40 protein-coding genes and 2 pseudogenes (1 of these 42 running past the window's edge) are annotated in these 57,671 nt (G+C 50.5%); 22 read left to right on the plus strand and 20 right to left on the minus strand.

All coding sequences use genetic code 11. The features are described 5' to 3' along the window. The 9 genes and pseudogenes from QQ91_RS03960 to QQ91_RS21790 all read left to right on the plus strand — a co-directional run. Nucleotides 1-285, plus strand: a pseudogene (locus QQ91_RS03960) (hypothetical protein); the annotation flags it as partial. 85 nt (nucleotides 286-370) lie between these two features. Further along, the gene (locus QQ91_RS03965) at nucleotides 371-778 is read left to right on the plus strand and encodes a DNA phosphorothioation-associated protein 4 (RefSeq protein ID WP_166280312.1); all 408 of its coding nucleotides are present in this window, start codon (nucleotides 371-373) and stop codon (nucleotides 776-778) included. A gap of 84 nt (nucleotides 779-862) precedes the next feature. Beyond that, entirely contained in the window at nucleotides 863-2,551 is a 1,689-nt protein-coding gene (locus tag QQ91_RS03970) for a DUF262 domain-containing protein (protein WP_166280314.1), read from the plus strand. A 35-nt stretch (nucleotides 2,552-2,586) separates the two neighbouring features. After that, entirely contained in the window at nucleotides 2,587-4,146 is a 1,560-nt protein-coding gene (gene dndC, locus QQ91_RS03975; RefSeq protein ID WP_166280316.1) for a DNA phosphorothioation system sulfurtransferase DndC, read from the plus strand. A gap of 30 nt (nucleotides 4,147-4,176) precedes the next feature. Next, nucleotides 4,177-4,404 carry a hypothetical protein gene (locus QQ91_RS03980; RefSeq protein WP_166280318.1) on the plus strand — a complete coding sequence of 76 codons (228 nt, stop codon included), beginning with the start codon at nucleotides 4,177-4,179 and terminating at the stop codon, nucleotides 4,402-4,404. Next, nucleotides 4,388-4,843 (plus strand): type II toxin-antitoxin system VapC family toxin, encoded by a 456-nt coding sequence (locus QQ91_RS03985; RefSeq protein WP_201277313.1) that lies wholly within the window; start codon nucleotides 4,388-4,390, stop codon nucleotides 4,841-4,843. Before QQ91_RS03980 ends, QQ91_RS03985 begins: the two co-directional genes overlap by 17 nt. After that, complete coding sequence (gene dndD / locus QQ91_RS03990) at nucleotides 4,840-6,819, plus strand: DNA sulfur modification protein DndD (protein WP_166280320.1); 1,980 nt, start codon at nucleotides 4,840-4,842, stop codon at nucleotides 6,817-6,819. The genes QQ91_RS03985 and dndD overlap by 4 nt, the downstream gene beginning before the upstream one ends. Nucleotides 6,820-6,851: 32 nt before the next feature. Further along, a complete protein-coding gene (gene dndE, locus QQ91_RS03995; protein WP_166280322.1) occupies nucleotides 6,852-7,235 on the plus strand; it encodes a DNA sulfur modification protein DndE in 384 nt (127 codons plus the stop codon). A 66-nt stretch (nucleotides 7,236-7,301) separates the two neighbouring features. Then, nucleotides 7,302-7,659 (plus strand): annotated as a pseudogene (locus tag QQ91_RS21790) (Uma2 family endonuclease); the annotation flags it as partial. Nucleotides 7,660-7,666: 7 nt separating this feature from the next. On the opposite strand, the gene QQ91_RS04005 reads toward QQ91_RS21790, so the two are convergent. Both QQ91_RS04005 and QQ91_RS04010 read right to left on the minus strand, forming a co-directional pair. Then, a complete protein-coding gene (locus QQ91_RS04005) occupies nucleotides 7,667-7,909 on the minus strand; it encodes an HTH domain-containing protein (RefSeq protein ID WP_166280324.1) in 243 nt (80 codons plus the stop codon). Nucleotides 7,910-7,914: 5 nt separating this feature from the next. Then, nucleotides 7,915-9,111 (minus strand): phosphoadenosine phosphosulfate reductase domain-containing protein, encoded by a 1,197-nt coding sequence (locus QQ91_RS04010; RefSeq protein WP_166280326.1) that lies wholly within the window; start codon nucleotides 9,109-9,111, stop codon nucleotides 7,915-7,917. 326 nt (nucleotides 9,112-9,437) lie between these two features. Between QQ91_RS04010 and QQ91_RS04015 the strand changes: the two genes are divergently transcribed. After that, nucleotides 9,438-9,617, plus strand: a complete 180-nt coding sequence (locus QQ91_RS04015; RefSeq protein WP_166280328.1) for a hypothetical protein — start codon at nucleotides 9,438-9,440, stop codon at nucleotides 9,615-9,617. A gap of 87 nt (nucleotides 9,618-9,704) precedes the next feature. Here QQ91_RS04015 and QQ91_RS04020 read toward each other — a convergent pair whose 3' ends face one another. The 9 genes from QQ91_RS04020 to QQ91_RS04060 all read right to left on the minus strand — a co-directional run bounded on the left by QQ91_RS04020 (nucleotide 9,705) and on the right by QQ91_RS04060 (nucleotide 26,754). After that, on the minus strand, nucleotides 9,705-10,877 hold the full coding sequence (locus QQ91_RS04020; protein WP_166280330.1) for a cysteine desulfurase family protein: 1,173 nt from the start codon (nucleotides 10,875-10,877) through the stop codon (nucleotides 9,705-9,707). A gap of 33 nt (nucleotides 10,878-10,910) precedes the next feature. Then, nucleotides 10,911-16,208, minus strand: a complete 5,298-nt coding sequence (locus QQ91_RS04025) for an FtsK/SpoIIIE domain-containing protein (RefSeq protein ID WP_166280332.1) — start codon at nucleotides 16,206-16,208, stop codon at nucleotides 10,911-10,913. Beyond that, nucleotides 16,208-17,779: a hypothetical protein gene (locus QQ91_RS04030; RefSeq protein ID WP_166280334.1), complete on the minus strand. Its 1,572-nt coding sequence runs from the start codon at nucleotides 17,777-17,779 to the stop codon at nucleotides 16,208-16,210. The genes QQ91_RS04025 and QQ91_RS04030 overlap by 1 nt, the downstream gene beginning before the upstream one ends. Beyond that, nucleotides 17,779-19,617, minus strand: coding sequence for a hypothetical protein (locus QQ91_RS04035; RefSeq protein ID WP_166280336.1), 1,839 nt, complete (start codon nucleotides 19,615-19,617; stop codon nucleotides 17,779-17,781). The genes QQ91_RS04030 and QQ91_RS04035 overlap by 1 nt, the downstream gene beginning before the upstream one ends. Before the next feature lie 91 nt (nucleotides 19,618-19,708). Further along, on the minus strand, nucleotides 19,709-20,971 hold the full coding sequence (locus tag QQ91_RS04040) for a DGQHR domain-containing protein (protein WP_201277315.1): 1,263 nt from the start codon (nucleotides 20,969-20,971) through the stop codon (nucleotides 19,709-19,711). A 1-nt stretch (nucleotide 20,972) separates the two neighbouring features. Then, on the minus strand, nucleotides 20,973-21,446 hold the full coding sequence (locus QQ91_RS04045) for a GIY-YIG nuclease family protein (protein ID WP_166280340.1): 474 nt from the start codon (nucleotides 21,444-21,446) through the stop codon (nucleotides 20,973-20,975). Nucleotides 21,447-21,524: 78 nt separating this feature from the next. Next, complete coding sequence (locus QQ91_RS04050; protein WP_166280342.1) at nucleotides 21,525-22,331, minus strand: phosphoadenosine phosphosulfate reductase domain-containing protein; 807 nt, start codon at nucleotides 22,329-22,331, stop codon at nucleotides 21,525-21,527. After that, on the minus strand, nucleotides 22,328-25,828 hold the full coding sequence (locus QQ91_RS04055) for a hypothetical protein (protein WP_166280344.1): 3,501 nt from the start codon (nucleotides 25,826-25,828) through the stop codon (nucleotides 22,328-22,330). The genes QQ91_RS04050 and QQ91_RS04055 overlap by 4 nt, the downstream gene beginning before the upstream one ends. After that, nucleotides 25,825-26,754 (minus strand): DUF4007 family protein, encoded by a 930-nt coding sequence (locus tag QQ91_RS04060; protein WP_166280346.1) that lies wholly within the window; start codon nucleotides 26,752-26,754, stop codon nucleotides 25,825-25,827. Before QQ91_RS04060 ends, QQ91_RS04055 begins: the two co-directional genes overlap by 4 nt. Nucleotides 26,755-27,571: 817 nt before the next feature. Here QQ91_RS04060 and QQ91_RS04065 point away from each other — a divergent pair. Both QQ91_RS04065 and QQ91_RS04070 read left to right on the plus strand, forming a co-directional pair. Then, complete coding sequence (locus tag QQ91_RS04065) at nucleotides 27,572-29,170, plus strand: DNA phosphorothioation-associated putative methyltransferase (protein WP_250833249.1); 1,599 nt, start codon at nucleotides 27,572-27,574, stop codon at nucleotides 29,168-29,170. Between the two features lie 20 nt (nucleotides 29,171-29,190). After that, nucleotides 29,191-31,068: a GTPase family protein gene (locus QQ91_RS04070; protein WP_166280350.1), complete on the plus strand. Its 1,878-nt coding sequence runs from the start codon at nucleotides 29,191-29,193 to the stop codon at nucleotides 31,066-31,068. Between the two features lie 117 nt (nucleotides 31,069-31,185). Here the strand turns inward: QQ91_RS04070 and QQ91_RS04075 are convergent, their stop codons facing one another. Further along, the gene (locus QQ91_RS04075; RefSeq protein WP_166280352.1) at nucleotides 31,186-31,641 is read right to left on the minus strand and encodes a DUF2141 domain-containing protein; all 456 of its coding nucleotides are present in this window, start codon (nucleotides 31,639-31,641) and stop codon (nucleotides 31,186-31,188) included. Between the two features lie 434 nt (nucleotides 31,642-32,075). Between QQ91_RS04075 and QQ91_RS04080 the strand changes: the two genes are divergently transcribed. Then, nucleotides 32,076-33,209, plus strand: coding sequence for a tetratricopeptide repeat protein (locus QQ91_RS04080; RefSeq protein WP_166280354.1), 1,134 nt, complete (start codon nucleotides 32,076-32,078; stop codon nucleotides 33,207-33,209). A gap of 58 nt (nucleotides 33,210-33,267) precedes the next feature. Here QQ91_RS04080 and QQ91_RS04085 read toward each other — a convergent pair whose 3' ends face one another. Beyond that, nucleotides 33,268-34,821 carry a DUF8648 domain-containing protein gene (locus tag QQ91_RS04085; RefSeq protein ID WP_250833250.1) on the minus strand — a complete coding sequence of 518 codons (1,554 nt, stop codon included), beginning with the start codon at nucleotides 34,819-34,821 and terminating at the stop codon, nucleotides 33,268-33,270. Nucleotides 34,822-35,213: 392 nt separating this feature from the next. On the opposite strand from QQ91_RS04085, the gene QQ91_RS04090 reads away from it, so the two are divergent. The 3 genes from QQ91_RS04090 to QQ91_RS04100 are packed head-to-tail and all read left to right on the plus strand — an operon-like array spanning nucleotide 35,214 to nucleotide 36,681. Further along, entirely contained in the window at nucleotides 35,214-35,774 is a 561-nt protein-coding gene (locus QQ91_RS04090; RefSeq protein WP_166280356.1) for a sigma-70 family RNA polymerase sigma factor, read from the plus strand. Next, nucleotides 35,771-36,226: a hypothetical protein gene (locus QQ91_RS04095; RefSeq protein WP_166280359.1), complete on the plus strand. Its 456-nt coding sequence runs from the start codon at nucleotides 35,771-35,773 to the stop codon at nucleotides 36,224-36,226. The genes QQ91_RS04090 and QQ91_RS04095 overlap by 4 nt, the downstream gene beginning before the upstream one ends. After that, complete coding sequence (locus tag QQ91_RS04100; RefSeq protein WP_166280361.1) at nucleotides 36,223-36,681, plus strand: Spy/CpxP family protein refolding chaperone; 459 nt, start codon at nucleotides 36,223-36,225, stop codon at nucleotides 36,679-36,681. Before QQ91_RS04095 ends, QQ91_RS04100 begins: the two co-directional genes overlap by 4 nt. Here QQ91_RS04100 and QQ91_RS04105 read toward each other — a convergent pair. From QQ91_RS04105 to QQ91_RS04125, 5 genes are all read right to left on the minus strand, one after another. Continuing rightward, complete coding sequence (locus tag QQ91_RS04105) at nucleotides 36,678-38,261, minus strand: sensor histidine kinase (RefSeq protein WP_250833251.1); 1,584 nt, start codon at nucleotides 38,259-38,261, stop codon at nucleotides 36,678-36,680. The genes QQ91_RS04100 and QQ91_RS04105 overlap by 4 nt on opposite strands. A gap of 120 nt (nucleotides 38,262-38,381) precedes the next feature. Next, nucleotides 38,382-41,354, minus strand: coding sequence for an L-glutamate gamma-semialdehyde dehydrogenase (gene pruA, locus QQ91_RS04110; protein WP_166280365.1), 2,973 nt, complete (start codon nucleotides 41,352-41,354; stop codon nucleotides 38,382-38,384). Between the two features lie 201 nt (nucleotides 41,355-41,555). Next, a complete protein-coding gene (locus QQ91_RS04115) occupies nucleotides 41,556-45,248 on the minus strand; it encodes a WD40 domain-containing protein (RefSeq protein WP_166280367.1) in 3,693 nt (1,230 codons plus the stop codon). A gap of 428 nt (nucleotides 45,249-45,676) precedes the next feature. Continuing rightward, a complete protein-coding gene (locus QQ91_RS04120) occupies nucleotides 45,677-46,288 on the minus strand; it encodes a peroxiredoxin (protein WP_166280369.1) in 612 nt (203 codons plus the stop codon). Nucleotides 46,289-46,347: 59 nt separating this feature from the next. Continuing rightward, the gene (locus QQ91_RS04125) at nucleotides 46,348-47,541 is read right to left on the minus strand and encodes an NAD(P)/FAD-dependent oxidoreductase (protein ID WP_166280371.1); all 1,194 of its coding nucleotides are present in this window, start codon (nucleotides 47,539-47,541) and stop codon (nucleotides 46,348-46,350) included. 342 nt (nucleotides 47,542-47,883) lie between these two features. Between QQ91_RS04125 and QQ91_RS04130 the strand changes: the two genes are divergently transcribed. After that, nucleotides 47,884-49,467, plus strand: coding sequence for a M10 family metallopeptidase (locus tag QQ91_RS04130; protein WP_166280373.1), 1,584 nt, complete (start codon nucleotides 47,884-47,886; stop codon nucleotides 49,465-49,467). Nucleotides 49,468-49,547: 80 nt separating this feature from the next. Here the strand turns inward: QQ91_RS04130 and QQ91_RS04135 are convergent, their stop codons facing one another. Continuing rightward, the gene (locus QQ91_RS04135; protein WP_166280375.1) at nucleotides 49,548-49,784 is read right to left on the minus strand and encodes a Nif11-like leader peptide family natural product precursor; all 237 of its coding nucleotides are present in this window, start codon (nucleotides 49,782-49,784) and stop codon (nucleotides 49,548-49,550) included. Nucleotides 49,785-50,378: 594 nt separating this feature from the next. On the opposite strand from QQ91_RS04135, the gene QQ91_RS04140 reads away from it, so the two are divergent. Both QQ91_RS04140 and QQ91_RS04145 read left to right on the plus strand, forming a co-directional pair. Further along, nucleotides 50,379-51,416: a retropepsin-like aspartic protease gene (locus QQ91_RS04140; protein ID WP_166280377.1), complete on the plus strand. Its 1,038-nt coding sequence runs from the start codon at nucleotides 50,379-50,381 to the stop codon at nucleotides 51,414-51,416. A gap of 45 nt (nucleotides 51,417-51,461) precedes the next feature. Further along, a complete protein-coding gene (locus QQ91_RS04145; protein WP_250833252.1) occupies nucleotides 51,462-52,505 on the plus strand; it encodes a class I SAM-dependent methyltransferase in 1,044 nt (347 codons plus the stop codon). A 1-nt stretch (nucleotide 52,506) separates the two neighbouring features. On the opposite strand, the gene QQ91_RS04150 is transcribed toward QQ91_RS04145, so the two are convergent. After that, nucleotides 52,507-52,971, minus strand: a complete 465-nt coding sequence (locus tag QQ91_RS04150; RefSeq protein ID WP_166280381.1) for a DUF4079 domain-containing protein — start codon at nucleotides 52,969-52,971, stop codon at nucleotides 52,507-52,509. Nucleotides 52,972-53,109: 138 nt separating this feature from the next. Between QQ91_RS04150 and QQ91_RS04155 the strand changes: the two genes are divergently transcribed. The 3 genes from QQ91_RS04155 to QQ91_RS04165 all read left to right on the plus strand — a co-directional run. Then, nucleotides 53,110-53,799: an HAD family hydrolase gene (locus tag QQ91_RS04155; protein WP_166280383.1), complete on the plus strand. Its 690-nt coding sequence runs from the start codon at nucleotides 53,110-53,112 to the stop codon at nucleotides 53,797-53,799. Between the two features lie 738 nt (nucleotides 53,800-54,537). Beyond that, the gene (locus tag QQ91_RS04160; RefSeq protein WP_166280385.1) at nucleotides 54,538-56,625 is read left to right on the plus strand and encodes a DUF8727 domain-containing protein; all 2,088 of its coding nucleotides are present in this window, start codon (nucleotides 54,538-54,540) and stop codon (nucleotides 56,623-56,625) included. A 31-nt stretch (nucleotides 56,626-56,656) separates the two neighbouring features. Then, nucleotides 56,657-57,671, plus strand: the 5' portion of a protein-coding gene (locus QQ91_RS04165) for a DUF2357 domain-containing protein (RefSeq protein ID WP_166280387.1). Its footprint extends 503 nt past the window's final position; 1,015 of the gene's 1,518 nt are visible here — the first part of the coding sequence; its start codon is at nucleotides 56,657-56,659; the stop codon falls past the right edge of the window.

Genomic DNA, 57,671 nt, shown 5'->3' on the forward strand with positions numbered 1-57,671 from the left:
GAGGAAATTGAGAATATGCTGGGCCTAAATTTGTTGAAGGAGACGAAGGTTTATCAGGAGGCGTTAGAGGAAGGACGCGAGGAGGGGCGCGAGGAAGGGCGCGAGGAGGGACGTCAGGAAGCACAGCGCAGCATGATTGAGGCGGTGCTTATCAATCGATTTGGGAAGTTGGATGTTGAGTTAGTTCAAGTGGTTGAGCATTTGGCACAGGAGTCTTCCACTGAGTTTATGGCGGCTTTGTTGACTGAATCGCGTGAGAGTTTGATCAAGAGATTTGCCCGATAAAGCTTTAATTTTGTTGAAATTTGAGATTTCGGAGAGTTTAGCTAATTTTTCGGACTAAAATGGTAGAAATTTTAGAATGTGTGTGATGGCTGACACAAGAGTGCGGATTCCAAAGGATAAAGCGGATTTGGTAAGAGCATTGAAGGAAGGGAGTGATTCCAATGGCCCTTTTCAGACTTATGCTGACGTCATAGCCTATGCGGCAGCCTTAGGAGCCCAACAAGGAAAAAGATCTCCTTTAGACGAAATATCGAGTAATCCAGATCCAATTCCGAAAGAGCATTTCATTTCAAGGAAATATGAAGCGTTGATTCACTTACTCTCAGTTGCCTCAACTCAAGACCCAAAAAGTTTAGCTGGAAATGAAGATATAGAAGTTCAGCAAATCAGAGTTTTTGAAGAGTATGCTAATGCAGGTCTTGATATCTTAAATTCGAAGCTTAATGGCGTTGTTGATTATTCTGAAAGTCTACTGTTGCTAGCATCCAAATAACAGAATTAATAGGCTCTCTTACGTTAGAAAGTTTCAAATACTCAAATCAGATTTATCAGCTACTAATAAGACAATAATGATGTTATGCCGGCTAATATTGACTGCTCTTCTCAGAACCTAGGTAAATTGCTCACTAGTGATGATTTTTGCTATTCAGTCCCAACTTTTCAACGCGATTATTCGTGGACAAAGGTCGAGGTCGATCAGTTATGGCAAGATATCACCGATACGATCAAGGAAAAGCGTAGTGAACATTTTATGGGAGCAATTGTAGTAAAAAATTCTCATAAGCCAGAAATGCTCATTGACGGTCAGCAAAGATTGGTGACAATATCACTGTTAATGTGTGCAATCAGGGATATTGCTAAGAATGAAAAAAAGGAAGAAACATTGGCAACTTTGGTATCTGAAAGATATCTAGGAACCATGAACATGGAAACATACGATTTAGAGCCAAAACTTATATTAAATGAAACCAATAATGATATTTATAGTGAAATAGTCCTCAAGAACAGAGAAGTAGAGGTTCTTCTAAAGAAGGCTCGATCAAAAAACTTGAATCAGTCAAATAGGTTATTGATACAAGCCTATCTGAACTTGAGGACATTAGTCTTGACTTTTATTGAAAATCAGTCAAATCAAATTATTGCATTAAAACAAATTGTTGAGTGCATAAGAAGTAATTTTATTGTGATAGTTATTTCTGTCCCAGATGAGGCAAATGCTTATTTAATATTTGAAACGCTGAACGATAGAGGATTAGATCTTTCTGTATCTGATCTTCTAAAAAATTATCTTTTTTCCAAGGCTGGCAATAAGCTTAAGGAAGTAAAGAAAAAATGGGAAGACATGAATTTTTTGGTAGAAAGATTTCAGTTAACTAAATTTATTAGGCATTATTGGCTATCAAAATATGCTGTTATTCGAGAAAAGGACCTGTATCATACGCTTCGAAACCACGTTAGAAAACAGACAGATGTAATTAAGTTTGTTAATGAGCTTACTGACTCAGCAGAAGTATATAGTTCTTTCTTTGATTCTCAAAGTTCACTATGGCATTCAAGCTCTAACCTTCGTGCTGATATTGAAGCATTACAGGTATTCAAAGTTAATTTGTGCTACTCAGTTTTGTTGGCAGCATGGGAAAGTGTTGAGGAGGAAGTATTTAGAAAAATACTAAAGATGATGGTTGTGATTTCTTTCCGATATAACGTCATCTGTGGTTCTAGGCCAACTCCATTAGAAGATGCTTATAGTAAAGCTGCAATATACATTCGAGATAAAAAACCAAAGACAGCTCAATCGGTATTTGAAATACTTTCAGATTTTTATCCTGATGATAAAATATTCACCGACTCTTTTTCTCATAAAGTCATTAGCAATAATCCGCCTTTGTGCAGATATATTCTGTGTTCATTAAATGACTACTTGATGAATAGCAAAGAATTGGTGACAAATTCTAATGGCTCAGATCTAAATCTAGAACATATATTACCAAGAAATCCGGGCAGAAAATGGCTTTTGGATATAAACAATAAAGATTATAAACTCTATATAAATCGTCTTGGAAATATGACTCTTTTAGACTCAGTTCCGAATAGGAAGCTAGGAAATTCTTTGTTTGAAAGCAAAATGAAAGAAGCATATAAAAAGTCAAGCTTGAGAATTACTAAAGATCTTGAAAAATACAGTGTTTGGGGCATATCAGAAATTGAAGATAGGCAAAAGGAACTAGCAAAAGTGGCCTGTCAGGTCTGGCGTTTGGATTACTGATTTTTGTCTTAGGATTTGAATGAGTGTGAAGAAAAATGAATTCCTCTGTGAATGGACGCACAATATACAAGTTTCTGGATTCACTTTTCCATATAACAGACGAAATTCAGAAATTGTACTGTAATGATTCAATACCTTGGATAATTGGTTATTCTGGGGGGAAGGACAGCACTTGCGTGCTGCAACTTATTTGGAATGCGATTTCAACACTCCCCGAAGGTCAAAGAACTAAGCCAATTTTTATAGTGACAACAGATACTCTAGTTGAAAATCCTGTTGTGGCTTCTTGGGTTCGCCAGTCTCTTAAACAACTTGATTGTTCTGCCCAGAATCAAAACTTACCATTTGATACAAATTTATTAACCCCGGCATTGAAAGATACCTATTGGGTTAATCTTATTGGCAAGGGTTATCCTGCCCCACGCCATATGTTTCGTTGGTGTACAGAACGATTGAAAATTAATCCAGCAGAACAATTTATAAAGGAGACTGTGCGTCATAGTGGTGAAGTGATTATTGTTTTGGGCACACGTACAGCAGAAAGCTCCAGACGTGCAGGAGTAATGTCTGATCGAGAAATTGCCCGAGTTAGCGATAGACTAGATAGCAATGAAACCTCCCTAAAAGACTCACTTCTCTATCGAGGCCATCATCCAAACTCACTAATCTACAGCCCAATTGCAGATTGGCGTGATGATGAAGTCTGGTTATATCTTATGCAATGGGAAAATCCTTGGGGACATAGTAATCATGACCTTTTTACACTTTATAAAGGTGCAACACCAGATAACGAGTGTCCCTTTGTAATTGATACATCAACGCCAAGCTGCGGCAGTTCTCGGTTTGGATGTTGGGTTTGTACATTAGTGAACCGTGATAGCTCGATGGAGGCAATGATCCAAAATGATGAAGATAAAGAGTGGATGCAGCCCTTATTGGACTTACGCAATGAACTTGATGTCTACAATGACCATGATCGCCGAGACTTTCGTCGAATGTCTGGTAAAGTGCAGCTCTTTGAACGCAGTCGAGGTAATGGGGAGACAGAAGTCATTCCTATTCCTGGCCCCTATACTAAACAGTGGCGGGAAGAGTGGTTGAGGCGATTACTCACAGTCCAAAAACTCGCCAGATTGAATGCCCCCCCAGAGATGAAGGATATCCAGCTTATTTCTCTGGATGAACTCAGCGAAATTCGTCGTATCTGGCGAGAAGAAAAACACGAATTTGATGACTCTCTACCTCGCATCTACCGCGAAATCACAGGCGAAATCTTCAAAGATCCCCGTCCTGGTGCCGATGATAGTCAACTGGGTAGTGATGAATGGAATGTCCTTGAGGAAATCTGTGATCATCCCATGCAGCTAGAACTGATGGCAAAACTCCTCGATACTGAACGCCAATATGCCACGATGGGACGTCGCGTCGGTATTTATGATGACCTAGAGCAATGCTTCATGTCTAGTTCTCGGACTCAATCGGAAGCCATTGACCAAGCTCATCAAAAGCGCGATCTGAAAAATGCCGTAGAAGCTGGCGATGTAGATATGATTGAGGAAATAACCTGGGCAGACCTGAAATTTAGGCAACAATAGAATTAACTTTCTTCATCAGGAATGAGTCCTATGAAAACGATTGAAACCATTGCAACAGTTAATCCGGCTCACCAAATCACGATTGACGTTCCTCCAGATGTAGAGGCTGGTGATTATGAGATCACGTTAGTGATTAAAAAAGCTAAACCCAAAGAAATGCCAAATCAATCGCTAGACTTTCCTGTCGATGACTATGGTCCATGGCCTGCCAATTTATCCTTGAGACGTGAGGACATGTACGGTGACTTTGGACGATAGCCCGATTTTTTTGGACACCAATATCCTGGTGTATGCCAATGTCACTTCCGCTCCCCTGCATCCGCAAGCCTTAGAGACGCTCCAGCAGTTACAGACCAGTCATGCTGAGATTTGGATCAGTCGACAAATTCTCAGAGAATTTATTGCGACACTAACTCGGCCCCAGTTGTTTCTGATTAGTCAGCCGATGCACTTGATCGCTGAGAGAATTCATTACTTTGAACACACTTTTAGCATCGCTGAAGACAATTCTCAGGTCACCCAGACGCTCCTGCAAATTTTACAGGATACGCCATCAGGGGGAAAACAAATTCATGACGCAAATATTGTCGCCACGATGCTAACCGTTGGTGTCAGCCGCTTGTTAAGCCATAATGTCAAAGACTTTGCTCGTTTTTCCCACCTCATTACAGTTGTTCCCTTAGCAGACCAGCCATGATCTTTCGGGAACTCATTCTCCAAAACTTTGGCCCCTACCAAGGACGGCAAATCTTAGATCTGAGTCTCCCTTTCTCAGAAAACGCTCCAGCAATCGTTTTGCTTGGCGGCATGAACGGGGGCGGAAAAACCACGCTCCTCGACGCCATTCGCCTTGCCCTCTATGGACAGCGATCGCAATGCTCCACCCGCCGCAACCTCAGCTATGGGGATTTTCTGACCCAGTGCGTCAATCACCACACGGCCTCTGACGCCCAAGCCTTGATTGAACTCGCGTTTGATCACATTCTCGACCACCGCATTAAAACCATCCGGGTGCAGCGAACCTGGAATCGATCGCCCAGGGGTGGTCGCGATGTTCTGCAAGTGCTGGTGGACGGCTGGCACGATGAAGCCCTGACAAAAACCTGGGACGAGTGGATTGAAGCTTTGATGCCCCTGGGCCTTTCTAACCTGTTTCTATTTGATGGAGAGCAGATCAAAGAATTGGCGGAACAAACGGCCCCCACGCCCAGCGTGGTTGACGCCATGCGTTCCATCCTTGGATTGGAACTGGCGGACCGTCTTTCCATTGATCTAGAGGTGCTGGTGAGCCGTAAACGAAAAGCGATCGCTAACTCCACCGAGCTTAAACAGCTCCGCGCCATTGACCAGAAACTCACCGCTACGCAATCGGAACTCAAAGCTGAGCAATCTAAATTGCAAGATCTCATTGATGATCTAGCCGTTGCCGAGGACGACCTCAAGGTTGCCCAGCACAGCTTTGTGACTCAAGGGGGACAAATCGCTAGCGATCGCCCCCATCTTGAAGCACAGCTCAAAGCGCTGGAAACTCAACATCTGGACAACCGTCAAACTCTTCAGGACTTAGCCAGTCAAGTCATACCGCTGGCGCTGATCCAGCCTTTACTTGAGCAAGCTCATCAGCAGGCCAAAAAAGAAGTGAGACGCAAGCAAGTCGAAATGGCCCGAGATTTGCTCACTGAACGCGAACAGCGCCTACTTGACCTATTGGCAGAAATCAGGGTGGCCAAAAAGCATCAAACAGCCATCCAAAACTTCATGGATCAGGAAAACCAAACTCTCAACGCCGAAGCAGAAACCGCAGACCTGTGGCTCGATGTCGATAGCGATCAACTCCATTCACTAGAGACCCTGCTCAACCACCAACTTCCCCTGGTCATTCATCAAGCTCAGCAGATCCTGACGGCCAAAAAAACGCTAGTAGAATCTATTGAGGCAATGGAACAGCAACTAGCCACCGCTGCCTCTCCAGAAACCTATGAAAAGCTGAAGCAGGCTCTCCAAAAAGCTCAAGATCAGCGAGATCAGCGTCAATTTGAACGCGATCAATCTCAACAGCAATGTTCCCGGTTAGAACGGGGAATCGCCAGTATCAAAAAAGAGCTATCTACCTTCAGTGAACAAACCCTGGAACAGCGCAATAGCGAACATCTCATTCAAGCAGCTGACAAGGTCCAAAAAATCCTCGACTTATTTCGAGAAAAGTTAACCCAGCGCAAGCTAGGTCAGCTCGAAACCCGAATCACAGAATGTTTCCGCTATCTCCTGCACAAAGAGAACCTGATCCATCGGGTGGTGATTGATCCGGAAACCTTTGGGCTAGCGCTGTACGACCATGAGGGTCAGCGGGTTCCTAAACACCGACTGTCTGCCGGAGAAAAGCAAATTCTTGCTGTTTCCCTCCTCTGGGGACTGGCAAGAGCCGCAGGGCGGCAAATTCCGATTATCATTGACACCCCCCTGGGACGCCTGGATTCCGCCCATCGCCACAACCTGATCGAACGCTATTTTCCCGATGCCAGCCATCAGGTGATCCTCCTCTCAACCGATACGGAAATTGGTCAGTCAGAGGTAGCGCTCCTGCGTCAGAATAATGCGATCGCCAGGGATTACCGCCTGGACTATGATGCAAAGCAACGCTGTACCACCATTAGACCAGGCTACTTCTGGTAGACTGACTGCACAACATTATCGTTGCCATACTCATGGACGCTCCCCTTGAACGCATTAAACTCTCCCAGACGGCGAGAGATCAATTGGTTAAGCTTAAACGGGTCACGAAAATTGATCAGTGGAATATTCTCTGTCGCTGGGCGCTATGTCGTTCGTTAGCGGAACCCTCACCCCCCTCTCCTGTGCCGATTCCCGCCGATAGCAATCTGGAAATGAGTTGGCAAGTCTTTGGAGGGGCGATCGCCGATCCACTTCTCATGGCCCTTAAACAACGTTGCCACAATGATGGACTTGAGACAGATCCTGAGACCCTTGCGGCTCAGTTTCGCCTACACCTGCATCGAGGCATCGGCTATCTAGCGGGAGATCCGAACCTCAAATCCATTGAAGCCCTGATCCAGCTGAGCCTGGATTGAAGCAGGGCGATCGCCGGTCTACCCTTTAAACTAGAGATACTATTTTGATGGGTAAGTACGACCCGTGATTTTCGGGGGCCAGATTTCTTCGTGGTGTTGGGTGCAAAGAATCATCCCCGACGCAGCTGGATGACCTGGGTTGAGGGAGGGAAATACCCCAATCTCATTATTGAACTGCTTTCCAACAGCACCGCCAGAGTCGATCGTGAGGACAACAAAGAGCTATCCAACCGCTGACGGCCAGATATGGAGTGAGCAGTTGAAGCTATTTCTAGGAATTCATAACCATCAGCTTCAATTTTTTAGTTCCGATCAGGCGCTTGTCCCTACTCCAACGGAGCGAGCCGACCAAGCTCAAAAACAGGCTGATGCACTTAGGACAAAACTAGAGGAGCTAGGAATTAATCCTGATACTGTAAGCTGACGATTGGTTACAACTCTTGAATAAGTGCGTAGATTCCAGGCGATTCTTTGCGAAAATATTTTTCTTTGGCAGAGTTTTTTCGGGTCACGCCTTCACAATGACGCTCAATCGCGCTGCGCACAATATCCTTGGGTGATTTCGCCTTAAATTCATAAAGCCTTTGCGCCAAAATAGCTGCGGTAATCTCAGCAGCCGTCATAGAGGTCTGGCTGGATTGCATCACCGTCCTTGCCGCTTGCACAATCGTCATTTTGCTCATACTTCGCTAAATAAAAGAGGCTGAACACTTCCATCCGATAAGATATCAGGAAGCAGGACATCTCCCCGTTCCTCCGTTCCATCCCATTTCTGTGGCCAGGTATTCATTTCAATCAACTCCTTAATTCTTGCGAGTTCTTGATCATTGATTAAGCTAATCTGCGGACGGTTCAGCCTTAGCGCTGCGGCATTGACCTCAGCTTGAATCTCTAGAATCTGCTCTAACATCCACCGTCTTGCGTCCAGATGCAGCGGTCCCAAGCGTCCCTGCTTCGCCGCCAAGGATCCATCTTTTTTACGCTCGTCGTATTTCCGCAGGCGATATTGCGGTTTTTTGACCTGCCAATACAGCGGGCGCAGTTTTTGTAAGGGAGCCAAATAGGCCCAGTTCTCCTGGGCGATGACTCGATCCAGCGCGGCATCTCGCTCAACCAGCGGACAACCAATACAGCCGGTTCGGGCATTGATCGGTTCCTCTCCTTCTGCGGTGTCTTGACCGTACACCGTGGCCACTGCATCCGTCGAAAACCCCAACAGCGGCGCTTCAAACATCAACCAGTCCCACACATGACAGACCCGCCAGTGCAGGAGCGGGGCGAGGGTGTCTGCGATGGCATCGGCAGAACTGTGCTGAAACCACCCCTGCCCACATTCCCCTCCATCCTTAGTACAACTCATGGCTATGCGCTGATCCCGCGCGGCACTTTCCCCAATCCGCACGCCTGTAATCATCAAAAGCTTTTCGCCACAGTCTTGACGAACCTGCTCCAACGCTTTTTCCATACTCATGACCTTGAGTTTGGGCGTACACCATCTAAAGGTGTTGCTTGGTGGGGGGATCCCACGCCCTAACATGTAAACAAAAAAGCGGTGGTCCATTTGGGGCAACACCACCTGAGTCTTGATGCCTCTCGCCTCTAGCTCACTCAGGATATCCATCGCCGCAAAATAGAGCGGGGGTAACTCCTGCCGTGTATCCGCAAACAGCACCGTCAAGCTTTGCGGCTGCGGAATTTTGCCTGATTCCAGCAGATGGGCAATGAGCGTAACCGTGGCAGAGGAGTCTTTCCCGCCTGAAAATGCGATCGCCCAATGCTGGTACTGAGAACCATAATGAGTGAGCGATTCCACCGAAAGTTGGATGCTCTTGGCAAGCGTCAGGCGCTCCTCTTCAAATAGGCTCAGGGTTCTCAAACGGAATCACCTCTTGAGGGACAACATCAATTGTTACACGCAGCTTTCAAAATTTTCGAGTCCCAAACAATCCAATGGAGTCCAACAGACTAAAGAAGCACCATGCTCCAGGCAGGCGTCAATACGATGACGTTGTCAGTATTGTTGGCGTGGAACCCAGAAACTGGACGATTCAAACTGAGTCATTGTTAAAATGCAACCGATGAAGGTCCACAAACAGGTTGTTGTTTTTTAAACTGCAAGCGCAATGCCAAATTGGGTCAGGAAAGGTTGCCATTTTCTATTCCAATAACGGCAATGATTCACCACTGGGAGAAGTTGCCAGGATGAGATCACAATCGGCGGTTAGCACCTCTGCAACGCAAACGCTAAATTTTGAGGATTGGGCAGCGGCCTGTCTTGAGAGTAAGGTGGGGAAACGCTTGCCGCAGGCTCTCTATATTCACCAATTGAGCCTGCAGGCACTGCCGACACTGCTTCAGGAAGTGGTTGCGATCGCCCTGTAAATCCGCCAAGAACCTTAATTTAACGACTATTTAGTAATTTTCAGACTCAAATCACGAATTCTTTAATCCAGACTAAGTTACATAAATTTACAAAACCTCTCTAATTTTGTGGATCTCAGTTGACAGAATGTGGGCGCATTGATCAATTTCTTCATCGGTTGTAAATTTCCCAATGCTGATACGAAGTGCTCCCTCAATCAGGGCGTCATCAAGATTCATAGCCTGCAAGACATGGGAGGGGGCTTCAACCCCTGATGAGCAAGCTGAACCAGTCGAAATTGCAAGTTGATGACGGACACGCGCGATCACAGCACTGTTCGGAACACCAGGTACAGAAATGTGAAGACTGCCAGATAAGCGTGACGCTTGATCACCGTTAACAGCCAAGCCAGAAATATTTTCCATCAAAAGTTCTTGAAGACGATCGCGCTTCTGAGCGATCGCTGACTCATCAACACTCATTTCAAGCTGACGAAGGCGGCAGGCTTCGCCGAAACCAACAATTCCAGGAACGTTCAATGTACCAGGACGTAAACCATGCTGCTGACCACCACCGTACAGCAAAGGTTCGAGGGAATAGCCTTTGCGAACGACCAGAGCACCGGTCCCTTTGGGACCATAGAGTTTATGGGCAGAGAGTGCCAACATGGTGATTCCCCAGTCCTGAAAGCAAATTGGAATTTTTCCAACCGCTTGGGTAGCATCACAGAGAAAAGGAATGTTATAGTGTTGGGCAATCTGCCCAGCTTTCTGAAGAGGGTAGGTATTCCCAATCTCGTTGTTAGCAGCCATAATAGAGAGCAAAGATAGCCCCCCAGCGCAAACTTGTTCTAAATGTTCTAGGTCCAGCCTACCTTTAGAATCTACTTGGAGATAAATCAATTCAGCCCAGCGTCGTTTCTCCAAAGTACGACAAGTATCGAGGACAGCTTTATGTTCGATAGCCATCAAGCCAATTCGATGAGGCTTCGTTGGGTTAGGATCTAAGCCCCCCTGAATTGCGAGATTGGTGCTCTCGGTCGCACCGGATGTCCAAACGATTTCTCTTGGTGAAGCTCCAATGAGGTCTGCAACTTGGATAGCAGCTTGCATAATAGAAGTTTCAGCGCGGTCACCCCACTCATGATCAGTACTGCTAGCGTTACCAAATTCTTCTGTCAGGTAATGCAGCATTAAACTAACAACTCGGGGATCTGTAGGCGTAGTTGCTTGATAATCCAAATAAATGGGTGTGGAAAGGGCGTTCGCTTGCTCGTTCATGCTGAATCGTATATTAAATCTTCGTAGGGTTCCTCACTGCTGTTTGATAGCTTCGGCAATCACAGCCATTTCCTCATCCGCTAGAAATGGCACCTGAGCGTAAATAAGTTCAGACTGGTTGGTCAGACGAGCAGCTAGATGTCCTTTCCCTAAAAGGTTTTCTGCCCCTTTTTGACCCAGTGAAATTTCTGAAGTGCCAACACTCTCGACTCTCAGGATTAGACGATTTCCTAAGTTGTCTCGAAGCTGCACCGGAAGGACGTTCGCATCAGGACGTTGAGCCGCAAAAATAAGATGGATCCCTGCCGCTCTTGCTTTTACCCCTAAGCGTTGTACTGCTGTCGATACAGCTGTTTTGTATTCATCGACCAGCATCCATTCAGCAAACTCATCGTGAACTAGCCATATTACCGGAAGCCTATCCTGCTCAGACACTTTACTGTTATAATCCTGCAAGGATTTTGCCTTCTGAGAAAGAAATTTTCGGTATCGGTTGTCCATTTCTTCAACCAAAAAATCTAAAACCCCAATTGCACGATCTTGATCAATAATAATGCCTTCTTTTAGATGAGGCAGATCGCTTATGTTAACATAATCAACCCCCATTTTTGGGTCGATCAAATAAATACTTGCCAGTTTAGGGGAGTTCGATACACAAATATCGAGAAGGAGATTTTGTAACAGAACGGACTTACCACTTCCTGTGGCTCCTGCAATCAGAGTATGTGGAGCGTGCTGTTCTAAATTCTCGAAGCTATTGCCTAGATTGAGATAAAGCAGTTCACCGTCAAGCTCCTTAACACCAATTACAAAGCTAAGGTTCACACCAGAGGATAATCGATCAACCCTTCGTTTAGCCCATACTTCTCGTAGGGAGATCGTCTGGCGTTGGGGACGGGCAACAGTGACAACGATTTCACCAGGCTGACCATAAACGTTAATAACGTTTAGCGCGTGAGTGGTCAAGAGTTGCGATCGCTTTTTCTCAATGTCATCTAGCTTCAGATTGTCTGAACCTTTAAATCGGACAATTGCTGCATTTGGAGTCAGCCGTTTCCCTTCAATTTTGGCCTGCAAATTATATCCCAATAAAGCCGTCCGCAGTTTTCTAGCCGCCTCCTCAAGCCATTTCTCTGCTGCTGCATCGCCTTGATTAGTCTGTGCCTGTCCCTGCTGCCACCAAGAAATCAGTGCTGGACTCGCCCAGCTATCTATGCTTTCAATAGGGGAGGTGCCCGCAGAGATAGTAGTTTCAGGGTCAATTGGCTGATCAGGCAGGGTTAGCTGAAGAGGACTGTCAGAATTTTCAGGAGGATTAACTTTTGCAGGTGTTATCGGAGGAGTCGTTGTTGCCATTTCTTTCCCAATTTCTAAAACCCATGTGACTCGATCAGCAGGCTGCAATGCCTCTGCTACTGTCCAAGGCTTGTCGTCGCCAAGCTGTTCCCTTATGGGGAAGAGCGGTTGTCCTGATTCATAAGCTAGAACCAGTTTACGGACAGAATCTCGATCGTACACTTCTTGGAAGCAGCGTTCGACTTTGGAAATCGGAGATCGCTCCCCCTCAAGACTACTCTCATTCGTTCCCGACACAAAAACTTGGGAGTAGCCGGACAAATCAATTCGAAGCGTCCCTAAGCGAATTTTTTCGCGCCATTGCTCTATATTTAGTTTATTATCAGAACTAAATTCAATGCCGTCGAGGAGAAGATCGCTGAGACGGGATAGCCAGAGATCCCGATCAAGACGTCCTGGACTAATAAAGAGGGCATCGGCAATGCGATCGACTGTTTGCCGAAGTTGGTTTTGTGAAGTCTTGCGAGCATCAGTCAATCCCGCTGCATCAACGTATTTTGCCTCAGAAATAATGACTTTCAAAATAGGCTCATTGTCACAATACTGGGGTGAAATTGCCATAATGTCAGCAATTTGACCTTCTTTCTGTCCTAACCAAGAAGCGTAGTCATCTAGGAAGTACCAGCCAATCGCGTTTTGGGCTCCCATTTCCGCTGTAATCAAGGCTTTACTTAAAACAACGCCCATGAGTTCACTGGCGAATCTTCCGCTTTTTGCGGCTCGTAACACGATGTCACCAGAAACAGCGTTAGCTTCATTAATCAGGCGTTCTACCAGTGTGTTAATTCTGTTGCTTGTCAAGCCTAAATTCAAGGCTTCTAAGCGTTTTTTAACCAGGACTTTAAGGACATTCAGAGATGCATCTGAAGAGACGAGGAAGTTGCGTTCATCGGTACGATCCTGCTGATACCGAATAACCTTCACGCCCTGATTAACAAGTTGTCGGCGTTCCAGCAAATCATCATAATTAACAACCCACTCGCCTAAACGATGACTTTCATCAAAGGTTGTCTTTGTGGTTTCGTCTTGGAAGGAAATCTGACGAGCAGGTAAGAAATGTTGATCAGGAGTACAATCTTTACCCTCGACAGTGCTGTAGACCATATTTAGGTAAAGTTGCCCAACAGCAATCTGTTTGGGACAAGCGAGGTAAACAGTAGATTTAAGTTCATCTTTAGCAGATGGACGCTTACGTGACCACCGAGCCGGTGAATGAGGCATGATTTCGGACGTGTTGCTAAAAGGGGCAGTTTCCCAAATCACTTTTGCTTGTCGAGAGATTGCATCTTGTAGAAATACGATGTCGGCAAACTTGCCTTTTGTAGGAGTTGCGGAAGGAACGTCGTTGGACATGACCGAGATCCGCAGTCTTGCCATAAAGTCTTGAGAAACCTCACTGGCAATCAAGGCATCGGGGTCAGCATCAGAGCTTTCCAACATTTGCTCGTAGAGTTGAGCAAGTTTTTGTCCATTTCGATGGCGCAAGATAACCTGACAACGAACCTCTTCTCGATCATCTTGCAGTTCTTCACTCAGCTTGTTAACAATCGCTTGAGGCAGTTTAATCGAATCGGTTTGGTATAGAACGACACTCAGATTCGTTTTCTCATGGGGCAACAGTTCTACGTAGCGGCGAATGATTCCTAGCAAGCGATCAACTGCTTCAGCCGGATTTTCGTTGGTCGTGCGATCGCTCTCATCCTGTGTGGGGCGCTCCATTAGACTATAATCGTTAACTGTATCTGATACAGACAACAACTCGGGCTGCTGCCCCCGATAGCCAACACAAACTTCAGGATAGTAGGGGTGATCGAGTTCGTTTCGTAGATCGGCAAAAAATAGACGGGAATCACCAAAGTTTACCTCTGATGTAGAGATAATGTACCGAAGTAGGCCTGCTAATTGGCGAACCTTTACCGCTAGGGAAGCTAATCTCAGGGGATGCCAGGGAGCAATAATGGCAGCAGGCTTACCGCGTTCAACTCGGATACATCCTAATCGCAAGATAGGTTGATAGAAGTCAATGCGATTTAGGTCGCCTTTGACGTGATTTAAAACAGTCTTGAGCAAGTTTTCATAGGCTTCACACTGGTACAACAGGTCTGGACTAGCAATTCCTTGCCCTTCATTTGTGAAACTGGCGATCGCTGCTCTGTATTTTTCTGCAAAAGTTTCCCAAGCAATAGTGATTTCTGCCTCCGCATCTTGTGAGAGACGACCATCTGCAACGGCTTGTTTGAGTTTTTTAGGAAGAGCTTTGTCTAGGTCGCTCTTGCGATCATATTTATTAATTAGAGAACCACGATCTTGACGATATGCGGCCATTAGGGTTCCGACCTCTGACAGAGAAATGCCCTGCAAGCGCCCCTTCTTACTAACTAGCTCCCGTGACACCTGGGACAGTTGAAAAGAATTTTTGAGCAGCCGTTCCAAATCACTACTCAATTCCATGCCAATTGAATTTGGATTACAACGCCAGACCAGTTGAGTCTTTGCAATTAGCTCCTGGGAGTCATCCCGCATCTCGATATAAAATTTGATTTCCGTCGCAGTTCTTGCTATCGAAGTATTCTCTCGGTACTTTGTTTTCTGCTTCTTTTTAGTCTCTGCTAACAATGTGTCGTACTTGAATAACCAATGAGTTTCCCACTGAATATGAGGGTTTGTTAGTTGTTCAATACCTCGGTAGCGGGTGCAGAAATACCGCCCTACATCAGCATTAAGTTCTAACCATTTACTTTTTCTACTACTTTTTTGAGTTTCGATTTTGAGAAATTTAACGCCAGCAGTATTTTCTGCTTGATCAAATAGTCGCTCGAAGGCTTGTAGTAACCCAATCAGAAAATCTGTACATTCAATGGGTTGTCCATAAACAAATTTATCCCACTTCGCCTTGAGCTTACGATCGCCCTCAAGCTCCTGACGGTGTGCGTCATAAAATTCTCGATCCTCGTCGAGTGCTTCACGTTTATTACGTTTTTTTAGGGCATTGATATACTCAATTTCTGATTCTGTGAGCGTGTCAGGATATTCATCGTTAAAGAAATCTAGGGTTAGGGAAGCAATATCTGTCTTTTGCGCTTTTAGCCCGGAAAACAGTGCGTTTATGTTCGCTGATTCCCACTCATATTGAGAGATGGCTTCAGCTTCAGGAGTCCATCCTGCCGAACTAGCGATAAATGCTTGAATAGCAGGATAAGCAATTTCGGGAATGTCATCCTTCACTTTGTCAAAAGCAGTCTGAAGATCCTGTTCGTCAATTGGTTTACGACTAGATGTTTGTTTAAGCAGTAAACACGCACGTTTAGTAAACGCCTGCTGGAATAGTCTTTCCCATCGTTGGGTTTGTCCTAACTGAGTTTCAGGGATGGCACGAAAATAGCCAGAATCGCGGGGAAGCCGCAAGGCAGGAAATGCCCAACCAAGTGCATCAATGACTGGAAGGCTTTCACGAAGAATGTGTAATCGTGTTTGAACAATATATTCAGCGAAATGCTCTAGGCTGGGTGTACCAACTTTCTGGAGTCCATTGAGAGCTTTACACCAATATTCAATTTGGTCAGCGGGAATCGCCAGATCTTTTGCAGCAAGGTCAATCCAGTATTCAATTTGTCCCTTCAGTTCTTGAGCACTGACTGAAGTGATGTCATTTAGAGACTGAGCTTGGTCGTCGCTGATGTTGGCAAGCAGTAGTGCAGGGCGATCACAAGCTGAGTGGCGCAAGTGAACGGTACGTTCATCGGTCAGAATTTCTTCAGGTAATCCGAAATCGCTTACGAGACCTCGTGGAACTTGAATCTTGATGAGCGGGGCAAGTTCAGAATCATAGAGGATGGTTTGGCATACAGCGGCAACCTGGTGAGCAGTAAGCCGATTGAGTAGAAACCTGGCAACACCCTCATTCGTCTCGTCAGATTGAATTGTACGTTTCAGGAAGTCAGCAGCAACTTGACCAATTAGTTCAATAGGCTTCATTATCTCACCTCCGAGGCAAAGGGATTTTGAACGTAGGCGCAAGCATCGGAAAGGCGTTTAAGTAGCCCCATACTGGCAAGTCGACGTTCAAGCCGTTCAGCATTAGCTACAAAGTCTTCACGATCAGCGTCACCGGAATTGATCAAGTCTGTGGCTTGGCGATCACCAATAATAAACCCATATTTTTCGTGCAGTTTCGCTAAAAAATCTTGAAATTCCATACGATTTGGCACGGAAGCGAGTACTAACGTTCTGAGCAAAGAATCAGTAGGTGCATAGCGAGTGCGACGGCTACCCCGACTAGAAGACAAGCCAATTTCGCGTGACCAGACTCCATGAAACTTACCGAGGTGTTGCTGATGTCGCTTGACGGCTCTCTCTCGTAGAGAGTTTAGAAGATCCTCTGGTGAACCTGAACCGTCTGCTTCCTCCTCTTTTGAAGACCAGGCAAAACGCTCTTCTAGCAAATCAATTGCATCCTCAATTGGGGTATGGGAGTTAAGACACTCCTGCCACTCTCGTGACTTAGTGATGCTACAAATGATGTACTCAACTGCCTGTTGGGATAAATTATTATTTTTCTGAAATTGGTCAGACGCCAACTCACGCACTGTTGTTTTTTTGGGCGCGACGATCTCTAGCACAAACTGTAGTGGGCTAGCTTCACCTAACGTTGTTTTAGCGCGGCTTAACAAGTAGATAATTAGGTGCAGCCCAGTAATAGTGACAATATGAGGTAGGGAATCGTAATCGGGCAAATTACAGCGTAAAATATTGAGCCAGTCATCCCCTATTTGTTCATACTCAAGTAATTTCTCATAGGGAAGGTAAGGAGGGCTACCACTATTTCTAGGCGCACCTCGATCTGCAGGAGATTGAAGGGCAAGAACTAACTGGTTCCACTTGGAGCCTCGATACTCACTTGAGTAATCACAGGAAATTATTCCAGTGCCTTCCAGATGAGAGAGAATTTCCTCACCTCGACCGCTTCGACACAGCATGAGATATAAAAGTTCGCCTGTTCTTCCAAAGAATCGACGATCATTGCTCACTTTTTCTCCAGTTACCCGCAAGTCTTCATAGAGACAATCGGGGCCGTATGGAAAAACAAATTTAGAACTCCACCGCTTGTTACTATCACCCTCAATGGCATTTGATTGAAGGAATTTGACGATTTCCACAAAGTGTTCGAAAGATTCAAATCGGGATTTCAGGTAGCTAAAATCAGGAGAAGCCAGACCACCTACGTTACTAGCGATCGCATCCATCCAAATTTGCCAGCGCTCGTTATCATCTAAACCTTCTGTAGCGATCGCCTCAATATGAGGGTTGTTGAACAGGATATTGCGAAGATAGAGACGTGGATAAATCTCGTATCTTAGGTCGTTGAGTGTACTCTCTATGAAGGCTTGTCCATTGCTTGCTTCTGATTGCGTAATACAAAGCATTTCCAAAAGACAAAGCCACGGGGTTTGCTCATCGTACAGTCTATGCCCCCAGATAGACTCGTCAATCCACATATTCAGTTGAGACTGCTCAAGATGCGGAGGACGTGAAAGAATTTCAAGCATTAGAAGTAAACCTCAAGCGTTCGTGGACTTGCTATACCAGCACTATTCACCTCCAGTAGCCGAATATTCATCGTTTCTTCTCTATCTTCTTCTTCGCCCTCCGAAGACTGTCGGACTGCAAGTTGCTTAAATACTTGAGTTTTGAAAGCGAGCACATCTTCGTAGCACTCCTGTGAAAAGCTGCTTGGAAGAACACCTTCAGCAACTCTGCTTAGATATTCATACCGAGTTAGGGTTAGATTGAAACGAACTGATTCCAACGTTGAAGCAAGACTCACTACTAAGCTTGGCTTCTTACGGCTTTTATCTAGCTCAACTGATAAGCTTTCGCCCCGTTTTCGAGCAACGGAGATAGACTCTTCATAAACTCTGCAAATTCTGGCTTGGGAGTAGCTGCCGGAGGTTGCCAAGATCAGTTCATCTTGATTACTGACTAGCAGCCCTGTAAAGATACGATTTAGTCCTCTAATCAAGCGAGAAGTGATTGACTTGGGAATCTTTTTGCCTTCTTGCAAAACCCTATGCAGGTCAGTCAGATACTCCCCGGCATATTGAAAGATTGTAAGATCCCAAAGCTCCAGATCGGTCGTGCGGTTGCTAGGAATGGTGAAAAATAGCCGCTGTCGTTGAGTTTGAAGCACACTAAGAAACTCTTCCCGTCCTTTGGTTGCATCCCCTTCTAAGTAGGAACGCTGTTGGGCTTTATACTTTGAGTCAGCTCCATAAAATAAGTCAGAAAGGACTAAATTGTTATAAAACGGCTGTAATTCTGGATCATCGGCTCCGAAAATCAGAATATTGTCAATTTGATTGCTAGTTTCCGTTCCAATACCAAAGCCACGCAGTACCTTGAAAACTTCGATTGATTCCCGCCGACGTCCAGATAAATTTTCACCAAAGATGTTACGGTAAAGGCTCGCAAGTGATGTCGTTTCAGCAGCGATGACATCAGGAACTTGTCGGCATCTTAACAGCCGATCTTTTGCATCAGGATGCCCTAGTAGCGCATTGGCAACTAGCAGTAGTAACTGGCGAACGGGAAGATGCGTTTGATTTAGCTCGCACAGTTCGAGAAGGTCAGTCAAACGTTCTCGTGTGGTTTGATCTGCATTTGTTCCTTCTAAACGTTGCTTATTCTGCCAGATTGGACACCCCTGATTCTGATAAGCACATTGGTTACAATCACCCCAACCTGGATGTTCCAGAACAGCTTTCAAAATACGGGGAAACAAAACGGCAGCACTTTGACGGCTTAGATTGTAGAGTTTGACTTGGAAGGCATCTAACTCACGTAAATCTCCTACTAAAAGATCTTCGATCGCCTTTCGTACAGATGCTAGTTCTTCAGTTTGCGCCGCTTCTGCCAAGGCTTCCACTAACTGTCCATCATTCGCCGCAATCAGATAAATTTTGGACATGTCCTTGCCTAAAATGGCAGTTGCAATTTGTGGTAGAAGTGACTGTTTCTCGTCTAGAGTTAGTTCGCTCAAATCTTTAATGACAATTAGCTGGCGATCGCCCAACATCAAGCATTGAACTTTGCTATCTGTCTGCCAATCCTCAACTGAACCACCAAACTCTTCCCAAATCTCCCGGCAGTAGTAGGTTTTACCATCTCCAGCCGTACCAGTCAGGATGACCGATTTGGGCGAAACTGAACGGAAGTTATCAAGTAATTCATTGAAATACTCAGTTTCAAAGGTAATCGGTTGAAGCTTCTTACGCCGTAAAGTACGCTGAATCACCTCGTCGTACATATTGTCGTTGCGAGGGATAGGTCCGTATTGACGGAGAAAGTCAATCCATTTCGATGTTTGACACAAAGATTGAGTAGTCATGCCAGCATAGTTAAAATTGAATTCTTCTTTTTCTATGTCTCATAAACTCGCCACACATAAAAGATAGTTTTCATGAGATAGAGACTTCATTTCACAGATCAGAGTATCTTGGTAATTGAACTTCATGAACGCTTCTATTTAGCAACCCAGCTAGCTCTTCTCTAAGCTCAGAAGCACTAGTTTGCAAATCTGAAAGTTTTCCACCTACAGAATAGAAAAGCAACTTGGAGCCAACTTTCTGATTTTCAGTCGTTGTTATCATTCGATGGTTAACTGAATCCCATAGCAAGCCTGACCAAGGTTCATGGTTCAGCAGCATTGGGACTTTTGATACGCTCTTAAGTGCTTGATCCAATGACCAGCCAGTGTCAACAAGTTGACGTATTGTAGTAACAATCAGTAGAAGCCCTACTGGTCTAAACAGTAGGTGCCCACCATTTGAGTTCCTATATTTTGGTGTAACTTGAACAGGTGAGTTACTGTCCCTTATTTCTTCTAGCGGAACAAAGTTTTCAATCAAACCATTCCAGAGGTCGCTTGCCCTACTGTAAAAAGTTTTTATGACACTATCTTCTGGTCTACTTTTTTTAAAGTCTCTCCAACCTCTTGGAGGTTTTAGAAAAACATCCAAGGCATCATATAGTGCCACGATTGTAGTAAAACTACTTGTGTCATTTGGAGAAATATTCTTCCCTTTTGTTAGAGAGATTTTGTTCTCAGCGAATAAATCATGATTTTCAACAAGTTCTCTTGTAATAATAGCGATAGTGTCATCTTCATCAAGTGCAATAATCTCCATTTTGCTAACAGCTTTGGCATGACGGTTTAGAGAGGTAAAAAGCCTACGAGTTCTTTTAAGACCGTCCTCAGAGTTGCTATGAGCAAGGAATATCGCACTAACTTCTTCGTCTCCTAAATCACTATTTTTCTCAAGCGCCTTTGATATTCCAACAACTCTATGCTGACCATCTATCGCAAACAAATCTTCAGAACCTGTCAAGGACAAAATTCCTAGAACTCCATCTATGGACTGGGGTAGTTCCTCCGACTCTAAAAAATTATTATTCTTAATATCGAGTTCATACCATTTTGGAGATCCGCCATAGACTCCTATCACTAAAGTGTTAAAAAATCTCTGTGGCTGGTTCAGTAAATAGTTGCGAATTTTATTTGAATGAGTAGATTGTAGTTGGCGTTGGATAAGTTCGTTGAGAGCCTTACTTGTGTGGATATTTTCGGCAACATCAACCCTCGCGGCTATATCACGCATTTTCATAGATGTGATGTAGTAAATCCAGTCTCCCATGTGAGATCGGAGGGCAGGTAGCGTTAAAGGTTCATGTTGCTTGTTCATATCAGAAAGCGTTAATAACTCTGCGAACCGTAGCCGGGAAACGATCATTTGCTGGAGGCATGTATGCACATAGCAGAGAATCTTCTACATCATCCAGATATTCTCTCGAAACAAGGGAGAAATAAAACCAAGTGTGATTTGGATATAGCCTCAGCCAATAGCTTATTTTTGGTCTACCTGTTTCATTTTGTCTTTCATTCAAATACTCACCAAATCTTCTATTAAGAGATTTTGTTTGACCAACATAGATTAAATAAGAACATGCAGGATGGCTAGCAATGCCTGGTTGAATGATTAAAGTATATATTCCAGAATTTAGAGGAATACTTGCTCTTTCAGTGTCTGCTAGTTTGCAAAACTGCCAATTAAGTGTATGTAACTCCCTATGTTCTTCCCATTTGCGCTTCCATAAGACGAAATTATGAGAATGCATTTTCATCTCATTTCTTTCTTGATCAAGGATGTCAACACTCATGAGTTCTAACTAACAATGTAGAGAATTTTAAAATGCAGCTTTTTATAGGAGACCTAAATAACTCATCTCAACTTATTCTTAAAGGTGGCAAGCTAAACATGGCAATGTTTCATCCTCATCATCTAAAACTTTTTCTAGTACATCTGAGAGGGATTGATTGGGCTTTTCCCTAGCTTGTCTTGCCATAGCTTTTTCATGGTCAGCAATAATTTGGTCTTTGCGTTCTAGTAACTCCAGTAGCGTTTCGCCCTGTGTCCAGGTATAAGTTCTGCCATCTCGATGATTTTGCTCGTATTCAACTGCCTTTTGGAAAAGGTCAGGATGCTCTTGTGCTAGCATGACCCACTCATATTTGCGCTGGAAGAAGCAAAAGTAGCAGCCCGATCGCGATCGCCAGCGGTAATAATCAGGCATGCCGATGCCACTTTCTTCAAGTAAACGGATGATATCAGCTTTGACGAAGCCGTGTTCTTTGAAGGGAAATTTAGCTGTAATAGTGGGTTTAGTCGAAATGTAGCCATCACGATTCTCGTCAGCACGGATGCCAATGTAGGTAATCACCTCATCATCCCCTACCCATTTCTCCAGGGGAATGATTTTCATCTGCTTGGTACACCACCGCATCTTAGGAGATGGTAAGACACCTCCATATACATCCAGCCAGTGATCAAAGCCTCGTTCTGCTTCGAGAAAATGAATTTTAATTCCAAGCCAATCTTCAATTCGCCCTAGATAGTCGTAAGTTTCCTTCAGTTCCTTATGGGTATCGCAGAAAAAGTACTCAATTCCTAGGTTAGGGTACTCCTGACGCATAAAAATAGCAAGGGCAGTGCTGTCCTTACCACCCGAGAGACCCAGAATGTGCCGGGTATTCTTCTTTTTCATGCTAACCGATCCCGTTTCCGTCTTGATTTTCCGAATTCATCTAATAAATTAACATTTTCTCGACTCAAGAGTCTTTTATTCAGCTTTGCCAAAAAAATCTTCTGAAGACGGGGATTGTTTTTTAATGCTGGCTTATTCAATACCTCCTCGGTAAGCTGATCGAATAATTCCTCATATTCTTCATCAATCCAAACAACTTCATGAACCTCCTGCCCATTTGGCTCCGTCACTGTAATTCGCAACGCTTCGAATCCTTTCCCCTGCCGTTTGATTTCAGCACGAAGCGCTTCTAAGTTCTCGAATCGACGAACCAAATCACTCAAAGAAATTTCAAATCGGCTAAAGTCCTCATCAATCCATCCCTTTGGATGCTTATCTGCCACAATTCTGACCAACGCCTCTAGCCAATCTCTATCCGATGACTCCTCTTCCACTGCTTTAGCGACAAAATGTCGCAGAATTGGATCGATGCACTGCCCAACTAGGTAACTGGCACGAACACGCAAATCCTCTCTTAAGCTAGCTTCCTTGCTGCGAATCCCAAATGCTTCATAAAGATGCTTTTGGCAATCGGTCAGCAAATTGTCATAAGCAGTTTGAATTTCATGGATGCATTGCACCAGTTTCTTCCGAAACGCTTTTGCCTCTTGCTCATTTTCCTCGCGACCCGTCGTTATCGGCTTCAATCCACAGGCCTCTGGCAGAGACACAAACAGCAAAGCATCGGGTTCCTGAGCCGTTTGTAACGCCTGTAAAACCTTTCTTGCTTCCGAACTCAGCCGTATTGTCGATTGGGTAAACTCCGGTAGTTGACGGACGAATCCAAATAGGGGCTTAGCAATTGCTAACAACGAGACATTCCGCAAGCCCGCAGGAGACTTGGCATTTGGAGACTTCAAAATGGCTTCTAGTTCCTTAAAGACCTGCGATCGTAGTCCCAATATTTCGAAGTATTTCACCGAGAACCGAGAGGGTTCTTTTACCAATAACTCAAAATGCTCTGGTCCCAAAACAGGAATGAATGTTCCCTCCTTATAAATGCCCACGTCATCGACACGGTATAACAGCACCGCTGCCAGCAAAATGGGGATAACCCCCTGCTTGACACCGTAAGGAGGCTTTGAAAGCCGATCGTATAATTTGTCTAGCGATCGCTGTTCATTCTTTGCATCAAGACAAAATGTCTCGATACAATTCCAGACTGTGTCAATTCCCGAACCAGTAACTGGCGGGCCAAACTCCCACCCATCGTCATTTTGTCTATGGATACCCGTACTCTCCAGGACTGAATAATATATGGCGACTTCAGGTCCATAACCCTTAAAATCTAGACGTTCCTGGTTACCACGCTCAATCATCGCCTCAATCACTAGTCGGCGCGCCTTTGCTGCCTGCGATGTGAGTTGTCGTCGATTGATTAATTCGTTGTCCAGAATTAAACATTGAGGATAAGTGAGATCACAGACCTCTGAAATGAGTGCTCTAAAAACTTTAATGTTAGGAACTGATTCTAATTTACCGCTTACCCAGTAATGATTTTGTGTATCTTGCCCAGCAAAAATATACTGCAGGGTCTCATCTAATAAACGTTCAGCTTCAAAGAGTCTTTGTTTGACCTCTCGTCGTGCCACTCCGTCAGAGTTAAGCTCTGGGGATTCCTTTTTGATTTTTCGGAGTGCATATAATTGTTGAACTCGACCATACAGCGTCTCTAGATTTTGTGGAGCCACTAAAATAAAGGGCTTACCATCCTTCGTTGTTTCTGGAATCACAGTGGGTTGAGTCATATCCATCCAATACGCCACCATGCCATCATGGCTTGAATCCGAACAGGTAATATCTTCCAATCTTCCTGTACTGTCAACGTATCGCTGCTCAAAAAGTCGTAGCGTTCCAGTCTGCAATAAATGACGCTGCGCTACGATTGGCTGCAAGGGATGCATTGTACTAAGTAAACTTGCCAATGTTTGGCGCGTCTCTTCAATTTTATTTTGAATTGCAAGTTCTACATCAAAGTCTGAACCTTGCCAGAGTCTCAACTCATCCAAGGCCCTGCGATAAGTGACCAGCCCTTTATCACGAAGGTTTTGAATGAGAGTTTGCCAATGCTTCAACTGTTTGAAATCCCTAGGACTATCGCACAGTGACAAAGCCACAAGCTCAGGCGTTGCACGCAGCGAACCTGTGGAACTTACTAAGTTTAAAATTCCAATTGACTTAAGAACCTTTAAAACATGGGGATCTTGATCTCGTGCCTCAAAAATTAAACGTTGTATTTCAACCCATCGCTGTAGATTAAAACGTGAAGCAATCCCTGCAACTGACTCAACAAAATAGTCATAAAAATGGTGTAGCTTGAAGGTTGGCAACGTGCGATCGCTGACGTCATTCCCTTTTAAGAAACTTTTAAAGGAATAAGGCTCATCACTAGTTAAAAAAGTAAATAGCGATCGATCATTTTGAGCATATTGTAGACACAATTGAGGCAAAGCTAGCGCTGTCAAGGGATGCAGTGGATACGTATCGCCGATGATGTCAGCAGAAACTTCATGCTCCGAATACAGATCCGGTAACACCTCATGCCAACTTTGCGCCAAACGCTCAACTCTCTTTAACAGTGAGACGGCTTGCGTTCTATTAATCACCCGTCCAATAAGACGTGTCATTTGGCTCGGAAGTTCTCGAAATGAGATATCCTCAAAGCGACCTTGAATCTTATTCCATTCTTGCTTCTCAACGGTAGCCAAACGTTCGCTGTAGCCATCAAAGGTTTGATGTAGCAAGCCGAGGAAAAAAACTGGGTAATTCCTAGACTGCTTTAGCTCTGCAATTTGCTGGAGCAAGTACAGATCTTGCTTACCCAGATTTTGAGCTGCAAATTCAAGATTCTTTCCAAGCTCGTCAATAATAAAGAAAATTGGTGCCTTAGCTTCTTCAACAAGTTCCTCAATCATGTTCAGGACTTGCTGATTCGTAACAGCACATTCCCCCGAATTAATTTCAACTTGCCAATCGGTTAACTGTCTGACTATGTTCGGCCGATTTCCCCTTTTCCAAAAGAGATCAGAACCAAAGGTTAATCCACGGATAATAGTCCAGTTTAGCGGTTCTCGTTGTCCTGTCGCGATTGCCCGGTATAAACCCTGTTCAGAAATAGCCTGGGATAAAACTTCGAAAAATGGATGATCATCGGAGAAAACACTCTTTGAAATATCAATTGCAATCTTACGATGCTGGGACTCTAACGGAGAAAGAAGGTTTGCCAGAAAATGAGCAAAAGCTGACTTCCCAGTGCCGTACACCCCAGTCAAAGTCCAAGCTCGATGTGCATCCAGATCGGAAAATGCCCTTACAATCCGATCCAAGGCTTCTGCAGAACGCTCAGTTAAGAGATAGCCATGCAAAGCATCGCGAGATTTTAGATCCCGTTCGAGGTTTACAGAGCGATAGTATCGGCGTTCAAGAGAGAAGAAATGAGCAAGCTTTTGCGATTTCATGCGGCATTTTCTCCCCAAGCATCATAGTAGTCATTCAGGATTTCTGTAGATAGCTTGACAGGGTCACGATCAAAACTAAACTGCAGGAGCCCGGCACTATCTTCAATTCCTACATTTAGGTTGCTTTTGCTTACGGACTCAATTGCGCCACAGATGGAACTCTCGGTAAGCTTAAATATCATTCCGGGACTGCCCACCTCATACAACAATCGAGAGACCGGAATGGACTTCGTTGTTTTAGAATGAAGGGCTGAATAACACAGACAGGCATGCACAATCACCTCAGCAGGCAACGAAGGCTTGTTACCAAGTCTAAATGCAAAGTGCTTCGAGTCGCCAGCAGAACTAATGAGGCCTAAATCCACGAATGGAGAATCTAGCGAGTCTTCGCTTACGGACGACCTTGCATCCTGGGTAACATACATCCTCAAGAGACAGTTAATATCTTTCTTCAGCGATGAGTCAGCAATTTTAATTGATGCCTGGTCTAAAAACTCACTTAGCCGATAAAACAAATCCTCGACCGTAAACTCATTCTGCTGAAAATAGTTAAACACAAAATGCCAAGCTGTTGCCAAGCAGGCAGGCTCCAAGAGCTTCCAGTGCAACAACCACAATGAGGCTGGATCCTCCAGATAGGGATCCCACCCATCCCAGCCCAGGAGCTGCTGCCCGAAGTCTGTCGGCTGATCATTTTCCAGAAGCTTGAAGGCTCCACACCAGTACCGGATTGAGCGAACCATGTTCTTCCCAACCCCAAGACGCACGGGCGCATCTTTACACAGAAAGATGGTGGGATCCTTAGATGCGCGATCAAACCCCTTCTTTAACCAACCGAATCTCGGATGGAACGTTTCATGCCTGGCAAAGACACTCTTCTTCGCCTGAGGCTGAAGATCTAACTTGAGGTTTCGCTGTTTAATCATACGATAGAAGATCGCTCGTACTATTTTATCTCACAAATTCACCTTTCTGACAACCCAGCCTACTTCAAAAGGACGGAGAATCTAAACAAATAAATTTGTTTCTCCGAAGGGAAATTTATTTATCACTCCGATATTTCATTCTTTGGGTTCCAGCCCTAGGCAATATAATTGCACATCCTTAGAATTTGTAACAGTTTTTAGCAAGGATGACTTGTTCCCCCAAGACCGCTGTTAGTATTGGTAGATATCATCCTGAAAATCCTAGGTGTTGCAACATTTAACATAAACGCTGAAGGGCTTATTAAAATCAGTGGATCTCTCGAGTGATTTTCGTCAAAAATTCTTAGAGGCTTGTCAATCCAGTCAAATTGGCAAAAAACTTCCTGGCTCCCTCTATGTTCACATTTCATCCCTACACGAATTACCAGAATTACTGCAAATCTCTCTGGAGGAGAATCGACCAAAATTAAAAAGCTTTTATTTTAACGTCATCAAATTTAATTATACAAAAGAATCAATTTCATACCTTCATTACAGAGACTTTAAGAGTTGTCCTCATCCGATTCTGGAAACAAGTATAAGCGTTAAATTTTTCTCGCAAGAGCAGAAATTAATTGATTATAAAAACAGCAAAAATCCACCTATCCTTCACCGGAAAGAGACTTTGCTTTCTCCTCAACATCCGCTTTACAAAAAGTTTTCTAATTTGTCTTGGCAAGAAGAACAAGAGGGATTGCTTGAGAAAGCTCATACTATTGGTACAAGACAAAGATGGATTCAGCGACTTGCCGCAAGAAGAATTGAGATCCATGATCATGTGTTAGCTTGTTCTCTAAAACTCAGCCCAACTGATTCTAGAGCGAACATCATTTCAGAACCAAAAATTGAACGTCATAAAGCTGCGATCGTTCGTCAAGACCTCTCCAAACCGGTGCGAATTGCCCTGGAAGCCCAGCTTTTTCAAGCAAATACGACCTTTTTTGACTATGGCTGTGGTCATGGCCGCGATGTCCAGCTAATTGCCAAACAGGGCTACCCAAGTTCCGGCTGGGATCCACACTATCAGCCCCAAGCCCCTAAAACCGCCGCAGATATTGTGAATTTAGGCTATATCCTCAACGTCATTGAAGATACCGCCGAACGCCGCCGCACCCTGCTGCAAGCCTGGGACTTAACCCAGCAAGTGCTCATCGTAGCCGCCCAAGTCATGATCCCAGATACCAACCAGGACTGGGTCGCCTACGGCGATGGGATTGTCACTAGCCGCAAAACCTTCCAAAAATACTACGAGCAAGATGAACTCAAACACTACATCGACCAGGTTTTAGGCGTCGATGCCATCCCCGTCGCTCCAGGTATTTTCTTTGTGTTCCGCGACGCAGTGCAAGCCCAAGCCTTCCGCGCCTCCCGATTTCGATCCCGCGCCACTGCGCCGCGAATTCGCCTGAGTGTAAGGCGTTTTGAAGACTACCAGGCGCAGCTGCAGCCCCTGATGGCCTTCTTTACCCAGCGGGGTCGCCTCCCGACCCCCCTTGAACTGGAGGCCGATTCCCTGGAACCCCTGCTCAAGACCTTTGGCTCCATCAAACGCGCCTTTCGTCTGGTTCTGCAGGCCACCGATCCCCAGGAATGGGAGGCGATCGCCGACAAACGCCGCAACGATCTGCTGGTATTCATTGCCCTGAGTCATTTCCATCGCCGCCCCAAGTTGAGTCAGCTTCCTGCCGAGGTCCAGCAAGATATTCGCAGCCTGTTCGGTAGCTACCAGCAGGCCTGTACCGCCGCCGATCTGATGCTCATGGCCCTGGGCCGTCTGGAAACAATCCAGCAATGCTGTGCCCAGAGCCCCATCGGTCACTCTCATCACCAGGCGCTCTGGGTGCATCACTCCGCCCTCGATCAGCTCGATCCTCTCCTGCGGCTTTACGAAGGCTGTGCCTCTCGCACCCTTGGGCGTCCGAGTGAGGCCACCGTAATTCAATTAAGCACTCGCACGCCCCGCATTACCTATCTGCACTATCCCAACTTTGACCGCGACCCCCATCCACCCCTGAAGATGGCCATGCAAATTGATCTGCAGAATCTGCAGGTGCGCTATCAGGACTATGATTTAGACCCCCGTCCCCCCCTTTTGCACGCCAAAGATCGCCTGGTCGCCCCGGACTACCCTCAGTTCCAAAAGTTTGCCCGGCTCACCCGTCAGGAAGAACAGTGGGGACTCCTGGATGACCCCACCGAGATCCGCGATCGCCGTCAGTGGGAGCAATGCCTCGCCGATCACTGCGCCACCTTTCGCGGCCATCGGCTTGTGCGCCGTCCAGATGCTGACCCGATCAAGCTAAAATTTTTGAAAGCTCAGGTGCGATGGCGCCAAACGGGTTCCCCAAACCACAGCCCACCCCATCACTCACAGTAACGTTAACGGAATCTGTACAGATGATTAAGCTGAACCCTTGGCAATGGGCAATCATCATTGCCCCCTTAGTTGGGGTGATCACATTTTTAGGCATTGCCGCGGGACTGCAAATTCACGCCTGGGGCCTGAATTGGATTTGGGCCATTATTGTGCTGCTGTTTGTGGGCTGGCGCTGGCTGGTGGTGACCTGGCTTCAGCCGCCCTCCGTTGAGACACCAGATCTCACCCCCCTGGCAGAGAACGAGGAGGACAGTCCTCCCTCGGATTTTCAGGCCGCGCAGGCCGAGGCCATTATTCAATCCGTGATCACCCAAGCCCGCGATGACGGTCTCCCCTGGGAGAATTGGCCCCTCTTTTTTCAACGCACCCAAACCCTGGTGGAAAAAATTGCCCAGGTGTATCACCCCAGCGTCAAACGGCCACTGCTCAATATCTATGTCCCCCAAGCCTACGGACTGCTGCGCGGAACGGTGGATGATGTGGATCGCTGGATGCATAAACTCTCACCCGTGCTGGGACGGGTCACGGTGGGTCAAGCCTACGAAGCCTATGAAACCTATCAGCGCTACGAACCGGCAGCCCGTCGTGCCCTGCAAGCCTGGCAGTGGTCCCAGTGGGTCTTTAATCCAGCCGTGGCCCTGACCCGTACCGCCACAGCCACCTATACCGATCAGGCCAACCAGCAGCTCATCGTCCACCTGGGGCAAATTATGCGAGACACCACCCTGCGGGCGCTGGGGGAACAGGCGATCGCCCTCTATAGCGGCGAAGAGGTTAAGGCGCTGACCTGGACAGAACCGGAGACGCTTCCTCCCCAGAAAACCCAACCGCTGCGCGATATTATCCAGCGATCCGTTCCAGAGGACACCGTGGCCAGCGCCCCAGTTCAGGTACTGCTGGCCGGGCGAACCGGAGCCGGGAAAAGCAGCCTAATTAATACGCTGTTTCGCCGCGACGTGGCCGCCGTGGACCTGCTGCCCAGCACAGATCGACTCCAGGCCTATCACTACCGCGCCCAGACCCAGGAAGAACTCATCCTTTGGGATGCACCGGGGTACGAGCAGGCTGACCAGGCCACCTATCGCCAGCAGGTACTCCAGCATGCTCAAGATTGCGACATGTTGCTGCTGGCAACCCCAGCCCTGGATCCCGCCCTGCAGATGGATATGGACTTTCTGCGGGAGGTGCAGCACCGCTGCCCAGATCTGCCCGTGATTGCCGTAGTCACCCAGGTGGATCGCCTGCGACCGTTGCGGGAATGGCAGCCGCCCTACGATTGGCGAGAAGGCGATCGCCCCAAGGAAAGGTCCATCCGTGAGGCGGTGATTTACCGCCAGGAAGTTCTCGCAGACCTGGTGGCGGTGGTATTGCCCTGCGTTACGGCCCAGTCCCCCTACGCCCCCTGGGGAATAGCCGAATTATCCACCAATCTATTGGACCTGATCGAACCCGCCAAGCAGACGCGCCTGGCACGATTTCTCCAGGATCGCGAAGCTCGGACCTTGGCCGCGGCCCGGATTATTGACCGATACCAGCAGCAGATGAGCACCCGCCAGGGGCTGACGGCCCTGCTGAAAAGCCCCATCCTCACCTTTCTATCCACCTTGATGACCGGATCGCCGCAGCTGGCCACCCTACTGGCGGCTCAACTTCCCCTGGAGCAGGCTCCGGTGGTGTTAGGACGCCTACAGTTAGCCTTCGACCTCCACAACCTTCTCGCCGACGAACCCACTCAATTGGATGACCTTCTGGCCATCTGGCCCCTGGCCCTGGATGCAGATCAGGCGGTGGACAAGGAAACCTGGGCGCTGGGACAAACCCTGGTGGAGTTTTGGCTCGGACAAATCCCCAGCGCCCAGCTTCAAGCGCGATACGCAGAATATCTCCAGGCCCCGTGACCCCCCGCCAAGGGGCAGACCCGCTAACGGAGAGGCGCTCTGGAGGCCCCTGAGACAGTCCAGGGTCAGCATTTCCAGGAAAAGGCGGTTGCAATCGATGCCTTGCAATCGATGCCTTTACAGTAAATGCTTCAGCTGAATTTGAATGGCATTGCGGGGACCTGCAACCAGGAAGGCCGCATCGCGGAAGCTAGGGGGGCCGGAGACAATGACTGGATTTTGCGAAAATCCAAATCCCTCCGTGGGAATTCCAAACTGATTTTTATTGAGTTGCCCATCCCCATTTCGGTCGTGGAAAACAGCCACTGCATAGGTCCCAGGATTTAAATTCCCAAAGGCGATCGCCGAATTGTTGGTATTGACCGGGAGACAGGTGGCTCGAATTGCACTTTCTGCATGGTTGGGAAAGCCCTGACTGCTAGAAAAGAGGCTGTAGCACATGCGCCCCTGGCTCGCTTTAAGGCCTTGGACCTGCACCGTCAGCCGGTTTGATCCTCCGTAGGCCGCTTGCATGGGGGCCTTGAGTACGGCGATGCAGGCAGCGCCTAGAAGTAAAAATCCAACTCGTTTCATAAAACACTCTCACGAACCACTGAAAAAAATGTCTGCTGAAAAAATGTCTGCGCGGGGGTGAGGTTGAATTGACGGGTCCCTGAAGACCCTGGCCACCCCCCTTCAACCGGTGGTTGAACGCGAGGCCACTCCTCTGTCCAGGGACTGAGTCTTCCCTTAAAAGTTCCGCGCAAAGCGTTCTCTCGCGAGGGGTCTGCCTGTTCTTAGCAGAGCAGTCTCTCGGCGGGAGCACATCTATCGCCGGTTAGGGGATGGAGAGGCGCCGCCAGACCTAGAGGTTAACCCCTGAGACGCATGTTTTCCCGAGGGAGGACGGATTAGGGTCAGGACCCATGTTCACGCGGCCAGAGTCAATGCTAGGTTGGTAGTCCAGGCAGCCCTTGGGCAGTCTGGAGACTCCCGACACTCAACTCCTGGCCTTTTCAAATCTATCCATGACGCCTAACTGTTTTGTCTGGGCCCGCTCTCGGTCCCTCGTCCTATCCTTACTGACCGGCACCCTGATGCTGGGGCTTGAGCGTCTGGAAGGGGTCCCCCCTCTGCTTGCCGCGCCCCTGGATAGCGCCCTGCCAGGGTTGGCAGCCCAGGGGGGAGAGGCCGATCAGTTGTTTCAGCAAGCGGGGAGGCACTATAAATCAGGAGATTATCCAGGGGCGATCGCCGCGCTGAATGGGGCCATTCAGGCCAATCCCGATTATGCCGAGGCCTACCTGGGCCGAGGCCTGGCCTTTGCTGCCCTGGGGCAATATGGGTCTGCCCTGGCGGATTTGGACTATGCCGTCAAGCTGGCCCCTAAAAATCCCCTGGCGCACTACCAGCGGGGCTACGTCCGCACCGCTAGCGGCGATCCGCTCACGGCCCTCCACGATTACAGCTCTGCGCTGTTTCTCAATCCCCACTACCAGGAGGCCTACTTGGGTCGAGCGGCAGCCAAGCTGGAGCTAAAAAATTATGTCGGCGCCATCGCAGACTACGACGAGGCCCTAGCCCGCAATCCCAAGGAAATCCCAGCCTATCTGGGACGGGGCAGCGCCCATTCGGAAATGGGCAACCACTCAGCTGCCATGGCGGATTTTAACCAGGCCGTCATGCTGGATCCCCAAAAGGCGACAAGCTATCTGCAGCGGGGAGTGGCCCGCTTGCAGATGAATGATCCCAACGGCGCCCTGATTGACTATTCCAAGGCCATTGACCTCGATCCCCAGCGACCTCATTTTTACTTCAATCGAGCCCTTGCCAAGGGGCAAGTGGGGGATTATCGCGGGGCTGTGGCGGACTATTCCCAAACCTTGACGCTGCTGCCCAGCGCCACGAAGGTTCATACTAACCGAGGCCTGGCGCGTCTGCAGCTGGGCGATCGCGCTGGAGCCCTGGCCGACTTTACGGAGGCGATTCAGCGCGATCCCTCCGATGCCGTGGCCTATGCCAGCCGGGGAGAGCTTCTAGCCCAGGCTGGCCAGCGAAAACAGGCCCTTCAAGACCTGGAGCGCGGGGCCACCCTCTTTCGCGCCCAAGGGAAACTCAGCCTGCATCAGCGGGCGATGCAGCTGATCACGCAACTGCGTTAACGCCTATGCGCGACCCAAGGGGGACGTGGGGACCCAGTCCACCGGGGACACAACGCCCCTAGAAGGGAGAGGGGCTGCGAATCTCCATTTCGATACTGGACATGGCCTGGAGGTAGGCCGGATCGTCCGCTTGAATCTCAAACTCATCGGCAGCATTCTCATCGAAGATGGCTTTGCGGGCCGTATCGGCAATCACCGCATTGGCCAGCAACTCCATTGATTCCGGCTTCTCTAAGTTGTTGAGCGCCCCGGAGTATTTGCGGCTGTGGGTAGGCCGAACCGATTCCTGACAATAATTCGAGAGCTCCCGACTTTCCGTCATCACCAAAAAGGCCGCGTCCTTGTCATCGGCATCGCCGCACAGAACCGTATAGAGCAAATTCACCATGGAGGCATCATGGCTCGGGATGCCATACTGCTCCCGAATCTGGGGCCAATAGCGGAGCGCCTTAACGCCCTCAAGGCCTCCCTTTTTAAGACCAGCCTCTTCGCACCATTCCTCGTACTCAACCATGCTATGGGGACAACGGCCTTGGGCACGCATCATTCTGGCTAACACCTGACCCGCCTGGAAGTTGCGGGTGGGTTTGCCCGACAGGGGCATCATCATGCTGCCCCGCACATCTGCAACCATCGCAGTCAACTGGGAAAAGGTGTGATCGCGGGCAATGGCGGCATCGCCGCCGCGATCAATCATCGCCTCAATCCCGGCTACCCCATAGCCCAGCTCCGTCAGGGGAATCGCTTGCTGATAGTAGAGGTTGTGGCGATCGCGCCGTCGCATGGAAACGGTGGCTGCCTGGTCCAAACATTGATCCAGAATGAGGGTGAGCAAGGTGGGCAAAATTCCCGAGTTGCCACAGTGATATTCATAGCCAAACCCCGCAAAAATCGACCCCATATTCTTGGCGGCCTTGATGTACTGCGCCTCCACATTGTGGACCCCCGGCGCAACCTGGATGTTCAGCGACAGCTTATCCAGAATAAACGCGCCCAACAGGGCCGTCAGGGCATTTGGGTGACAGAAGTTAGCGGTAAAGCTATCAAAGGGGTCACGGAGGGCATCGTGACGGTGAAACCCTGAAAAAAATGCCAGATTAGGATATTTTTCGCACAGAACATAGGAAGAATCCGTGACGGTATCGTGGTTGTAGGATCCTGCCAAACAGGCAAACACCACGCTTCTGCGCTTGAGTCGCTCGCGGAGGGCGCGCGCCTCGGCCAAATCCGCTTCGATGTAGTTACTGTTGGCGCTCAGGATGACCAGATCGCAAGTGCGGATCAGGTATTCCAGAGAATTCGACACCCGCTGATTGCCCTCTTCGTGATGGGCCATGCGGTGCATCTGATCCACATGCCCCGGATCCATGCCCCTAATCGCTTGCTCAGAAAACGCGCCCAGTAATTTCCGTCCCGGCCTGGGGGCCAGCAGCAGGGACTTCCCCCCCTCCTGCATGGCGGAGTTGTAGGCCAGGGAGGCCGGATAGAGGCCAATGCTGTAAAAGCCCACCTTAGCCCGAGAAAGCTCATGAATTCGTCGCTTCACATGGTCCTTATCCAAAGAGTCGTCAAAAAAGCTGTTGCGCATTCCTTTTCCACGATTAACAGTCATTCAACGAATCCATAAAACAGCAACCGGCGCTGGGTCAGCGCCAAGGCAATCACTCCAGTATTATACCGCCGCCCTTCCGGCAGAAATGTGCCTTGGGGCTGATGTCTACCCGAGTGCGCCCTTTAGCAGTGAACCCTCTGGTGATGGCGGGCGTCTAATGGGTATCGGGTTGGGATACAAGATTGAGAGGCATCTCCTCTATTAAGTTTTGAATGATTCTCCCTCCTACACTCCAGGATGAATGGAAAATAACCTGTGGTCCGCTCATTTCCCTGGCGGCCTCTGAGTCTGCATCTGAGAATCCAGAGGAACGCGCCGCACCCGGCTAAGCAGTGGTTTGGAGAATCTGTGAACACCATCACCGTGATCGTATTCTGGCGACTCCCTTCCCCATGAGAGAGTCTTCTGCACAGGACCGACGCTCCGACGCAGCGCTGATCCGCGCTTGTCAGCAGGGCGATCCGGAGGCCTTTCGCCATCTCTATCGCCGTCATCACAGCCTGGTGCGGGCCACGCTGTTTCATCTGTGTGATCCCAGTACCCTGGATGATTTGGTTCAGGAGGTTTTTCTGAAGGCTTGGCGGGGCATCAACACCATGCGCCAGGAGGCCAAGTTTTCCACCTGGCTCTATCGCATTGCCTACAATGTAGGGGCAGACTATCGGCGAAGCGTTGCCAAACACCTGTCAAAACAGGAAAAAGCCATGCACAGCGATGCAGCATCTGAGGCCCCAAACTGGCAAAGTCTGCACCATCAAGACCTGGTGCAGCGAGGGCTAGCGCACCTGAGACCCGAGCATGCGATGGTGCTCATTCTGAGCGATCTTGAGGAACTTTCTCAGACTGACATCGCCCAAACCTTAGAAATTCCCGTGGGAACCGTTAAATCTCGACTATTCCACGCCCGCGCCATCTTGCGCCGTTTTTTTGAACAGGAAGGTGTGTCCCTTTGAGTCATCCCCATCGTCCCTTTTCCGCTGATTTTTCCGAGGAGTCCCCCGTGGATCTCCAACTCAAGGCCTTTTTAAAGCGCCACCGTCCCCCTGTGCCGGACCCCGATCCGGGACTCGAAGATCGGCTGATGCAGCAGATTACCCAAGAGGCCGCCCATGCCTCGGCTCTGGATCGGAGGCGATCGCGTCAGCGCAGGAAAGGGGTGGCCCTTGGGGTGGGGCTGATTTTGATCGGCTGGGGACTCTGGCAACTCCGACAATGGACGGCCCCAGCCAACTATTCACTGGCAGCACTTTCAGACCTGGAAACCTTTATGCTCTCTAGCTGGGGACAGGTGGGAAATCCAGACGATCCGCTCGCAGACTGGGACTGGCTAGACTCTGCCTGGGAAGATGGCACGAGAGTGCCCCAGCGGCGGGCTCGCTTGGTTCATACTCCTCTAAACCCATGACTGTAACTCGACAACTCTGGCTGGTTTTCTCCCTGGTGGGCTGCGTGGCTGTTTCGGCGCTGATCCTGGGACCGGTCCCCAATGCCAAGCCTCAGGCGGAGGTCTTTTTGGGGCAGGTGGAGGATGGGGGACGCCTGCGCAATCGACCGCAGCGGCGGGAATTCCTGCGATCGCTCAACCTCTCCCGCAGTCAAATTCGGGAACTGCAGCAGATTCGACGAGACTACCAACCGAGAATGCGCAGCCAGCGGCAGCGCCTCTGGGAAGAGCGCGAAGCCTTTCGTCAACTGCTCTCCAGCAACGCTAGCAATGCGGCGGTGGAGGATCAGTTTGAGGTGGTGCAAACCCTGCGCCAGGATCTCGATCGCCTCCGGCTCGAAAGCGTCACGGCCATGCGATCAGTCCTCACACCTGCCCAGCGCCAAATCTTGGCAGATCAGCGGCGCCAACCCTAAGGGGTCAGGGCGATCCCCTCCAGGGCCGGCCAGGTGAAGCAAAAGCGACAGCCCCGTGGGGTCTGCGACTCCAGCCAAATCCGGCCCCCTTCGCTGGTGACAATTTTCTTGACCAGGGCGAGGCCAATACCGGTATTCTCTGCGGACTGATGATTTTCGAGGGTGCGAAAAATTTCAAAAACCTGATCCTGAAACCCAGGGGGAATCCCTGGACCATCATCCGCGATGGCAAACTGGTAGTGGGAACCCCGACAATCCACCTGAATCTGAATCCTGCCCTCCCCCTGGTCGTGGTGCTTTATGGCGTTGCCGACCAAGTTAGACATCACCTGAAACAGCAGCAGCCGTTTGGTCTGCAGGGTGGGTAAGTTGGGAGAAAGCTGGATCTCAAATCCCGGTGGCGGCGAGAGCGAATCTAGCACCTCTTCCACCAGCACTGCCATATCCACCGGTTCAAACCTCAGCTCCTCTCGACCGACCCGAGAATATTTCAGCAGTCCCTCAATCAGGCCATTCATGCGCTGGACCCGCTGTTGCATCAGCCGGAGCTGGTGCAGGTTTTCTGGGGCAAGGTTGGATCCGAGATCCTCGGCCAGCCACTCCGCCAGGTTTGCCACGCCCCGCAGCGGCGCTTTGAGGTCATGGGAGACAATGTATACAAACCGATCCAGTTCCTGATTGCGTTCCTGCAGGGCCTGCTCTGCCAGCTTCCGGGCGGTGATATCGCGGGAGACCGAGAGAATTTCGTCAAAACCGCTTTCTTGGCTGGAAATGGGCGCCACAATCACCTCCCACCATTTGGGCAGACCCTTTGCTGTGGCGCAAAACCCATCAAATTTTCCCACGCCTCCAGCGCAGGCCGTCGCAAAGGCTTCCTGCGCCGCGACGCGATCGCTCCCTTCCCAAAAATCCAGCCAGGGAACCCCGTAGGCTTGGGAATCAAAATCCTCAATTTCCATGAGCTGCTGCCCGCCGCTATTCATGTAAAGCAGGCGACCTTCCCCATCTAAAACCTTGATACAGTCCTGGTTACTTTCCAGGACGCGGCGCACAAATTCAAGCTGACGCCGCAGCTTCACTTCCTTCAGGCTTGGACTACTTTTTTTATCCTCCAGGGCTCGGTAAATCGAGCTCGGATCGGTTGTGGTGGCTGTCATGGGAAGGGCGGTCCCCAGCCACAGGGGTCTATCCTCTGCGTGGGCGTCGAGGGGCTCAATACTGATATTAAAAAACTGCGTGGTCCCTGACGAACTGCTCAGCTGAAGGGTCTGAGTCCATTTACGCTGGGGACTGCGCTCCAATTCCCAGCGCGCTCGCACCAAGGGCCGGTGCGTCTCGTCAATCCAGTTCCAAAATAGATGGGGTTGCAAAATCGCAACCTCATTGGCAGGGTCGATTTCAATGAATTCGCGCCAGGCTGGGTTGGTCAGCTGCAGATATCCGGCACTGTCCATCAGCCAGGCCGGATGGACAATATGATTCAGAAGCGACTGATATCCAGACATGGGGGATGGAAAAATAATAAGTTCAACCTGAGTTGCCATGCGCTCAGCCCTAGAACCCATGGCGTTAAACAGCATATAAACGGCTGCAGGCTGCTTGCCCACATTATAGGAGACAGGTTGACTGATTCATCTGCCTTTGGTTCAACAGAACCAATATCGCCCGATAGAGCCAGGGATCCATGGCCCGAAACCGGGTTAATCTGACTCTAGCGGCGCAAACCCCTGACGCTGAACATTTTCCGTGATGGTGCGCGGCTCAAGGAACTGGAGCACATAGTCGGGGCCACCGGCCTTGGATCCTACGCCGGAAAGCTTAAACCCCCCAAAGGGCTGCCGATTGACAATGGCGCCCGTGATGCTGCGGTTAATATACAGATTACCCACCTCAAACTCGGCTTGCGCTTGGGCAATATGGGAAGGCGATCGCGAGTAGAGTCCACCCGTCAGGGCAAAGCGAGTGCCGTTGGCTATCTCCAGCGCTGCAGCAAAATTTTGCGCCTGCATCACCGCCAGGATGGGGCCAAAGAATTCCTGCTGGGCCAGGACGGAACTGGGGTCCACTCCAGTGAAGAGGGTGGGACCCACATAATACCCGCGGGCGGGCGTCTCCATCGCCAGGGCCAGGGTGGCTTCTGCCGATCCTGCTGCAATGACAGCCTGAAGTCGCGCTTGGGCAGCGGCATCAATCACGGGACCGACCAAGGTATCGGGATGATCAGGGGGACCGACCACAAGGGAACGCGTGGCCTCAATTAGCCGTTCCAGGAAGCGATCATAGATGGGGGCCAGCACAATCACCCGCGAACAGGCGGAACATTTCTGACCGCTGTAGCCAAAGGCAGACTCAACCACCCCCTGCACCGCCTGGTCAAGATCAGCACTTTCATCGACAATAATGGCATTCTTACCGCCCATTTCTGCGATCACCCGCTTTAGATGCCGCTGATCCGGCTGGAGCTGAGCGGCCTGGGCATAGATTTGACAGCCCACCTCCTGGGATCCGGTAAAGGTGATCAGGTGAACATGGGGATTTTGCACCAGAGCCGATCCCACCTCGCTGCCGCGGCCCGGCAGGAACTGAAACACCCCCTGGGGAACGCCTGCCTCCACCAGCAGCTCGGTGAGCTTGGCGGCAATAACCGCAGACTGCTGAGAGGGCTTTAAAATAGTGCAGTTGCCGCTGACTAGGGCCGCCATGACCATTCCGGTGGGAATCGCCAAGGGAAAGTTCCAGGGAGAGAGCACCACCGCAATGCCGCGCGGCTGGTAATGATAGCGATTGGTTTCTCCGGGTAAGTCATAGGCTTGGCCCCGGTGGATCTGTTCCATCTGATGGGCATAGTAGCGACAAAAATCAATGGCCTCCACCACATCAGCATCGGACTCCCGCAGCGGCTTGCCAGTTTCCAGCAAAATCCAGGCCGCTAGATCGGCCTGACGGGCCTCCATGAGATCGGCCACCCGACGCAGCAGGGCGGCCCGATCCCCCACCGGGGTTCGTTTCCAGGCGGGGAAGGCTGATCGCGCCGCCGCAATGGCCGTGTCCACATCGGAGACCCCGCCCAACTGGATGCGGCCAATGATTTCCTCTGGGTTGGCGGGATTTTCCGAGTGAATATGCTCCGCAGTTTCGATCCATTGGCCATTAATGAGCGGACGATAGGTTTGGCCCAGCTGTTGGCGCACCGATTTCAGGGCCTGCTGCGCAAGGTCACGCGCGCGCCTTTGGCTGTAGTCCTGGGGGGGGGCATTTTGAAACTCGCCCTGGGGCGCAGGCGGTGGGGCCGGAGAGTGGGGCTGGGGCGGGGCAAGCAGGGTTGCTTCCGATGCCTCGCCCACACTCTGCACCAAAAATGAGGAATTGGCGGTATTTTCCAGCAGGCGTCGAATCAAGTAGGCCATGCCAGGAATCAGCTCTCCGTAGGGCGTATAGACGCGCACGCGAAAGCCTTCCTGGGCCTGGGCCAGGGCCAGCTTATCCGCCATACCGTAGAGCACCTGAAGCTCAAGACGGCGCGGCGGAATGTTCAGGGCCTGGGCAATGGCGATCGCATGGGCCTGGGATCGAACATTGTGGCTCCCAATGGCGGCGTTGAGAACCTCGTGGTTTTCGAGCAGGAGTTGGGTCAGACGCTCGAAATTGGCATCGGTGGCGGCCTTATCCTGGAAGACCGGCACGGGCCACTGATGCTGAAGGGCGCGAATGGTTTCCTGATCCCAGTAGGCCCCCTTAATCAGCCGCACCGTCACCGGCGTGCCCCGTTGTTTAGCCCAGTCAATCCAGCGGCGCAAATCCGCTTCACTCTCCTGGAGGTAAGCCTGTAGGGTCACCCCAATATCCTCCCGCTGGCGGAACTCCTCCTCCATCAGCAAATCCTGCAAAATCTCATTGGTCAGGTCCTTGTAAAGGTACTGCTCCATGTCAACGTGAATAGCAGCGCCCAGATCCTTGGCCCGACGCAGCAGGATACGCAGGCGATCGCAAACCTGCCGTTGACTGCCAGCGGTATCCAGGGGGTCAAACTGGGAGTAAAAGGCCGAGAGCTTCACCGAGAGCTGAACTCGGGGCAGATCCTCCCCCTCCGCCTGATCAATGGCTGGCACCTTTGACCAGGACTGGGCAGCCTGGGCCAAGGCCTCCAGCGTGTCCAGATAGCGCTGGAGATAGTTTTGGGCTTCGGCTTCGGAGATGACGGCTTCTCCCAGCAAATCCATGGTGAAGGCTAACTTCTGGCCGCGTAAACGCTCAATGGTTTTAAGAACCTGGGACAAATTTTCTCCCGCAATATATTTGCGGGCCAGGGCCGAAACAGCGGTGGTGAAGGTGGTGGCTGCAATCTGTCCGGGCAGGGAATCAGGTTGGGTAAAGCTCAACAGGCCTTTGAGGGCCTCGGGCAGCTCAACGCTTTCGTCCACCAGATATTCCCGCAAATGATCGGCAATTTCGGCCTTGCTGCCCAGGGAGGGCAGGCAGTCAATTAGCCGAAAGAGCTGCACCCTTAACCCCGGATTTTCCATGGTCCAGGCCAACATGCGGTCTTCCCAGCGCATTTGGTCACGCATCTGGGCAAAAAAGTTCTTTTGGGTGCGGGTGGCTTTCAAAAGCCGCCGCCCAATATCCTGCGTTGCCGCCTCGTAGGGGTTAGACTGAACTGCGGAAGCAACCATGATTCTTTCTCCTCAAGGGGCTGTGGTATCCCCATTTTGCCCTGAATTTGAAGCCAGCCGCATAAATTTCCCGGCTAGATCCAGGGGGAATGATAGGCGCAAACTTCTCCTGGAACTGTGGCGAAATGAACGAAGCGGCCTGCTTTCTCGATCCCCTCCCGGGCCCTCCGGCGGTGGCCCATGGCCGTGGGGCTCGTGAGGCTAGGGAATGGCACCCAGGCTTGTCAGCGTTGTCCTTTGGGCGGCGGTGAGCCCCTGTGCACCGGTTAATTGCATCCCCTCATAGGGCAAAATTTCTCGCAGGGAGTGTAGGCAATGGCCCGTGTCCACATCCCACACCTTGATGGTGCCCTCCTGGGATGCGCTGATGATCTGGCCATTTTGCCTGAACACCAGAGCCCAGAGGGCAGAGTCGTGACCATAGAGCGTTCGCAGCAATGCTCCCGACCCTGAGTCCCAAAGCCGAAGGGTCCCATCGTTGCCGCCGGTTGCAATCAGCGATCCGCTGCGACTGTAGGCCACAGACCAGATCGTATCTCGATGGCCCCTTAAGGTCTGCAGGCAATCCCCCGTCTTTAAGGACCAGATTTTGGCGGTGCCATCCCCACTGCCGCTGACCAGCTGCCTGCCCGTGGGACTAACGGCCAGCGCCAGGACAGCACTGGTATGGCCCTCCAGGGTTGTCAACCAGGTTTGAGACTGCACTTCCCAAAGAGTGATCCTTGCGTCCTGGTGACCACTGGCCAGGATCTGATCATCGGGACTGAGCACCACAGCCCAAACTGGCCCCGGATGGAGGAGGGTGCCCAGGTCTGCGCCCGAGTGTAGATCCCACAGTCGCACCGTATGATCCTCGCTGCCGCTTACCATGAAGGTGTCATTCTGACTCAGGGCCAGCGAGAGGACAAGGTTGCGATGTCCCAAATAGGTGCGATCAACCTGCCCTGTCTCCAAATTCCAGCGCTGGATGCTATGGTCGTGGCTGCCACTCAGCAGCGATCGCCCCCCGTGGGTAAAGGCCAGCGACCACACCCCGCTAGAGTGGCCCCTTAGCTTCTGCAAATATCCGTAGCTTTGCCCATCCCAAAGATGAAGCTGACCGCTGTCGCCGGCACTGGCCAGACGAGTTTCATCGGGGCTCAGGGCGATCGCCTTCAGTCCCGTACTGTATCCTTGCAGGGTGTGAAGGGCTTGGCCGCTGTGACTGTTCCAAAGTTTAACGGTAGGGTCATGGCCTCCGCTGACCAGCAGCGGCTGGGTGGGATGAAAGGCCAAGGCCGAAACCCCATGGGGATGTCCCCGAAGGGTACGCAGACAGTGGCCGGTCTGGCTATCCCAGAGGCGAATCGTACAGTCCTGGCTGCCCGTGGCCAGAATCGGCCCCAGACCTTGGATCGGCGCCCCCCTGACCTCAGGAGGTTCAAAGGTTAAACAGAGAATGGCTTGGTCATGGCCGCGTAGCTGCTGCAGACAGGTTCCGCTGGCAAGGTCCCAAAACTCGACCCGGCAGTCAAGGCTACCGGTGACCACAACCTGCCCATCGGGGCTAAAGGCCAGCGATCGAACCCGTCGCTGCAGATCGGCGGGGATTAAACGGCGGGCCGTGCCGGTGGCCAGGTCCCACAGCGTCACCGAATCCGCTGGATCAGCACTGGCACTGGCCAACCTCTTACCATCGGGACTGAAGGCCAGGGACCAAACCGAACCACGATGCCCGCGCAAAACCTGGAGGCAGTCCCCCGTGTCCTGGTTCCAGATCCGAATGGTCCCATCGTCGCCAGAGCTGGCAATGATCTTGGACGCGGGGGCACAGGCCACGCTCCAAATCCAACCGGTGTGGCCCACCAGGGTTTTCAAACAGAAGCCTGTTTCTAAATCCCAAAGCTTCAGAGTTTTGTCGAAGCTGCCGCTGATCAGTCGCTGGCTTTCGGAGCAAAAGGTGACCGCACTGACCCAGTTCTGATGGCCCTGGCACAGGAGCCACTCTTGATAGTTTTGGAGACCGCTATTCTGGACACTGCTATTTTGAACACTGCCGGGTTGGACGCACCAGACCCGCACACTATTATCAGCCTGGCCCAGGGCAAAGAAGCGTCCATTCGGACTAAAGCTCACCGATCGAGTGGTGCTCAAGACAGTGCTAAAGCAAGATCTGGATAAATCGGTGTGGCTAAAATTCATGCGATGCAGGGAAATCCCCACCAGATCGGCCTGCCAAACCGATAAACAGGAGCAATCGAGATCGTGCAAGGTTCCCTGGTGTAAGCGCAGCAAATTCAGTAGGTTGCCGCAGGCATAGCCTGGCTGCTGGGGAATCTCCTGGCGCAAGCGCCCCAGGAAGGCCTGGAGGTGTTCACTCAGGGCTTGGGGAGACTCGAAATAATCCTGGAGTTGATCGAGCAAGGGCTTGAGGATAAACCGCTGCTGAGCCCGACGAATGGAGTCCTGGGTCTGGAGGTTCAGCAGAGCGTAGGTTTGCATCGAGGCATACTGCAATTGCAGCAGCTCATCGGCCAGGTTGTGGAGGAAGCGATGGGTTACGTATTCCATCACCACGGGCTGCAGGGAGATCTGCTGCACCGACCGATCCAGTAAACCGCTGCGGCTCAAGGACTGGACGGCCTCCGGCAGCTGTCGCAGAACATGGGTGCGCCAGACATCCTGATTGAGCTGACGGAGGGTAATCGGTTCCCGATGCAGGGCTAACCAATACATCACCTGGCGCTCCACGGTGGAAAGCCGACTAAATTGGCGCCCCAGGAGATCGCCAACATCCTGGAACTGGAGCAGACCGCGATTTAGGAAGGGAACCACAATGCTCAGATCGCCTTCGCACAAATCCACCACGGCAGCAGCCACAATTTTTAGGGCCAGAGGATTGCCGCCATAGTGATCTAGAATTTGCTGCAAGCAGTCCCGGTCAAGCGACTGAATCCCCCGAGCTTGAAATATTTGCTTCCCATCCTGCACAGAGAGTCCCGGAAGCGTGAGCACTCGTGTGGTCCCATGCCCCTCGTCCCGCGGGTCAAAGCCCAGGGGCTTTTCTCGGCTAGTGATCACCAGACAGCTCTGATGACGGGTCGCAGCCACCTGTTGAAATAAGATTTCATAGTCTTCATAGCCCACTGCGTAGGATTCAGCCTCGCGATCGCGGCCCCGAATGGCTTCCAGGTTATCGAGAATAATCAGACAGCGGTGTCCTCGCAGCCCCTCTAGAAATTGATCCCTCTGCAGCTGCGAGGAGGCCGCCGCTGGTAGTTGCAGCCCCACCAAGTCAAAAAAGTCCGCCAAAATTTCCGTCAGCCGGGGGGCATTGCGAAGCGATCGCCAGAGAATGACGTCAAACTGCCCTTGAACCTGTTTCGCCAGCTTCACTAACAGCGTTGTCTTCCCAATGCCCCCCATCCCCAGCAGCGCAATCAGTCGACAATGCTGAACCCATTGGTGTAACTGCCTCAACTCCTCTTCTCGACCGTAGAAGATCGGGCTCTCCACCGCCTCGCCCCAATCCATCCGAAGTGGGCCAGAACGCCCTTGATCCTCCCTGGAAACGTGATCACCCATCGGCGGGAGGGGGGAGGGAACCAAACTGGCAGTCTGGGGACCCTGGGGAGAGGCGATCGCCTTAGCGGCCTGCCAGTGGCGCCTGAGGATTGATTCACAGTTTTTTTTGTTAATTTTCTCGCCAAGGGCCACCGATAGTAGTTGCCAAAGTTTTGGACCCACATCCTGGCGAAGGTATTGCCCCGTGTAGTCATTTTCCTCGGCCATGCGGTCATAGCTTTTCTGGTTCAGCGACTCCCGCAGCACTAGCACATCAATATCGCGCAGATGCCTCTGAGTTTTGGCATAAACCTCGGCATCAACAAGAACGACCAGCTCATCAAAATTCAAAGTTTGTTCCGCGCAGGATGAATAGGGATTATGTTTTCTGTGGGATCTAGATTACCGAATTCATCCGGCCAAATCCGATCAATATTTCCATCCTTTGATATTCCTCTGCCGCTGGAAACCCAGTTCCTGGGTCCAAGAACCGATCAGAGCCAGAATATCGCGGGAACACATCCCCTCATCCCCTTCAGACCCCGCCTCCACTCCAGGAATGATCATGGCCCAAGATCTAGCCCCAGGAATGATCAGGCGTTGCATAACCAGAGTCTGCACCCTCCAGCTCTGCACCATCCAGCGTTTGCACCACCGAGCGTCTGCACCCTCCAGCGTGATACAAAGGCGATACAAACGCGACACAAAACCCGACTGGACAAAAAAGGGTGAGCGAGGCTCACCCTTTCAGATTGCAGCAATCACCGGTTAAGGCGCGCCTAACCGACGGTTTCAAAATACGCTTTAGACTTCACGGGGTCTGGGTTCATGGTTTTTTCACCTGGCTTCCAGCCCGCCGGGCAGACTTCATCGGGATGGGACTGCACATGCTGGATAGCCTGAAGGGTTCGCAGGGTTTCGTCCACGTTACGACCAAAGGCCAGGTTGTTAATGGTGGCATGTTGAACCAGTCCCTCTCGATCAATGATAAACAGACCGCGCAGGGCAACCCCCGCTTCGGGATCGAGAACGTTATAGGCGGCGCTAATCTCTTTTTTGATGTCAGACACAAGGGGATAGTTCAAATCACCCACGCCCCCAGCCTTGCGATCGGTTTGGCACCAGGCCAGGTGCGAAAATTCGCTGTCCACCGACACCCCGAGGACTTCCGTATTGAGACCTTTAAACTCTTCGTAGCGATCGCTAAAGGCGATGATTTCCGTCGGACAGACGAAGGTGAAGTCCAGGGGATAGAAGAAGAGAACAACGTACTTGCTGCCCTTGTAGTCTGACAGTTTAACGGTCTTAAACTCCTGGTCATAGACCGCCGTGGCTGAAAAGTCAGGGGCAGCTTGACCGACTCGTAAACATCCACTCTCAGGGGTGGTCATGGGGTAATCTCCAGCAATTTCTTCACAATCGGCAACATTTTTTCAATATATCATGGGGTCTACGACTGGGAATATGTCTGCTGAAATGGCTTGAGCATCCACTCTAGTCCCACGTTGATCTGATGTTCCAGGGTGGGAAAGCGCATTAAATAGACCAGTCGACGAGCCACACTGGCGAGGGGGCCTTCCAGGGTAACCCCCAACCCCGCCAGGGCGGCCTCATCCACTCCCAGGGTGAGCATTTCCCCCAGGTGGGAATAGTGGAATGGCAAGAGCGATCGCCCGGTGAGGGAGGCCCAAATGTTATAGGCTGCATAGTCTGCGGCTTGGAAAGCGGCCTGGGCCGTACTGGGAATCGCCTGCCCCTGGGCATCAACCCCGGTGGCCAGATCGCCCAGGGCAAATACATCGTGGTGGCCCTGCACCTGGAGAGTCGCAGTGGTGAGAATTTGGCCGCCTTCGGTCTTAGGCACCGCCAGGGCAGCAACCACCCCAGGAATGGTATTTCCCACGGTCCAGAGCACTAACTGGGTGGCCAGATCTTCCGAGATGCCCCCCTGCTCCAGGGTGATGGCCTGGGCCTTGACCTGAACAACGCGGGTATTGAGTCGCTGGATCACGTGCCGTTGGGCCAGGGCCTTTTCCGCTGCCTTCCGATTGGCCGCCGCCGCTGATTTGAGCAAGGAGTCGTTGCGGTCAATCAGGGTCACCTGGCCGCGATGGCCGAGTCGGTCTGCCAGCTTACAGGACAGCTCAACCCCGCTTGGCCCCGCCCCGACCACGGCCACCTGGACGGGGGCTGGGGGATGGTGATCTAGATCCTGCAGGCGAGATTTCAGGGCTTCGGCATCGGCAAGGGAGTGAAAGGTCAAGGCATGTTCGGCAGCACCGGGAACCGTGGACAGCGGCGTTTCACCCCCCAGGGCAAGCACCAGGCGATCGCAACTGAGCACTTGCCCCCCAGAGACCCTCACCTGCTTGAGCCGCGGATCAATGGTGGTCACAGTGCCCTGAATAAACTGCACCGGAGAATGGGCCAGGATTTGCTGGTAGGTCGGCGCCACTTCCCAAAGATGCATCTCGCCGGTAATGAGTTCGTAGAGAAAGGGAAGAAAGACAAACCGCTCGTTTTGATCCACCAAGGTAATCTGCGGCCTATTGTCCTTAGGCCAGGGGTATTTTGCAAGCTTTAGGGCGGTATAGAGGCCCCCAAACCCTCCGCCGAGGATTCCGATTTGTTGCACAGTTGCCATCCGCTTCACCCTAGTTGGTTATTACTTTCATTGCTATTTTTCACAGTTTAACGTGAGGGGAAAGGCCAGAGGGGGCGAGCCTGGACGGCTACCGCGCAGGGAGCGAGATTGCCCCTGACAGATATATCGCAGGCGGGAAAACTCGCTCCTTGGGTCCCCTGAATACCATGCTCCCTGTCACCGCGCCCCATGGATACGCCTTTGCGCCCATCGCCCCTTGCTATACAATCACTTCGTTCTCTAAATGTTTGCCGTCCTCGCGCAGGACATCGGGGCTGCTGCTTTACCGCTGGAGAACAAGGGGTGTGAATCAGGACTTATTGTGAATCAGGACTTATATTGATGGTTTCTTCTGAGATTTTAGCTCCAGCACTGTCCGCAGAGGGTGAAGGTGGATACGGGGAAAGTACGCCAACCCTGGGGAACTGGCCCACGGGCGATCGCAATGTGGATGCCCTGATCCATGATCGTCGCTGGCAATCGTCAACGGTGACCTATAGCTTTCCCGATGACTTTAGCGACGATTACGAGGAGGAGCTGGGCTATGCCCAGGCAGGGGTGCACCAGGCCAGCTTTGAACCCTTGAATAGCGCCCAAAAGCAGGCAACGCGCAGCATCTTAACGCGCTTCTATGCTGGGGTTGCCCAACTCCAGTTTGAGGAGCTACGGGGAGGGCAAGATCGCCATGCCACGCTGAGATTAGCCCAGTCCAGTGATCCGCCCACGGCCTATGCTTACCTTCCCGATGACTTCTTCGAGTCCGGGGACATCTGGTTCAACCCCACCGATTACGATCGTCCCCGCATTGGCAGCTATGCCTATCACACCTTGATCCATGAGATTGGTCACAGCCTGGGTCTAGATCATGGCCACGATCCGCAGGGGGTGACCCAACCCCCCCTGAGTACAGATCGTGACTCCATGGAGTTTTCCGTGATGACCTATCGGGCCTACACCGGTCACCAGGACTGGGCCTTGGGCTATCCCAATGAGGCGGGCGGCTTTGCCCAATCGTTGATGATGTTGGACATTGCGGCGCTCCAGACCCTCTACGGGGCCAACTACTCGCACCAGGCCGAAGCCACCACCTACCAGTTTTCCACGACCACAGGCGAAATGTTTATTAACGGGGTGGGCCAGGGAAAACCGTTGACGAACCGAATTTTCCGAACGATTTGGGATGGAAATGGCCGCGACACCTACGACCTCTCCAATTACAGCACCCCAACCTCCATTAACCTGGCCCCAGGGAGCTGGAGCCGATTCGATCAGCAGGGAAATCGACAGCTGGCCAGGCTGGATAGCCGCCCAGGCCAGGTGGTGGAGGCCCAGGGACATGTGTTTAATGCCCTACTGCATAAGGGCGATCGCCGATCCCTCATTGAAAATGCCCTGGGGGGCAGCGCCGATGACGTCATTCGCGGCAATGGAGCCAACAACAAGCTCCAGGGGCGGGCGGGCAACGACCAGTTGCTGGGTCGGCAAGGGGCCGACGTTCTGCAGGGCGGATCGGGCGCGGATCAGCTGGTGGGGGGCGCGGGCAATGACCGATTGGTGGGGGGCACCCAGGCCGATCGCCTCAACGGGACAGATGATCAAGCCAGAGGGCGCGGGGAAATTGACCGGCTCCGCGGCGGCAGTGGCGCCGATCAGTTTGACTTGGGAGGCAATGGCGGGGTTTATTACCTTGATGAGGGTGGGCCCCAAGGGTTTGCAATCATTCAAGATTTAGAGTTAGAGGGCGCCGATGCCGATCGCCTCCAGGTGGCAGGACGGGTCGAGAATTATCGGGTGCAGGATAACGTGGTGCGCCAGGGGATCAGCGGCTTTGGTTTGTTCTACCAAACCCCCAGTCAAGCCGATCTAATTGCCCTTCTTCAAGGCCGGAATTTGAGCGCAGCGGGAATTTTGCAAGCTCTAGCTTAATGACCGCTTAAAACCCCCAGCCCTGGGGCTGGGAGCTAGGTTGGGCCTGGGTGAACCGGTCTGAACCGAAAGGGAAAACCCTAGCGACGAATTAAATGGCGACGCGGCCCCACGCCTGGGGTAAAAATGGCGGCCAGGGCATCGGTGGAAAGCGCCGCTACTTCTTCCGCCAAGTTTTTCAGGTGGAGGCTATAGCCGTGGTTGTGGGCCAGCTGCACAAAACGAGCGGGGGATTCCAGGGCCCGCTGGCGGAGCTGATGGGCCTGGGAGTCTTCGAGGCGCCGAAACAGGCGTGCCGCGTTTTCTTTAACTTGCATCTTGATCTCCTAATCAAACAAAGCCCTATTGCCGTAGCCCAGATCTGAGCGTTGTGGAAACCCACTAAGATTTTGGAGAAATTTAAGTTCAGGAAAGCCTCAGACTCAGGCTAAGAATAAGGAAAGTGTATGTTCATTATGAAGAATGAATCTGAGAGTCTCGGTTAATTTTTCTGAAGCACACGGACCCTGGCAGCCCAGGGACAAAGCCTGCGCCTAGGGAAGCACCCAGGTTTGGGAACAGATCAACCCAAGGAGGAGCCGTTGAGGAGCGCCGCGTGAAGTTCCGTATTTTTGCGGTGGGTGGAGGCGCCAAAACAGCGCATCCTGGAATCAGTTCCTCATTGAATATCCCGGAACTCAACGGGGGCGTCTCCCTTGTGCTGCGTCCAATTTAGTGACGGGGATCGGTTTCTTAACTCATAGACCTTAGACCTTCCTTGACCCAGCGCCGGGGTTAAGGAGGTTTTTTTATGGACCTCGGCACTGGGTCGTTGGCCCCGCAGATCGTTACGGAAGCTGCTATAACCAGAACAGCCTGGGCATCGGCTCCGGCGACCAGTCCCTCCCTCTCCTTTGCTGTCGTTGCCAACCATGAAGCAGATTTTTCAAGGACTGTTACTGCTGGGCATGACCGGCCTTTTGACGCGGGGGGCCATCCTGACTCCCTTGCCTCGAACTCAGGCCCATCCTGCACAGGCTGGTGTCCTGGCCCGGAGGGAGGCGTTGGCAGAGGTTCAGGCCATTGTGCAACTGCACAATTTATCCTTGCCGCCTCCGGTGGTGACCGGTTCGCCCCAGGCCACTCTGGCGATCGCCCAGGAGATGCTGACCCCAACCATCCAGGCTGTGATTGGGAATCGCCAGGTGCCGCTGCTGGTGGATACGGGCGCCTCCACCACCCTCTTGTCCAAAGCTCTGGTGACGCAGCTGCAGCTTGAGGGGCAGACCATTGCCAGCGATCGCCTCACCTCTGCCGTGGCAGGAAGGGATTGTCCCAGTATGGAGGCCACCTTGCACCAGCTTCCCCCCCTAAGCTTGGGAGGCATCCAGGTCGATCGCTTAAGGGGGTTAGCCTTTGCCCAGACGGAGATTCCCCAGGACTGGGCGGGGGTGCTCGGCATGAATTTCCTGCAGGCCTTTGATCTGAGCATTAATCCCCAAGCCCAACAGCTCACGCTCCGCCCCCCCTCCCCCTTGCCGAGGTCCCAACGGGCCCAGGCCATTCCCCTGCAGCGCCAGCTCAATGTCCTGGTGGGACCGGTGCGCATTAACGGCCAAGGCCCGTTTACGCTGCTATTTGATACCGGCGCCGAGGGCACCTTCATTTCCCCGGCAGTGGCCAAGGCAGCCTCCCTGGGCGAAATCCCCCAGGAGGCGGTGCGGGTGCGGGGCTTTTGCGGCCTGGAGCCCGCAGTGCGCCTCAGCATTCCCAGCCTGGATATTGGTCCCCATAGACTCTCAACGGTGCAGGTCATCGTGCTGGACTCTGCCGTCATCAAAACCCTGCAGGTGGATGGTATTTTGGGACAAAACGTCCTCAGTCAGTTTGAACAGCACTGGCGGTTTCCGGCTCACTCTCTGCCCGATTCCCAGGCCCAAGGCAGCCTGCTGCTTACCGCCCCAAATTGAGGCAGTACAGGGGGAGATCCCCGCCGCCACCATCACCTAAAGGGTATGACCTTGTCTTCTTCGTCCAAAGCTCTGGAAACCGCAATTCTCACCAACCTCAGCATTCGCACCCTGTATCGAGGCGATATTCTGTTCCCCTGTATTCCGGCGGCCATGGGGGCCTACGCCACCCATCTTGACCGGATGTTGCAAAATTTTGGTCGGGGATTTTCTCCCGAGGAGCAAGATTCGGTGCGGACGCTGTTGCAAACCACCGCTCAGCAGGGCTTTGAGCAGAGCCCCAATGCCCAGGTGGCCTTCCGCTACGAAGTCCGGGGAACGGCCCAACTGGGTAAAACGCTGGCCTGTCAGGTGTCCCTGGTGCTGCCAACCCTAAGCGATCAATATGCGCAATGGTATCAGCAGGAGCAGACCCAACTGTTTGGTCAGCATCCCGATGCCAAAGTCATGAACATCGCTCAGCAGTTCTCCCCTGGGGCAAGGATTTTAGACCTTGGCGCGGGCTATGGACGCAATGCGCTGCCCCTGGCACGACTGGGGCATTCTGTGGAGGCGCTGGAGATGACGGCGGAATTTCTCCAGGCCCTTCAAACTCAGGCCCAGACAGAGGGGCTGTCCCTGGATCTTCGTTTAGCTGATTTGTTTACGGCTTCTGTGGTTCTCGCCGCCAACAGCTACAACCTGATTTTACTGTCGGAGGTCCTCTCCCATTTCCGCAGGCCCCAGCAGCTGCGAGATCTGTTCATCAAGGCTAGCCCTGCACTGCAGGAGGGCGGATATTTGCTCTGTAATTGTTTTCTGGCCGAGCCGGGATATCAGCCCGATGCCATGGCCCGAGAAATGGCGCAGATTGCCTGGTCTGCCCTGTTTACGCGCGCGGAGATCCAGGAGGCGATCGCGGAGTTGCCCTTGACGCTGATCTCCGATGAATCTGCGGTGGAGTACGAACAGAACCATCTGCTGCCGCAGCAGTGGCCCCCTACGGACTGGTTTGTGGATTGGGCCACCGGAAAAAGCACCTTTCCCTACCTGGAGGAGGGATCGCCCCCGATGGAACTGCGCTGGCTGCTCTTCCAAAAGACGCGATAGGCTAGCCCTGTTCCATAATTCGCTGGACAATTTCCATCCCGGTAATGGCTTGCCAACCAAATAGACCCAGGATGATGATATTAATCGCGATGTGGGTATTGCGGGCAAACCGGTTACCCTTTTGCATCAGCGGCACCAAACTGGCGGCGATCGCGATCAAGGTGGTCATGCCCAGTCCCGCAATCAGATGGGGACCCACAAACAGCTTATGGTTATTCATGTAGGTCACCGCAATGCCCCCCACATTTCCAAGAACCATCAGGGCCAGAATCAAGGACCCCAGGAGAAAATGCTTATCCCGATACCGACCTTGGATCAGGGCCTTCTTTTCCGCCCCCGTGGCGCTGCGAATCTGGCGAGACTTCATCCCAGAATAGAGCGCATAGAGGGTCAACCCCAACAAAGCCCACATCATCACCGGATGAAGGTAGGTCAAGATTGCTTTCCCCAGCGCTGGCATGTCCATAAAAGTGCAACATTTTTATTACATATCTTTATAAAAGTTAGCATGTTTTTCTAAAATAGAGTCCCCGATTGCCCCGATCCTTTTCAGGGGAGTCGCATCCGACGTGGGCTGTTTATCGTCAAAATCTAGGAATTGACAATGTCTAGGCCATTACAAGCATTGATCTTTGATATGGACGGGGTAATTTGCGATACGATGCCCTACCATTTGGAGGCGTGGAGGCAATATATCCAAACCATTCCAGACCTGGCCGGGATTTCCCGCGATCGCCTCCAACAGCTAGGAGGGAAACGCAACCACGAGCTGCTGAGCGATCTGTTAGCGGCCCCTGTGGATGAAGCGGATCTGTTCTGTTGGGGCATGGAAAAGGAAGCGCTTTACCGGGATTTAATTCGCGATAACATTCAGTTCCTGCCTGGGTTGCTGCCCTTTCTCAAGCAAGCCCAGTCCCAGGGTCTACAGTTGGGCCTGGGCACCTCTGCCTGCGAAGAGAATGTGGAGTTGCTGCTCGGCCACAAAAATTTGGACCGGTTCTTTGCGGCTCAGGTCACAGAGTTGGATGTGGAACTGGGAAAGCCTGACCCGGAGTGCTATCTGTTGGTGGCCGATCAACTCGGGGTGGCCCCCGCCCACTGTCTGGTCTTTGAAGATGCAGTGGCGGGGGTGCAGTCGGCCCGCAATGCGGGCATGCGCTGTTGGGGGGTAACCACCACCCAATCCCCAGAGGTGCTGCTGGCGGCGGGGGCAGAATGTTGCATACAAGACTTCCGCGATCGGCGATTGCAGGCATTACTGGCCAATGATTGGGCCGCCGATGATTGGGCCTAACCAGAGTGGTGGTAAGTTGAGGACCGTTGAGGGAGCTCTCCACTGATCGAGCGGACCCTCAGGATATTATGGGTATGGAATTTATGCAAACTGTGAACCTCAACTCCAACGGCGATAGCCAAAATCTCAATCCTCTCCTACAGAGTTTACTCTACATGTTACATAGAAAACACTAGATACCCAGGCGCCTTGATTTTCCCCTAACTCGCCCAAGGATTCTGTGCTGTTGCATTTTTAGGCTCAGCCTCAAACATCCTTCGTGCTGTCATGGCAAAATCCCAGTGAGTTGAGTTAATTCCTATAGATTTGGGTATTATAGTCAGGTAAATGACTTATCAATCACATTCCTCAGAACATGCAGGCATAACAACAGATACCAAAACGTCATAACCTCTCAAAAGCGTAACTATCTTTAGATGTATCAGCGACAAGAGCATATGAGCCACGTTTTTTCCAAATTTTGAGCATCTGTTCGTGCGGATTTCTGCAACGATTGAATATTAACTCCTAACATCGCCTCGATAAGCAGGAGACAATTTTGATCTCCTGAGAAGATAGGACAGTGTTTATTTGAGAAAATTCCTCAGAAAAATTGATCACGCACTTTCCTGAGGAAGAGCTTTTCTATTGGTCCTAATTGGGTGATGTTCAAAACTTTGATCATTCAGCTTTCATAGGAGAAGCTGTTTTTTTCATGCCCGATTGCATCATTATTTTTATTTTTAGGGTAATAAATAAATGGAGTATTCCAAGAAATCATTTTTACTTTATCTACCTTTAGTGGCCAGCGTAGGCGGGGGAATCATAATAGCTGCAGGCGGATCTGCTCCCCAATTTGTCGCGACTATGATGCTGACCGGAGGCGCAGGATATGCAACATCAGTAGTGGGGAAACAGTTGCAGGCCGGAAAATATAAAGGCATAGAACTAGAGAATGATTTTCTCCGAAGGGAACTGGCGAAAAGCCACAAGGCATTGGGGATACAAACAGACCTGGGACAGTTAGAAAAACAGAAGGCGCTTCTCAGTCGTGAGCTTGATCAACTGAATGTGCAGAAATTAGATTTAGAAAGAAGGATTCAAGCAATCGATCAAAGTAAGCCCGACTTGAATCAATTAGAGAAGCTACAGAACGATATCGGAAAATTAACGGCTCAAATCAATTTAGAGACAGGAAAGTTAGAGGCGATCGCCAATCAGATTTCTGAGCGGGAGCAGCAGCGAGACAACTTAGAAAATCTAACGGCTCAGATTCTACAAAAACAAGCAAGCATCACAGAGTTAAACGATAAGCTCCGGCATTTAAACCAACAAGCCGTTGAATTAGAGCTATTTCGTAGCACCTACGATGCCCTCCAACGAGATAAGGACAACCTGACATCTAAAAAGCAGCAGCTCGAGTCTGAATTACCCAGGCTTGAGCAAGAGCGGGATCGTATATTGGAAAGTATTAATCGCTTAGAAACGCAAGCCCAACAAGCGAATGCCTTACGAAATGAGATTGAGGAGCTAGAGGCAAAGCGTCGACACGTAAACTCTGAGGTGAGTAGCTTATTGAGGCAATTTTCACAATTAGACTCTGAAAATCAACGCAAAGAAAACGAGATTGCCGACAAGGAACGTAAACTTCAGAACATCAACCAAGAGATTCAGGAGCGCAAGGGAGAGCTGGCGGAAATCGAAAAAGGAGTCAAGGATGCATTCCAAGCCTTGGAAATACCAGTACACCTGGATGCAACCCAATCCCGAAGCCTCATTAACGAAGGAGAGTTCCTAAATCAGTTTAAGCAGTACCTGCAGGATAAGGGGCTGGTTTTCCCGCAAAGGGTCATCCATGCCTTCCATACTTCTTTGAAAGTGCAAGATATTTCCGCATTAGTAATTTTGGCAGGGATTAGCGGCACTGGTAAAAGTGAGTTGCCCCAAGCCTACGCCGAATGCATAGGAGCCCCTCTGGTCATGCTTCCAGTGCAACCCCGATGGGACTCTCCCCAAGATCTGCAAGGCTTCTTCAACTATATGGAGAAAAAATATAAGCCCACAGAGCTGATGCGTTTTCTCTATCAACATCAACGTCAAGAGACCTTAAAAGGGAGAATGGTGCTGGTGCTTCTAGATGAAATGAATCTGGCCAGAGTTGAATACTATTTCAGTGATTTTCTCTCTAAGCTAGAAAGTAGAAGAAATAAGAAAACCTACCTGGAGTTAGATGCAGGAAGTCTGAAGCTTACTGACCAACAGCGTCAGGTTTTGATTCCAGAAGAGTTTTTATTTGTGGGGACTATGAATGAGGACGAAACAACCCAATCCCTCTCAGACAAGGTACTCGACCGCGCGAATGTCCTAACCTTTGGCCGCCCACCAGAACTTAAGCTTCGAGGTGCCGCAACCAAGCCTTCACCGTCAAGCGATTACATCTCTTGGGAGAATTTTCAAAGGTGGACAAAGGACCCAAATGACATTCTTGAGGTAACCGAGGCAGTTCATGAATACGTCGATAAGGCCAACCATATCATGGAGTCTCTAGGCCGTCCCTTTGCACACCGAGTGTACCAGGCGTTTGCAAAGTACGTTGCCAATTATCCCAATGCTGACCAAGATGAGGCAATTCGAAATCAAGCTATCGCAGATCAATTTGGCCAGAAATTATTGCCAAAACTTCGGGGAGTCATGGTGGAAGAGAGAACGGTGAAGGAGTCCTTAGATGCCTTGGAAAGACTTCTCGCTCAATTAGGAGATGAAGCCCTCAGTCAAGCCTTTGAAAAGGCTCGTCTAGGCCATTATGGACAATTCCAGTGGCAGGGAGTCGTTTATCCCCAAGATTAAATGAACTTGGTTGACATGATGATGATAAGCAATGCTAATTTATGCCAGTCTAGCAGACTACCTGAATAATAAAGTTTGTCCAGATGTCCTTCCCCAACTAAAAGGCAGCGATCGCCCAATCTTGGTTCTAGAGGGTCAAGAAAAACTGGCAACACAATATCCTTTCCTAATGGAGCGTCAAACGAAAGTTTATGAGATTGGATTCCCTTGGGTTCAGGTCGCAGATTGGGAGAATCACAAGGCAATCAGGCAGAATATCACCGTTGAGATAGAGGCAGAAGTTAACATCTGTGTCGAATTTCAGCTGACGGATGAGGTTCTTGATGAAACTCAAATTAGCAATGATGAAGATACGGCACAAGCGTTAAAGGAGTTGCTAGGGGTCCAGTGCGACCGCACAACAGCGGAAATAATCACGTTATTCATCAGCCTCTTCGATCACATGCGAGGTGAGCAGAATCATGGATCTCAGAGCTCCGGTTCGATTCTCAGAATTTCAGATACTCTGACTCAGTTGAGTGATGCTGATGCGCGGCTGCCCCTCGTATTAGCCCTAAACCGCCGTTATGACTTACGCCATAAACTGGAATTGATTGCGCCAAAGCTGCGATCGCAGCTCACTCGCACAGCCGAACTGATGCCCCTTGGACACATTCAGGAAATGGACGCCTACTGTCTAAGAGACTACGTCCGCCGACCTGGACGTAAAGCCACTGAAAAAGCCGGGGCAAGGCAACAATTGATGGGTATTAAACGCTATCACAGCTTTAATACTCCTGAAAATCGCTTTCTAAAAGGATTCTGTGACTTATTACACTTAGACTGCCGTGACTATCACGAATTCTATGCAGAGGCAAGGTTACTTGAACGAGCAATTGACCGTTTTCGGCAGGAGTCGAGCGTACAGGAAATCCCTCGAACCAATACCTTTCTTACAAAAGCAAACTATGTTTTGCAGCAAAATCCAATATATCGAAGTTTCTATCAGGCATATCTGGATTATGCAAAGCGTCGAACTGAAAAAGAAAATATTTGGAGTTTTCGCC

The organism is Lyngbya confervoides BDU141951 (genome assembly GCF_000817775.3).
Lineage (GTDB): Bacteria > Cyanobacteriota > Cyanobacteriia > Thermosynechococcales > Thermosynechococcaceae > Lyngbya > Lyngbya confervoides.

Coding starts and splice junctions, on each gene's coding strand:
- QQ91_RS04030 (WP_166280334.1), bottom strand. CDS start 17,779: ATGCTTGAAATTCTTTCACGTCCTCCGCATCTTGAGCAGTCTCAACTG.
- QQ91_RS04130 (WP_166280373.1), top strand. CDS start 47,884: ATGGTTTCTTCTGAGATTTTAGCTCCAGCACTGTCCGCAGAGGGTGAA.
- QQ91_RS04145 (WP_250833252.1), top strand. CDS start 51,462: ATGACCTTGTCTTCTTCGTCCAAAGCTCTGGAAACCGCAATTCTCACC.
- QQ91_RS04045 (WP_166280340.1), bottom strand. CDS start 21,446: ATGAGTGTTGACATCCTTGATCAAGAAAGAAATGAGATGAAAATGCAT.
- QQ91_RS04120 (WP_166280369.1), bottom strand. CDS start 46,288: ATGACCACCCCTGAGAGTGGATGTTTACGAGTCGGTCAAGCTGCCCCT.
- QQ91_RS04005 (WP_166280324.1), bottom strand. CDS start 7,909: ATGACGATTGTGCAAGCGGCAAGGACGGTGATGCAATCCAGCCAGACC.
- QQ91_RS04125 (WP_166280371.1), bottom strand. CDS start 47,541: ATGGCAACTGTGCAACAAATCGGAATCCTCGGCGGAGGGTTTGGGGGC.
- QQ91_RS04140 (WP_166280377.1), top strand. CDS start 50,379: ATGAAGCAGATTTTTCAAGGACTGTTACTGCTGGGCATGACCGGCCTT.
- QQ91_RS04070 (WP_166280350.1), top strand. CDS start 29,191: ATGATTAAGCTGAACCCTTGGCAATGGGCAATCATCATTGCCCCCTTA.
- QQ91_RS04150 (WP_166280381.1), bottom strand. CDS start 52,971: ATGGACATGCCAGCGCTGGGGAAAGCAATCTTGACCTACCTTCATCCG.
- QQ91_RS04020 (WP_166280330.1), bottom strand. CDS start 10,877: ATGAACGAGCAAGCGAACGCCCTTTCCACACCCATTTATTTGGATTAT.
- QQ91_RS03970 (WP_166280314.1), top strand. CDS start 863: ATGCCGGCTAATATTGACTGCTCTTCTCAGAACCTAGGTAAATTGCTC.
- QQ91_RS04060 (WP_166280346.1), bottom strand. CDS start 26,754: ATGATTAAACAGCGAAACCTCAAGTTAGATCTTCAGCCTCAGGCGAAG.
- QQ91_RS04075 (WP_166280352.1), bottom strand. CDS start 31,641: ATGAAACGAGTTGGATTTTTACTTCTAGGCGCTGCCTGCATCGCCGTA.
- QQ91_RS04090 (WP_166280356.1), top strand. CDS start 35,214: ATGAGAGAGTCTTCTGCACAGGACCGACGCTCCGACGCAGCGCTGATC.
- QQ91_RS04135 (WP_166280375.1), bottom strand. CDS start 49,784: ATGCAAGTTAAAGAAAACGCGGCACGCCTGTTTCGGCGCCTCGAAGAC.
- QQ91_RS04160 (WP_166280385.1), top strand. CDS start 54,538: ATGGAGTATTCCAAGAAATCATTTTTACTTTATCTACCTTTAGTGGCC.
- QQ91_RS04155 (WP_166280383.1), top strand. CDS start 53,110: ATGTCTAGGCCATTACAAGCATTGATCTTTGATATGGACGGGGTAATT.
- pruA (WP_166280365.1), bottom strand. CDS start 41,354: ATGGTTGCTTCCGCAGTTCAGTCTAACCCCTACGAGGCGGCAACGCAG.
- QQ91_RS04100 (WP_166280361.1), top strand. CDS start 36,223: ATGACTGTAACTCGACAACTCTGGCTGGTTTTCTCCCTGGTGGGCTGC.
- QQ91_RS04025 (WP_166280332.1), bottom strand. CDS start 16,208: ATGAAGCCTATTGAACTAATTGGTCAAGTTGCTGCTGACTTCCTGAAA.
- QQ91_RS04080 (WP_166280354.1), top strand. CDS start 32,076: ATGACGCCTAACTGTTTTGTCTGGGCCCGCTCTCGGTCCCTCGTCCTA.
- QQ91_RS04050 (WP_166280342.1), bottom strand. CDS start 22,331: ATGAAAAAGAAGAATACCCGGCACATTCTGGGTCTCTCGGGTGGTAAG.
- QQ91_RS04035 (WP_166280336.1), bottom strand. CDS start 19,617: ATGACTACTCAATCTTTGTGTCAAACATCGAAATGGATTGACTTTCTC.
- QQ91_RS04085 (WP_250833250.1), bottom strand. CDS start 34,821: ATGACTGTTAATCGTGGAAAAGGAATGCGCAACAGCTTTTTTGACGAC.
- QQ91_RS04055 (WP_166280344.1), bottom strand. CDS start 25,828: ATGAAATCGCAAAAGCTTGCTCATTTCTTCTCTCTTGAACGCCGATAC.
- dndE (WP_166280322.1), top strand. CDS start 6,852: ATGGACGCTCCCCTTGAACGCATTAAACTCTCCCAGACGGCGAGAGAT.
- QQ91_RS03980 (WP_166280318.1), top strand. CDS start 4,177: ATGAAAACGATTGAAACCATTGCAACAGTTAATCCGGCTCACCAAATC.
- dndD (WP_166280320.1), top strand. CDS start 4,840: ATGATCTTTCGGGAACTCATTCTCCAAAACTTTGGCCCCTACCAAGGA.
- QQ91_RS03965 (WP_166280312.1), top strand. CDS start 371: ATGGCTGACACAAGAGTGCGGATTCCAAAGGATAAAGCGGATTTGGTA.
- dndC (WP_166280316.1), top strand. CDS start 2,587: ATGAATTCCTCTGTGAATGGACGCACAATATACAAGTTTCTGGATTCA.
- QQ91_RS04015 (WP_166280328.1), top strand. CDS start 9,438: ATGAGATCACAATCGGCGGTTAGCACCTCTGCAACGCAAACGCTAAAT.
- QQ91_RS04040 (WP_201277315.1), bottom strand. CDS start 20,971: ATGAACAAGCAACATGAACCTTTAACGCTACCTGCCCTCCGATCTCAC.
- QQ91_RS04105 (WP_250833251.1), bottom strand. CDS start 38,261: ATGCTGTTTAACGCCATGGGTTCTAGGGCTGAGCGCATGGCAACTCAG.